General features: G+C 68.3%; 56 protein-coding genes (2 of these 56 cut by a window edge). 31 read left to right on the top strand and 25 right to left on the bottom strand.

Going from position 1 to position 55885, the window contains the following annotated elements:
* Together ASV56_RS13415 and pgeF are read left to right on the top strand one after the other, a co-directional pair.
* Positions 1–128, top strand: the 3' end of a protein-coding gene (locus ASV56_RS13415; protein ID WP_062562577.1) for a class I SAM-dependent methyltransferase. Its footprint begins 916 nt before the window's first position; the window shows 128 of its 1044 coding nt (coding positions 917–1044); the start codon falls outside the window, past its left edge; its stop codon occupies positions 126–128.
* Positions 128–892, top strand: coding sequence for a peptidoglycan editing factor PgeF (gene pgeF, locus ASV56_RS13410; RefSeq protein ID WP_062562576.1), 765 nt, complete (start codon positions 128–130; stop codon positions 890–892). Before ASV56_RS13415 ends, pgeF begins: the two co-directional genes overlap by 1 nt.
* Before the next feature lie 121 nt (positions 893–1013).
* Here the strand turns inward: pgeF and ASV56_RS23615 are convergent, their stop codons facing one another.
* Positions 1014–1826, bottom strand: coding sequence for a hypothetical protein (locus tag ASV56_RS23615; RefSeq protein WP_156429168.1), 813 nt, complete (start codon positions 1824–1826; stop codon positions 1014–1016).
* Positions 1827–1829: 3 nt separating this feature from the next.
* Positions 1830–2330, bottom strand: coding sequence for an Lrp/AsnC family transcriptional regulator (locus tag ASV56_RS13400; RefSeq protein ID WP_062562574.1), 501 nt, complete (start codon positions 2328–2330; stop codon positions 1830–1832).
* Positions 2331–2493: 163 nt separating this feature from the next.
* Here ASV56_RS13400 and trxB point away from each other — a divergent pair, with 163 nt between their 5' ends.
* Genes trxB through ASV56_RS13380 form a run of 4 tightly spaced genes read left to right on the top strand, consistent with a single transcriptional unit; the run spans position 2494 to position 5800 of the window.
* Positions 2494–3504, top strand: a complete 1011-nt coding sequence (trxB, locus tag ASV56_RS13395) for a thioredoxin-disulfide reductase (RefSeq protein ID WP_062562573.1) — start codon at positions 2494–2496, stop codon at positions 3502–3504.
* Positions 3501–4157, top strand: coding sequence for a bifunctional sulfate adenylyltransferase/adenylylsulfate kinase (locus tag ASV56_RS13390; protein ID WP_062562572.1), 657 nt, complete (start codon positions 3501–3503; stop codon positions 4155–4157). The genes trxB and ASV56_RS13390 overlap by 4 nt, the downstream gene beginning before the upstream one ends.
* A 60-nt stretch (positions 4158–4217) precedes the next feature.
* Complete coding sequence (locus tag ASV56_RS13385; protein ID WP_062562571.1) at positions 4218–4997, top strand: hypothetical protein; 780 nt, start codon at positions 4218–4220, stop codon at positions 4995–4997.
* Positions 4994–5800, top strand: a complete 807-nt coding sequence (locus ASV56_RS13380; RefSeq protein WP_062562570.1) for a hypothetical protein — start codon at positions 4994–4996, stop codon at positions 5798–5800. The genes ASV56_RS13385 and ASV56_RS13380 overlap by 4 nt, the downstream gene beginning before the upstream one ends.
* Positions 5801–5806: 6 nt before the next feature.
* Here ASV56_RS13380 and ASV56_RS13375 read toward each other — a convergent pair whose 3' ends face one another.
* The 3 genes from ASV56_RS13375 to ASV56_RS13365 all read right to left on the bottom strand — a co-directional run bounded on the left by ASV56_RS13375 (position 5807) and on the right by ASV56_RS13365 (position 7453).
* The gene (locus tag ASV56_RS13375) at positions 5807–6532 is read right to left on the bottom strand and encodes a Crp/Fnr family transcriptional regulator (RefSeq protein ID WP_062562569.1); all 726 of its coding nucleotides are present in this window, start codon (positions 6530–6532) and stop codon (positions 5807–5809) included.
* A gap of 260 nt (positions 6533–6792) precedes the next feature.
* Positions 6793–7029 carry a DUF1150 domain-containing protein gene (locus tag ASV56_RS13370; protein ID WP_018000854.1) on the bottom strand — a complete coding sequence of 79 codons (237 nt, stop codon included), beginning with the start codon at positions 7027–7029 and terminating at the stop codon, positions 6793–6795.
* Positions 7030–7042: 13 nt separating this feature from the next.
* The gene (locus tag ASV56_RS13365; protein ID WP_018000855.1) at positions 7043–7453 is read right to left on the bottom strand and encodes an Hsp20 family protein; all 411 of its coding nucleotides are present in this window, start codon (positions 7451–7453) and stop codon (positions 7043–7045) included.
* A 185-nt stretch (positions 7454–7638) separates the two neighbouring features.
* Here ASV56_RS13365 and ASV56_RS13360 point away from each other — a divergent pair, with 185 nt between their 5' ends.
* The 3 genes from ASV56_RS13360 to ASV56_RS13350 are packed head-to-tail and all read left to right on the top strand — an operon-like array spanning position 7639 to position 9427.
* Positions 7639–7857 carry a YdcH family protein gene (locus tag ASV56_RS13360; RefSeq protein ID WP_062562568.1) on the top strand — a complete coding sequence of 73 codons (219 nt, stop codon included), beginning with the start codon at positions 7639–7641 and terminating at the stop codon, positions 7855–7857.
* A 45-nt stretch (positions 7858–7902) separates the two neighbouring features.
* A complete protein-coding gene (gene purE, locus ASV56_RS13355; protein WP_062562567.1) occupies positions 7903–8391 on the top strand; it encodes a 5-(carboxyamino)imidazole ribonucleotide mutase in 489 nt (162 codons plus the stop codon).
* Entirely contained in the window at positions 8384–9427 is a 1044-nt protein-coding gene (locus tag ASV56_RS13350; protein WP_062562566.1) for a 5-(carboxyamino)imidazole ribonucleotide synthase, read from the top strand. The genes purE and ASV56_RS13350 overlap by 8 nt, the downstream gene beginning before the upstream one ends.
* Here ASV56_RS13350 and cobD read toward each other — a convergent pair.
* Positions 9424–10374, bottom strand: coding sequence for a threonine-phosphate decarboxylase CobD (gene cobD, locus ASV56_RS13345; protein WP_062562565.1), 951 nt, complete (start codon positions 10372–10374; stop codon positions 9424–9426). The two genes, ASV56_RS13350 and cobD, sit on opposite strands and share 4 nt — an antisense overlap.
* Before the next feature lie 215 nt (positions 10375–10589).
* Here cobD and ASV56_RS13340 point away from each other — a divergent pair, with 215 nt between their 5' ends.
* Genes ASV56_RS13340 through ASV56_RS13325 form a run of 4 tightly spaced genes read left to right on the top strand, consistent with a single transcriptional unit; the run spans position 10590 to position 13904 of the window.
* On the top strand, positions 10590–11090 hold the full coding sequence (locus ASV56_RS13340) for a type III secretion system chaperone family protein (protein ID WP_062562564.1): 501 nt from the start codon (positions 10590–10592) through the stop codon (positions 11088–11090).
* A gap of 39 nt (positions 11091–11129) precedes the next feature.
* Complete coding sequence (proC, locus tag ASV56_RS13335; RefSeq protein ID WP_062562563.1) at positions 11130–11933, top strand: pyrroline-5-carboxylate reductase; 804 nt, start codon at positions 11130–11132, stop codon at positions 11931–11933.
* Between the two features lie 14 nt (positions 11934–11947).
* Positions 11948–12898 (top strand): 2-hydroxyacid dehydrogenase, encoded by a 951-nt coding sequence (locus tag ASV56_RS13330; RefSeq protein ID WP_062562562.1) that lies wholly within the window; start codon positions 11948–11950, stop codon positions 12896–12898.
* A 46-nt stretch (positions 12899–12944) separates the two neighbouring features.
* Positions 12945–13904 (top strand): magnesium transporter CorA family protein, encoded by a 960-nt coding sequence (locus ASV56_RS13325; RefSeq protein ID WP_062562561.1) that lies wholly within the window; start codon positions 12945–12947, stop codon positions 13902–13904.
* Here ASV56_RS13325 and ASV56_RS13320 read toward each other — a convergent pair.
* Positions 13901–14575 carry a DUF1045 domain-containing protein gene (locus ASV56_RS13320; RefSeq protein WP_062562560.1) on the bottom strand — a complete coding sequence of 225 codons (675 nt, stop codon included), beginning with the start codon at positions 14573–14575 and terminating at the stop codon, positions 13901–13903. The two genes, ASV56_RS13325 and ASV56_RS13320, sit on opposite strands and share 4 nt — an antisense overlap.
* A gap of 85 nt (positions 14576–14660) precedes the next feature.
* Between ASV56_RS13320 and ASV56_RS13315 the strand changes: the two genes are divergently transcribed.
* The gene (locus tag ASV56_RS13315) at positions 14661–15731 is read left to right on the top strand and encodes a DUF475 domain-containing protein (RefSeq protein ID WP_062562559.1); all 1071 of its coding nucleotides are present in this window, start codon (positions 14661–14663) and stop codon (positions 15729–15731) included.
* A gap of 239 nt (positions 15732–15970) precedes the next feature.
* On the opposite strand, the gene ASV56_RS13310 is transcribed toward ASV56_RS13315, so the two are convergent.
* From ASV56_RS13310 to cobT, 3 genes are all read right to left on the bottom strand, one after another.
* Entirely contained in the window at positions 15971–17788 is a 1818-nt protein-coding gene (locus ASV56_RS13310; protein ID WP_062562558.1) for an aminopeptidase P family protein, read from the bottom strand.
* Between the two features lie 42 nt (positions 17789–17830).
* Positions 17831–19096, bottom strand: a complete 1266-nt coding sequence (gene epsE, locus ASV56_RS13305) for an exopolysaccharide biosynthesis GT4 family glycosyltransferase EpsE (protein ID WP_062562557.1) — start codon at positions 19094–19096, stop codon at positions 17831–17833.
* A gap of 80 nt (positions 19097–19176) precedes the next feature.
* Positions 19177–21039: a cobaltochelatase subunit CobT gene (gene cobT, locus ASV56_RS13300; protein WP_062562556.1), complete on the bottom strand. Its 1863-nt coding sequence runs from the start codon at positions 21037–21039 to the stop codon at positions 19177–19179.
* Positions 21040–21115: 76 nt separating this feature from the next.
* Between cobT and ASV56_RS13295 the strand changes: the two genes are divergently transcribed.
* The gene (locus ASV56_RS13295; protein ID WP_198019311.1) at positions 21116–21313 is read left to right on the top strand and encodes a type II toxin-antitoxin system HicA family toxin; all 198 of its coding nucleotides are present in this window, start codon (positions 21116–21118) and stop codon (positions 21311–21313) included.
* A complete protein-coding gene (locus ASV56_RS13290) occupies positions 21310–21702 on the top strand; it encodes a type II toxin-antitoxin system HicB family antitoxin (protein ID WP_062562555.1) in 393 nt (130 codons plus the stop codon). The genes ASV56_RS13295 and ASV56_RS13290 overlap by 4 nt, the downstream gene beginning before the upstream one ends.
* On the opposite strand, the gene cobS is transcribed toward ASV56_RS13290, so the two are convergent.
* A complete protein-coding gene (gene cobS / locus ASV56_RS13285) occupies positions 21699–22673 on the bottom strand; it encodes a cobaltochelatase subunit CobS (RefSeq protein WP_018000870.1) in 975 nt (324 codons plus the stop codon). The genes ASV56_RS13290 and cobS overlap by 4 nt on opposite strands.
* A 135-nt stretch (positions 22674–22808) precedes the next feature.
* Here cobS and ASV56_RS13280 point away from each other — a divergent pair, with 135 nt between their 5' ends.
* Positions 22809–23777, top strand: coding sequence for a DUF808 domain-containing protein (locus ASV56_RS13280; RefSeq protein WP_062562554.1), 969 nt, complete (start codon positions 22809–22811; stop codon positions 23775–23777).
* A gap of 58 nt (positions 23778–23835) precedes the next feature.
* Positions 23836–25215: an FAD-binding oxidoreductase gene (locus ASV56_RS13275; RefSeq protein ID WP_062562553.1), complete on the top strand. Its 1380-nt coding sequence runs from the start codon at positions 23836–23838 to the stop codon at positions 25213–25215.
* A gap of 4 nt (positions 25216–25219) precedes the next feature.
* On the opposite strand, the gene ASV56_RS13270 is transcribed toward ASV56_RS13275, so the two are convergent.
* Together ASV56_RS13270 and ASV56_RS13265 are read right to left on the bottom strand one after the other, a co-directional pair.
* Positions 25220–26899 (bottom strand): hypothetical protein, encoded by a 1680-nt coding sequence (locus ASV56_RS13270; protein WP_062562552.1) that lies wholly within the window; start codon positions 26897–26899, stop codon positions 25220–25222.
* Entirely contained in the window at positions 26896–27684 is a 789-nt protein-coding gene (locus tag ASV56_RS13265) for a hypothetical protein (RefSeq protein ID WP_156429167.1), read from the bottom strand. Before ASV56_RS13265 ends, ASV56_RS13270 begins: the two co-directional genes overlap by 4 nt.
* Before the next feature lie 374 nt (positions 27685–28058).
* Here ASV56_RS13265 and ASV56_RS13260 point away from each other — a divergent pair, with 374 nt between their 5' ends.
* The 6 genes from ASV56_RS13260 to ASV56_RS13235 all read left to right on the top strand — a co-directional run bounded on the left by ASV56_RS13260 (position 28059) and on the right by ASV56_RS13235 (position 34699).
* Positions 28059–28844 (top strand): glycoside hydrolase family 25 protein, encoded by a 786-nt coding sequence (locus ASV56_RS13260; protein ID WP_062562550.1) that lies wholly within the window; start codon positions 28059–28061, stop codon positions 28842–28844.
* Positions 28820–29476: a CPBP family glutamic-type intramembrane protease gene (locus ASV56_RS13255; RefSeq protein ID WP_062562549.1), complete on the top strand. Its 657-nt coding sequence runs from the start codon at positions 28820–28822 to the stop codon at positions 29474–29476. Before ASV56_RS13260 ends, ASV56_RS13255 begins: the two co-directional genes overlap by 25 nt.
* 61 nt (positions 29477–29537) lie before the next feature.
* On the top strand, positions 29538–31313 hold the full coding sequence (aspS, locus tag ASV56_RS13250) for an aspartate--tRNA ligase (protein WP_062562548.1): 1776 nt from the start codon (positions 29538–29540) through the stop codon (positions 31311–31313).
* Between the two features lie 131 nt (positions 31314–31444).
* Positions 31445–32812: a DUF1800 domain-containing protein gene (locus ASV56_RS13245; protein ID WP_062562547.1), complete on the top strand. Its 1368-nt coding sequence runs from the start codon at positions 31445–31447 to the stop codon at positions 32810–32812.
* A 3-nt stretch (positions 32813–32815) separates the two neighbouring features.
* On the top strand, positions 32816–33997 hold the full coding sequence (locus tag ASV56_RS13240) for a DUF1501 domain-containing protein (RefSeq protein ID WP_062562546.1): 1182 nt from the start codon (positions 32816–32818) through the stop codon (positions 33995–33997).
* Positions 33998–34015: 18 nt separating this feature from the next.
* Entirely contained in the window at positions 34016–34699 is a 684-nt protein-coding gene (locus ASV56_RS13235; RefSeq protein WP_062562545.1) for a GNAT family N-acetyltransferase, read from the top strand.
* Between the two features lie 7 nt (positions 34700–34706).
* On the opposite strand, the gene ASV56_RS13230 is transcribed toward ASV56_RS13235, so the two are convergent.
* Positions 34707–36299, bottom strand: a complete 1593-nt coding sequence (locus tag ASV56_RS13230) for a DHA2 family efflux MFS transporter permease subunit (RefSeq protein WP_062562544.1) — start codon at positions 36297–36299, stop codon at positions 34707–34709.
* Between the two features lie 3 nt (positions 36300–36302).
* Positions 36303–37496, bottom strand: coding sequence for an HlyD family secretion protein (locus ASV56_RS13225; RefSeq protein ID WP_062562543.1), 1194 nt, complete (start codon positions 37494–37496; stop codon positions 36303–36305).
* Positions 37497–37681: 185 nt separating this feature from the next.
* Between ASV56_RS13225 and ASV56_RS13220 the strand changes: the two genes are divergently transcribed.
* Positions 37682–38329 carry a TetR/AcrR family transcriptional regulator gene (locus tag ASV56_RS13220; protein ID WP_062562542.1) on the top strand — a complete coding sequence of 216 codons (648 nt, stop codon included), beginning with the start codon at positions 37682–37684 and terminating at the stop codon, positions 38327–38329.
* Positions 38330–38606: 277 nt separating this feature from the next.
* Here ASV56_RS13220 and ASV56_RS13215 read toward each other — a convergent pair whose 3' ends face one another.
* On the bottom strand, positions 38607–39566 hold the full coding sequence (locus ASV56_RS13215) for a GlxA family transcriptional regulator (protein ID WP_062562541.1): 960 nt from the start codon (positions 39564–39566) through the stop codon (positions 38607–38609).
* Between the two features lie 96 nt (positions 39567–39662).
* Between ASV56_RS13215 and ASV56_RS13210 the strand changes: the two genes are divergently transcribed.
* Genes ASV56_RS13210 through ASV56_RS13200 form a run of 3 tightly spaced genes read left to right on the top strand, consistent with a single transcriptional unit; the run spans position 39663 to position 42997 of the window.
* On the top strand, positions 39663–40586 hold the full coding sequence (locus ASV56_RS13210; RefSeq protein WP_062562540.1) for a 3-dehydrocarnitine:acetyl-CoA trimethylamine transferase BcoG: 924 nt from the start codon (positions 39663–39665) through the stop codon (positions 40584–40586).
* A complete protein-coding gene (locus tag ASV56_RS13205; protein WP_062562539.1) occupies positions 40583–42004 on the top strand; it encodes a carnitine 3-dehydrogenase in 1422 nt (473 codons plus the stop codon). The genes ASV56_RS13210 and ASV56_RS13205 overlap by 4 nt, the downstream gene beginning before the upstream one ends.
* A gap of 3 nt (positions 42005–42007) precedes the next feature.
* Positions 42008–42997: a GlxA family transcriptional regulator gene (locus ASV56_RS13200; protein ID WP_062562538.1), complete on the top strand. Its 990-nt coding sequence runs from the start codon at positions 42008–42010 to the stop codon at positions 42995–42997.
* Here ASV56_RS13200 and choX read toward each other — a convergent pair.
* The gene (choX, locus tag ASV56_RS13195; RefSeq protein WP_062562537.1) at positions 42986–43924 is read right to left on the bottom strand and encodes a choline ABC transporter substrate-binding protein; all 939 of its coding nucleotides are present in this window, start codon (positions 43922–43924) and stop codon (positions 42986–42988) included. The genes ASV56_RS13200 and choX overlap by 12 nt on opposite strands.
* A 296-nt stretch (positions 43925–44220) precedes the next feature.
* Positions 44221–45323, bottom strand: a protein-coding gene (locus ASV56_RS13190) for an IS3 family transposase (protein ID WP_156429166.1) whose coding sequence is annotated in 2 segments (ribosomal slippage) — positions 44221–45062 and positions 45062–45323 — 1104 coding nt in all. Because the reading frame shifts where the segments join, the coding sequence is not laid out codon by codon here.
* 285 nt (positions 45324–45608) lie between these two features.
* On the opposite strand from ASV56_RS13190, the gene ASV56_RS13180 reads away from it, so the two are divergent.
* From ASV56_RS13180 to ASV56_RS22835, 3 genes are all read left to right on the top strand, one after another.
* Positions 45609–46052 carry an SRPBCC family protein gene (locus ASV56_RS13180; protein ID WP_062562535.1) on the top strand — a complete coding sequence of 148 codons (444 nt, stop codon included), beginning with the start codon at positions 45609–45611 and terminating at the stop codon, positions 46050–46052.
* Between the two features lie 254 nt (positions 46053–46306).
* Positions 46307–47433, top strand: a protein-coding gene (locus ASV56_RS13165; protein ID WP_156429165.1) for an IS3 family transposase whose coding sequence is annotated in 2 segments (ribosomal slippage) — positions 46307–46571 and positions 46571–47433 — 1128 coding nt in all. Because the reading frame shifts where the segments join, the coding sequence is not laid out codon by codon here.
* 20 nt (positions 47434–47453) lie between these two features.
* The gene (locus ASV56_RS22835; RefSeq protein WP_216635390.1) at positions 47454–47627 is read left to right on the top strand and encodes a glutathione S-transferase family protein; all 174 of its coding nucleotides are present in this window, start codon (positions 47454–47456) and stop codon (positions 47625–47627) included.
* A 52-nt stretch (positions 47628–47679) separates the two neighbouring features.
* Here the strand turns inward: ASV56_RS22835 and ASV56_RS23610 are convergent, their stop codons facing one another.
* The 7 genes from ASV56_RS23610 to ASV56_RS13135 all read right to left on the bottom strand — a co-directional run.
* Positions 47680–47820: a hypothetical protein gene (locus ASV56_RS23610; RefSeq protein ID WP_156429164.1), complete on the bottom strand. Its 141-nt coding sequence runs from the start codon at positions 47818–47820 to the stop codon at positions 47680–47682.
* 204 nt (positions 47821–48024) lie between these two features.
* Complete coding sequence (locus tag ASV56_RS13160) at positions 48025–49401, bottom strand: efflux transporter outer membrane subunit (protein ID WP_062562531.1); 1377 nt, start codon at positions 49399–49401, stop codon at positions 48025–48027.
* The gene (locus ASV56_RS13155; protein WP_062562530.1) at positions 49398–52502 is read right to left on the bottom strand and encodes an efflux RND transporter permease subunit; all 3105 of its coding nucleotides are present in this window, start codon (positions 52500–52502) and stop codon (positions 49398–49400) included. The genes ASV56_RS13160 and ASV56_RS13155 overlap by 4 nt, the downstream gene beginning before the upstream one ends.
* A gap of 6 nt (positions 52503–52508) precedes the next feature.
* Entirely contained in the window at positions 52509–53678 is a 1170-nt protein-coding gene (locus tag ASV56_RS13150; RefSeq protein ID WP_062562529.1) for an efflux RND transporter periplasmic adaptor subunit, read from the bottom strand.
* A gap of 225 nt (positions 53679–53903) precedes the next feature.
* Positions 53904–54191 (bottom strand): hypothetical protein, encoded by a 288-nt coding sequence (locus tag ASV56_RS13145; protein WP_062562528.1) that lies wholly within the window; start codon positions 54189–54191, stop codon positions 53904–53906.
* Between the two features lie 339 nt (positions 54192–54530).
* Positions 54531–55481, bottom strand: a complete 951-nt coding sequence (locus tag ASV56_RS13140) for an ABC transporter ATP-binding protein (RefSeq protein WP_062562527.1) — start codon at positions 55479–55481, stop codon at positions 54531–54533.
* On the bottom strand, positions 55478–55885 hold the final stretch of the coding sequence (locus ASV56_RS13135; RefSeq protein ID WP_062562526.1) for an ABC transporter ATP-binding protein. Its footprint extends 582 nt past the window's final position; 408 of the gene's 990 nt are visible here — the last part of the coding sequence; its start codon lies off the right edge, out of view; it ends in the stop codon at positions 55478–55480. The genes ASV56_RS13140 and ASV56_RS13135 overlap by 4 nt, the downstream gene beginning before the upstream one ends.

Raw genomic sequence — 55885 nt, 5'->3', positions numbered from 1 at the left:
ATGCCGGCGCCACGGCCGCGCTTCATCGCTTGACCGCGCCCGGGGAAATGGGTCACCTGTTCAAGGCGCTGGCCTTCTGGCAACCCGGCGCGCCGGTGCCGCCCGGTTTCGAACCCTTGGACAAGTGATGCAGACCACGCTGGAAATCCTGACCCATCCGCTGCTCGACACGGTGCGGCACGGCTTCTTCACCCGGCGCGGCGGCGCGTCCTCGGGGCTGTTTTCCGGGCTGAACTGCGGCTTCGGCTCCAGCGACCAGGCCGAGATCGTGGCCATCAACCGCGCCCGCGTCGCCGAGGCCATGGGCGTCGCGCCCGGGCGGTTGGCGACCGTGCATCAGGTGCATTCGGCCGAGGTAGCGGTGCTGCGCGCCGGAGACGAAGCCGCTGATTTCTCGGGGATTCGTGCCGATGGCATCGTCACCGATCAGCCCGGCGTGGCGCTGGCGGTGCTGACCGCCGATTGCCAGCCGATCCTGCTGGCCGACCCGCAGGCGGGGGTGATCGGCGCCGTCCATGCCGGCTGGCGCGGCGCGCTTTCGGGGGTGATCGAGGCCGCCGTCGCCGCAATGCAGGACCTGGGCGCGACCCGCATCCGCGCCGTGATCGGCCCGACGATCAGCCAGCGCGCCTATGAGGTCGGCCCCGAGTTCATGGACGAGGTGCTGGCCGAGGATCCCGGCCACCAGCGCTTCTTCGCCGGCGGCCCGAACGGCCGGCCGATGTTCGACCTGCCGGGCTTTGGCCTGATGCGGCTGCGCGAGGCCGGGGTCGAGGCGGAATGGACCCGGCACTGCACCTATGCCGACCCCGAGCGGTTCTTTTCCTATCGCCGCAGCACGCATCAGAACGAGGCGGATTACGGGCGGCTGATCTCGGTCATCGCGCTGTGACGCAACGGGCGTGCGCAGCTTGCGCAACGCCCGTGTCAAAGGTTTGGTTTTGCTGGAAAACCGGGTGTGACAGCCGTACACCGTGCGTACACGGGGCGTGCACCGGGGGTATGTCCCCGGCCTATTCGCGGTGATGCCATACGATCCCTGACGTGGTGTCCAGGAAGGCAGGGGACCAGAAGCCCTTTTCCCTGATCGCGGGCAAAGGCAATTTCCGCCAGAAGACGGTGACCTCCTGATCTGTCAAACGTTCCAGCCGGCTCTCCGAGGGATCGTCCGGGCGCATCGCGAAGACGAGAGGCTTGACGGCTCCCTCATGCGTGAAGTGTTTTCTTGTCCATATGCTGAACAGCCTGCCGTATTTCCTGACCTTCGCATTGCAGAAACGGATGGTGGGCTGATGGATCGCATCTGCCAGTTGAACCGGTTCGTGCAAGGCCGCAGTTTGAAATGCCGTCTGATAGTCGAGGATTTGGTTTTCGATCGTCAGCGGGTGTTGCCGGCGGTCACGGGGCGGCATGTCGGTATAGGCTCTTACCACCTCGGCAAGCGTTCCGGGACACATCGGGAATCCATCCAGATTTCGCCTTGCCAGCAGGCGCAATTGCTCGGCTGACGGGCGGCCCCGATTGATCCTGTGCATCGGCCCCAGCAGGTTCGGGGTGTGGCTTGGCGGTTCCGCGCGGTCGTAATGCTGCCGAGCACCGGTCCGGGATGATCCGTCGCCCGACTTGTCATTCGGGCAACCCGGCACATGGCGTTTATTGGCAACGAACCAGACATTCTTTTCCCTGCGCGGGTGAACGGGTGCGAGACAGTCCGGCACCGGGCAGAAAAACTGGAAACCAAGGGCGCGGTTGGCTTCGGCATAGTCGGCGCCGACAGCACAATCCAGTTCCCAGCAAAGAGCAAGGAAGAGCGGCTCCTCGGGCACCCCTCACCCCACCGCCGCCGCGCGCTCCTCGACCACGGTGAAGGGCACGCCCGGCTCGTCCTTGGCGCAGCGGATCACCAGCGAGGTCTTGACCGAGGCCACGTTCGGCGCCGCGGTCAGGCTTTCGGTCAGGAAACGCTGGAAGCTCGGCAGGTCGGGCGAGACGCATTTCAGGATGAAGTCGATCTCGCCGTTCAGCATGTGGCACTCGCGCACCAGGGGCCAGTCGCGGGCCAGGGCCTCGAAGGCCGAGAGGTCGCGCTCGGACTGGCTCTGCAGGCGGACCATGGCAAAGACCTGCACCTCGAAGCCCAGTTCGCGGGCGTCGATCTCGGCGTGATAGCCGCGGATATAGCCCATCTCCTCCAGCGCGCGGACCCGGCGCAGGCAGGGCGGGGCCGAAATGCCCACGCGCCGCGCCAGCTCGACATTGGTCATTCGACCGTCGCCCTGAAGCTCTGCCAGGATTTTTCGGTCGATCTCGTCAAGTCTGGCGCCGCTCATCTTTTCCTCTTGGGCCGTCTTCCGGCCAAAATCATGCGGGAAGCTACCCCGATGGGCAGGTTTGCGCAATATTCTTTCCGCCATCGTCCTGCGCCCCGGGACGGATTGCATGAGGCGGCGGGGGTGATTACCTAGGCGGCGCAACGCGAAAGGTCCACATCCCATGTCACATGCCGCCGAAAGCCCCGATGCCGTGCTGCCCGCCCATACCCGGGTGCTGATCGTGGGTTCGGGCCCGGCGGGATATACCGCCGCCGTCTATGCCGCGCGCGCCATGCTGAGCCCGGTGCTGATCCAGGGCATGCAGCCCGGCGGCCAGCTGACCATCACCACCGAGGTCGAGAACTGGCCCGGCGAGACCGAGATCCAGGGCCCCGACCTGATGGTGAAGATGGAGGCCCACGCCCGCGCCATGGGCTCGCGCATCTTCATCGACACGGTGACCAGGCTGGACCTGCAGGTGCGGCCCTTTGTCGCGACGCTGGATTCCGGCGCGCGCCTGACCGCCGATGCCGTGATCCTGGCCACCGGCGCCCAGGCGCGCTGGCTGGGCCTGCCGAGCGAGGAGAAGTTCAAGGGCTTCGGCGTCTCGGCCTGCGCCACTTGCGACGGCTTCTTCTATCGCGGCCGCGAGGTGGTGGTGATCGGCGGCGGCAATACCGCGGTCGAAGAGGCGCTGTTCCTGACCAATTTCGCCAGCAAGGTGACGCTGGTGCATCGCCGCGACAGCCTGCGGGCCGAGAAGATCCTGCAGGAGCGGCTGTTCCGCCATCCCAAGGTCTCGGTCCTGTGGGACCACGCGCTGGCCGAGGTCGAAGGCACCGAGGCGCCGCTGGGCGTCACCGGGGTGCGGGTGCGTCATGTCACGTTGGGGACCGAGCAGGTGATCCCGGCGGACGGGGTCTTCATCGCCATCGGCCATGCGCCGGCGTCCGAGCTGGTCGCGGCGCAGCTGGAGCTGCACAACGGCGGCTATGTGAAGGTCGAGCCGGGCACGACCCGGACCTCGATCCCCGGCGTGTTCGCGGCGGGCGACCTGACCGATCACATCTATCGCCAGGCGGTGACCAGCGCCGGCATGGGCTGCATGGCGGCGCTGGATGCCGAGCGCTGGCTGGCCGAGCATGACATGGCCGGCGCGCCGAACCCGCACGCGGCCGAGATCCCGGCGTGAGCGGCTTTGCCCCGCTGCCCGAGCTTTACGTCACCGAGGCCGCCGCCGAGGGCTTGCGCAATGAGGCCACCCGGCGGTTGCAATGGCGGCTGACGCCCGGGCAGATGCGCGATCTGGGCCTGCTGATGGACGGCGCCATGCTGCCCCTGCGCGGCTATCTGGGCGAGGCGGATCACGCGGCGGTGCTGGCGGAGGGGCGGCTGGCCTCGGGGGCGTTCTGGCCGCTGGCGCTGGTGCTGGAGGTCTCGGACGGTTTCGCCCATGACCTGGAGACCGGCGAGGATATCGCGCTCTGCGGCCCGGACGGGGCGGTGCTGGCGATGATGTCGGTGACCGACCGCTGGGGTGCGGGGCCGGTGCGGCTGGGCGGGCGCGTCAAGGGGCTGGCGCCGGTGCCGGGACGCGACGGCGCGCTGACGCCCAATGCGCTGCGGGCGCGGTTCCGCGACCTTGGCGCGGGCCGGGTGGTGGCGGAGCTGGGCGAGGGCGTGGTGCTGCGTCCCGATGCGGGCGAGGCTGTGGTGCTGCCGGTCACCGGCGCGGCCGCCTGGCAGGCCATTGCGGCGCGCAACCATGGCGCCACGCATCTGGCGACCGGCGGCGACGCGGCGCTGCGGCGGCTCGCGGCCGAGGTCGGGCTTGAAGCCGCCTAGCCGCGCGTTGACCGGAACGGGGGCATCGCCTATCGCTGGGCCAGCAACATGAGAGCGCCGATGACCGAGCCCGTCCTGATCCTGACCATGAAATGGGGCACCCTCTATGGGGCCGAGGACGTGAACCGGCTGGCGCGGCAGGTGCGCCGCCACCTGGCGCGGCCGCATCGCTTCATCTGCTTCACCGATGATGCGCAGGGCATCGACCCGGGCGTCGAGGCGCTGCCCCTGCCGGAGCTGGGCCTGCCGCCCGGCCATGGCGACACGCGCTGGCGCAAGCTGGCGCTGTTCCGTCGCGACTTGGGCGGCTTTGCCGGTGCCACGGCGCTGTTTCTGGACCTGGACCTGGTGGTCGTCGACGATCTGGCGCCGTTCTTCGATCTGCCGGGCGATTTCTTCATCATTCGCGACGACGACCTGTTCCGGCCGAAGCCGCTGCGCAAGGTGAACCCGGCGCGCGACCGCTTCCTGCATTCGGTGGGCAATTCCTCGGTCTTTCGCTATGAGGTGGGGGCGCATGGCTATATCCTCGACGCCTATCTGGCCGATCCGGGGGCGGCGACCGCGAATTACGAGATCAGCCAGCAGTTCCAGAGCGCGCAGCTGGCGGCGCATGGCAACCTGCATTACTGGCCGCAGGGCTGGTGCGTCAGCTTCAAGAACGACTGCGTGCCGCGCAACCTGCTGAGCTATCTGTCGGATCCGAAGCTGCCCGCGGGGGCGAAGATCGTGCTGTTCGCCGGCGCGCCGAAGATGGAGGACGTCTTTGCCGGGCGCGGGCATAAATGGTATCGCCGCATCGGCAATATCGACTGGCTGCGAAAGGCCTGGCAGGGATGATCGCGGATGCCTTCCGGCGCCTGAAGCAGGCCCGGCGCATCAGGACGGCCGAGGCCGAGATCCTGGCCCGGCGCATCGCTCCGCGGCCGCACGGGCTGGACGCGCCGCTGGTGGTCAGCCTGACCAGCTATCCCGCGCGTTTCGCGGCGCTGGAACTGGTGCTGCGCTCGATCCTGACGCAAAGCGTGGCGGCGGATCGGGTCATCCTGTGGCTGGACGCGGGCGACGAGGACCGGCTGCCGCCCGGCGTCCGCGCCCTGGGGGTCGAGGTGCGGGTCTGCCCGAACTGGCGCAGCTACAAGAAGATCGTGCCGACCCTGGCCGAGGCGCCCGAGGCCTATGTCGTCACCGCCGACGACGATGTCCATTACCGCGCCGACTGGCTGGCGGGGCTGGTCGCCCGGGCCGCGGCGGGGGTGGTCTGCCACCGCGCGCATCGGGTGCTGCTGCGGGACGGCCGCCCGGCCCCCTATGGCGACTGGCAGCGCAATATCGGCGCGCCCGAGGCCGGGCCGCTGGTGTTTCCGACCGGGGTCGGCGGCGTGCTCTATGCGCCGGGCGTGTTCCATCCCGACGTGACCGATGCCGAACTGTTCCAGCGGCTGGCGCCCTCGGCCGACGATGTGTGGCTGTACTGGATGCACCGGCTGCGGGGCTCGCGGCCGGAAAAGATCGGCGGGCGCTATCGCATCATCGAATGGCCGGGCTCGCAGGCGCAGAACCTGCGCGCCGGCAACCTGGCGGGCGACGGCAACGACCGTGCCGTGGCGGCGATGCTGGCGCATTACGGCTTTCCGGGCTGAGGCCGCCTAGACCAGCTGCTTGTGGGTCAGCCGGCCCGGATCCAGCACCCGGATCATGCCGCGCCCCATCTCGATGATGCGCTGGTCGCGCAGCTGCGCCAGCGTGCGGTTCACCGTCTGGCGCGTGCAGCCGGCGAGCAGCGCGATCTGCGACTGGCTGATGTGGATCACGGCCCGGTCGCTGCTGAGCCGCAAGAGGTGCAGGCAGATGCGCGCCTCGGCCGGATAGAACTGGGCGATGGCGTGCAACCGGTTGTCGCGCACCAGCCGGCCATGCAGGATGGCGGCGAAATTCTTCAGCAGCCGCTGGGCCGAGACATATTTCATCAGCAGCGCCTCGTTGAAGATCAGCAGCTTGCTGTCCGGCAGCGCGCGGCAGCTCGCGGCGCAGGTCTTGCCCGAGAACAGCTCGACCTCGCCCATCACCTCGCCTGGGCCCGCGACATGGGCGAGCACGGTATTGCCGTTCACGTCGACGAAGGTCACCTCGACCCGGCCCTCGACGATCAGATAGGCGGCATAGGCTTCTTCGCCCTGGCGCAGGATCTCGGCCCCCTGCGGATAGGCGCGCGGCGTGCATTCGGCGTAAAAGGCGCGGCGGCGTTCCGGGGACAGGCCGTCCAGCAGGTCGGGCAGCAGGTTGTCCCAGCGCGCATAGGGAAACCAGGGCAGGCCGTGATGCGGGTCGCGCGCGGTTCGGCCGCGCGAGGTCTCGCCTGTCGTCTTCTGCAAAACGGCGCCTCCCGAACCAGCCTGTCGTGATGGTAGGGATAGATCGCACAAGACCGGCCTGAAAGGAACAAAAAACCCGCAACATTGCGGGCAGGCCGGTCTACGCGCCAGGGGATCCGCACTCATGACCCGACGCAAACGATAATGGATCCCCAGACGTGTCTTCTGATTTAGCGGATTTCAGCCGGAATTGTGTCACCTACCGGACATTCGCTGCGGAAAAATTCATCGGTCGTCAATTTCTCCGCACCGCAAGGGGGTCAGTGGACGCTCACCGGCGTCAGCTCGTTCTGGCGCGCCAGCATGAAGGCCAAGCTGCGGTCCTTGACCAGGGCCAGCCGCTCGCCGTCGATGCCATGCACGGCATAGAGCGCATCGACGCCGGGCACCTGGCGGCGCACCTCGTCGGGCAGCGTGTCCATGGCCACGCGGCGGATGTAGACGGTGTTGCCGGTGCTGTCGTTCAGCGCCGATCCGAAATCGAATTTCTCGTTCATGGGCGATCCCCTTTCACTTGCGGCTGATCGGTATGGTCTGGACGATGCTGTCGGGCACCGCGCGGCGCAGGTCTATGTCCAGGAGCCCGTTTTCCAGCCGAGCCGCCACCACCTCGACGCCATCGGCCAGCACGAAGCTGCGCTGGAAGGCGCGGGCGGCGATGCCGCGGTGCAGGAACACCCGCTCATCCTCGGGTTCGGCCTGGCGGCCGCGAATCACCAGCTGGCGATCCTCGAGCGTGATGGCCAGGTCGTCCTCGGAAAAACCGGCGACGGCCAGGGTGATGCGGAAGCCGTTCGGCCCCTGGTGTTCGATATTGTAGGGCGGATAGCCCTCGGCGCCCTTGGCGGCGCGTTCGGCCAAGCGCTCCAACTGGTCGAACCCCAGCAGGAACGGATGAGCGGCCAGACTGATCTTGGTCATTCGCCAAGCCCTTTACATCAAAGCGACTGTCGGCCGGACCCCGGAACGGCGATCCGGCAGGACCAATATGTGAACGCGGCCGGCGCTCCGCAAGGGGCGGCGCCCGCGTTAACCCCGATTGGCAAAGCCATTAACACCGCGGTATCGGTGCGTTATAACCAATCGAGTCCAGCCCGAGGCCCGACATGAACGCCCAACACGAGATGTCCCACGAAGAGATCGCGCGCGCCCGGCTCGAGGTGCTTCGTCGCGAACATCGCGACCTGGACGAGGCCATTGCCGCGCTGGTCAACCAGTCGCTGACCCATTCGCTGACGCTGCAGCGGCTGAAGAAGCAGAAGCTGGTGCTGAAGGACCGCATCGCCCGGCTCGAGGACGAGCTGACCCCCGACATCATCGCCTGATTGCATCCGGGGACCGCCCGCGCTAGGGCGGGAAAAAAGGGGGCGATGATGGAAAAACCCGTCGGAATCATCATGGGCAGCCAGTCCGACTGGCCCACCATGCGCGAGGCGGCCGCGATCCTGGACGAGCTGGGCATCGGCTATGAGACGCGCATCGTCAGCGCCCATCGCACGCCCGACCGGCTGTGGGATTACGGCAAGACGGCGGTGGCGCGGGGCCTGCGGGTCATCATCGCCGGCGCCGGCGGGGCGGCGCATCTGCCGGGCATGATGGCCAGCAAGACCCGGGTGCCGGTGATCGGCGTGCCGGTTCAGACCAAGGCGCTGTCCGGCGTCGATTCGCTTTATTCCATCCTGCAGATGCCCAAGGGCTATCCGGTCGCGACCATGGCGATCGGCGCCGCCGGCGCGGCCAATGCCGGGCTGATGGCGGCGGGCATCCTGGCGATTGCGGATCCCGATCTGGCGGCGCGGCTGGAGGCCTGGCGCCAGGCGCTGAGCGATTCCATTCCCGAGGAGCCGAAAGATGAGTGAACTGCCGCAAGGATCGGTGATCGGCATCCTGGGCGGCGGCCAGCTGGGGCGGATGCTGTCCGTCGCCGCCAGTCGCCTCGGCTACCGCTGCCATGTCTACGAGCCGGGCGCGGCCCCCGCCGGCGACGTGGCGCATCGGGTGACGAATGCGCCCTATGAGGACGAGGCGGCGCTGCGGGCATTCGCCGACGCGGTCGATGTCATCACCTATGAATTCGAGAACGTGCCGACCTCGGCGCTGGACCTGCTGGAATCGCTGCGCCCAATCCGGCCCAATCGCCGGGCGCTGGCGGTGTCGCAGGACCGGCTGACCGAGAAGGATTTCCTGTCGGGCATCGGGCTGCGCACCGCGCCCTATCGCAACGTGGAAACCGAGGCCGATCTGCCTGCCGCGCTGGCGGCGCTGGGGGTGCCGGCGATCCTGAAGACCCGGCGCATGGGCTATGACGGCAAGGGCCAGATCCGGTTTTCGGATGCCGGCCAGCGCGACTGGACGGGCGCGCCTTCGGTGCTGGAGGGGTTCGTGGAGTTCTCGGCCGAGATCAGCGTCATCGTCGCGCGCGGCGCCGACGGCCAGGTCGCGGCCTATGATCCGGGCCTGAACGTGCATCGCGAGGGCATCCTGCGCACCACCACCGTGCCCTGCGGCCTGCCGGCGAGCCTGTTGACCGATGCGGTGCTGATGGCGGCGAAGATCGTCAATGCGCTGGATTATGTCGGCGTCATGGGGGTCGAGCTGTTCGTGACGCCGCAAGGGTTGGTGGTGAACGAGATCGCGCCGCGGGTGCACAACTCGGGGCATTGGACCCAGGCGGGCTGCGCCGTGGACCAGTTCGAGCAGCATATCCGCGCCGTTGCCGGCCTGCCGCTGGGCGACGGCCAACGCTATGCCGATGTCGAGATGGAGAACCTGATCGGCGACGACATCCTGCGCCTGCCCGAGCTTTTGCGTCGCCCGCGCACGCAGCTGCATCTTTACGGCAAGGGCGAGGCGCGCCCCGGCCGCAAGATGGGCCACGTCAACCGGCTGCGCTAAAGCGCCGCCGCCACGCGGTCGAACTCCTCGCGGCTGCCGGGGATGCCGAGGCGGATCCAGTGCGGATGCCAGGGAAAGATCCGGCTCCAGATCCCGGCGCGGGCCAGCCGGCCCTGCGCCGCGGTGGCGTCGGGCGTCTGGTAGAGCCGGAACAGATGCGTGCCGCCGACCAGCGGCCAATGCGGCGTCACGATCTGGTCGAGATGCAGCGCCGCCTCGGAGAGCCAGGTCACGGTGTCGGCGTGCCAGGCGTCGTCCGCCAGCGCCTGGGTGCCGATCTGGATCGCCGGGCCCGAGACGCTCCAGGGTCCGGCACGCTGCGCCAGCCGGGCCAGCAGCTCGGGCTCGCCCAGGGCAAAGCCCAGCCGCAGCCCCGCCAGGCCCCAGAACTTGCCGAAGGAGCGCAGCACGGTCACATTCGCCGGCCGTCGGCCTGCGACCGAGAGGTCGGGCCGGGCATCGGCAAAGCTTTCGTCCACCACCAGATGCGTGACCATGCCGGCGATCTCGGCGATCTCGGCGGGGGTGAAGCTGCGCCCGTCCGGGTTGTTCGGGTTCACGATCACCGCGAGATCGGCGGCGGCCAGCCGCAGCGGATCGGTGACCTGCTGCACCTGCCAGCCGGCGGCGGAAAGGCTGGCCGCGTGCTCGTTATAGGTCGGCGACAGCACCGCCGCGCGATGGCCCATCAGCACATGCGGCAGAAGCTGGATCGCCGCCGAGGCGCCGGCGAGCGCTAGCACCTGATCCGCCGGGCAGCCGAATCGGGCGGCGGCCGCTGCGTGCAACGCGGTCCTGTCGGCCTCGGTCGGCAGCGCCGTCAGGGCATGGGCGGAGAGCGGCCCGGCCGGCCAGGGCCGGCGGTTGATCCCGGTCGAGAGGTCGATCCAATCCCCGGTGCCAAAGCGGCCCGCCGCCCGGTCGATGTCGCCGCCATGGTCCCGCATCCGTCGCCCTCCCGCCGTTTCCGGCGCCGGTTGAAGCCCGGCCGCGTGCTGCGGTCAAGCGCCGGACCGGCGCCGGTAACGGAATTTTCGCTTTACACCCTCATGGAACCGCACCACGATATATGGTAGGCGCACCGGGCAAGGCACGCCGGGTGTAGTCCGGGCCACAAAGGGTTGGGGATAACTCCAACCCGCAGTCAGGCAGGGGACAGGACATGGCACAGTTGGATTTCATCCACAGCGAGGACATCCATCCCATCGATATCGTCGAGACGGTCGCCGCCCATCACGAATGGGATTTCGACCGGCTGGCCGAGGATCAGATCGCCATGGCGGTCGAGGGGCAATGGCGCAGCTATTCCATCACCCTGGCCTGGTCGGGCCGCGACGAGGTGCTGCGGCTGATCTGCACCTTCGACATGGATCCGCCGGCCGAGAAGCTGCCGGCGCTCTATGAGGTGCTGAACCTGGCCAACGACCAGGTCTGGGACGGCGGCTTCACCTTCTGGGCGCCGCAGAAGCTGATGGTCTGGCGCTACGGTCTGGTGCTGGCCGGCGAGGCCATCGCGCTGCCGTCGCAGATCGACCAGATGATCCGCAACGCGGTCGAGAATGCCGAGCGCTTCTATCCCTGTTTCCAGCTGGCCTGCTGGGGCGATGCCTCGCCCGAGGCGGCCATGGACATCGCCCTGTCCGAGGCCTACGGTCGCGCCTGATTTTCGCCGCGGGGCGCGGGGCAGGCAGGGGGCCAGGGCATGGATTTTTCGGATGTGAAAGCGCGCGGGCTGGTGCTGGTCGGCTGCGGCCGCATGGGCGGCGCGCTGCTGGACGGCTGGCTGAAGAACGGGCTTGCGGCGGGTTCGGTGCATGTGCTGGACCCGAATCCCCGGGCGGAACTGTCGGATCTGGGTATTTCCGTAAACGGAAAGTTGCCGGAGCACCCCGCCGTGCTGGTGATCGCCGTGAAGCCGCAGATGATGGCGGATGTGCTACCGCGCTTGGCGGTCGGGGCCGATACGCTGGTCGTCTCGGTCGCGGCGGGGGTGACGATCGCCGCCTATGAGGCGGCGTTTCCGGCATCAACCGTGGTGCGGGCGATGCCGAACACCCCGGCGGCCATCGGCCAGGGCATCACCGCGATCATCGGCAACGCCAAGGCCGGTCCGGCGCAGATGGACCTGGCCGAGGCGCTGATGGGCGCGGTTGGCCGCGTCGTGCGGCTTCGGGACGAATCGCAGATGGATGCGGTGACGGCGCTGTCGGGCTCGGGCCCGGCCTATGTCTTTCACATGATCGAGGCCATGGCGGCGGCCGGCGCGGCCGAGGGCCTGTCGCCCGAGCTGTCGCTGGCCCTGGCGCGCGCCACCGTCGCCGGTGCCGGCGCCCTGGCCGTGGCCGAGGACCAGGATCCCGCCAAGCTGCGCGAGAACGTCACCTCGCCCGGCGGCACCACGGCGGCGGGCTTGCGCGAACTGATGGACGCCGAGACCGGCCTGCCGCCGCTGATGCGCCGCACCGTGGCCGCCGCCGCGGCGCGCGGCCGCGAACTGGGGAAATAAAGGGGGACGGGCCGATGAAACTTCTGGTGACGCGCCGCATGACCGACGCGGCGGAACAGGCGCTGAAGGCGCGGTTCGAAACCACGATCCTGGACCGCGACACCGGCTTCTCGCCCGAGGAGGCGGCGCAGGCGCTGGTTGATTACGACGCGATCGTGCCGACGCTGGGCGACCGCTTCATCGCCGAGGCCTTCGTCCAGGCGCCGCGCTGCCGCCTGCTGGCGAATTTCGGCGCCGGCTACAACCACATCGACGTGGCCGCCGCCGCCGCGGCCGGGGTCGCCGTGACCAACACGCCCGACGCGGTGACCGAGGCCACAGCCGACATCGCCCTGACGCTGATCCTGATGACCGCCCGCCGCGCCGGCGAGGGCGAGCGGCTGTTGCGGCGCGGCGCCTGGACCGGCTGGCAGCCGACGCAGCTTCTGGGCCGGCATGTCTCGGGCAAGACCGTGGGCATCATCGGCATGGGCCGGATCGGCAAGGCCATCGCCCGGCGCTGCCATTTCGGCTTTGGCATGGAGGTGGTGTTCCACAACCGCTCGGCCGTCTCCGCGCTGGATTTCCCGGCGCGGCAGGTCGGCGACCTGGACGAGTTGCTGGCGCTGTCGGATTTCGCCGTGGTGGCGGTGCCGGGCGGCGCCGGCACGCGGCATCTGATCGGCGCGGCCCAGCTCGAGCGGCTGGGGCCGCGCGGCATCCTGGTCAATATCGCCCGCGGCGACGTGGTCCATGAAGCGGCGCTGGTCGAGGCGCTGGCGGCGGGGCGCATCGGTGGCGCCGGGCTCGACGTCTATGAATTCGAGCCGAAGGTGGCGCCCGAACTTTGCACCATGGAGAACGTCACCCTGCTGCCGCATCTGGGCACCGCCGCCGAAGAGGTGCGCACCGCCATGGCCATGCGGGCGATGAACAACCTGCTGGCCTTCGACGAGGGCAGGGCGCTACCCGACCGGGTGAACTGACCCGGCCGGCCGGCGCTTTCACCCTGGGCGCGAGGGGGTTCGACGGATGCTTTACAGCCATATCAGCCGGGGCGCCGGGCTTTTGCCGCTGCCCGAGGGCGCGCCCCTGGACGAGGCGCTGTGGATCGACCTCTACCGGCCGCTCGATTCCCAGGTCCGCGCCGTCGCGGCGCTGGGATACGAGATCCCGACCCTGGCCGACATGGAAGAGATCGAGATCTCGAACCGGCTCTATACCGACAACGGCACCATCTACATGACCGCCGTGCTGCCGGGGCAATTGCCGGACGGCACCCAGGTCGCCATGCCGATCAGCTTCATCGTCGACGCGCACCGGCTGGTCACCGTGCGCCACCACGCCCCGCGCCCCTTCGAGACCTTCCCGACCCGCGCCGACCGCTCCAGCAGCGGCTGCGGCTCGCCGGCGCGGGTCTTCCTGGGGCTGATCGAGGAAATCATCGGCCGGCTCGCCGACCTGTCCGAAGGCGTGGCGCGCGCGCTCGACGCGACGGCGGCCAAGGTGCTGACCATGACCGCGGCCGGCGATGCGGCGTCGCTGCAGGGCTCGCTGGTGACGGTGGGCCAGCAGGCCGAGCTGATGAGCCGGGTGCGCATGGGTCTGCTGTCGATGGACCGGATCCTGGCCTATCACGCGGCGAATTCGGCGCATCAGCCGGAAAGCGCCCGGCTGCGGCCGCAGCATGCCGCGCTGCAACGCGATATCCAGGCGCTGGAGGTGCATGCCGATTTCCTGGGCTCGCGCATCGCCATGACGGTGGACGCCACCATGGGCATGATCGGCTTGCAGCAGAACGACCGGGTGCGAATCCTGTCGGTGGTGGCGGCGCTGTTCCTGCCGCCGACGCTGATCGCCAGCATCTACGGCATGAATTTTACCCATATGCCCGAGCTGGAGCTCGACTGGGGTTTTCCCATGGCGCTGGGGCTGATGGTCGGCTCGGCCGTCGTCACCTTCCTGGTGCTGAAGTGGAAGAACTGGCTCTAGCCGCGCAGGGGCAGGTCCTCGACCAGGTGGAAGAAGCCGTCCTCGGCCTCGCCCATCAGCGCCACCGCCTCGACCGGCATGGGCCGGGCGATCAGTGGCGCCAGATGCGGCGCCAAGGCCAGGCGCAGCGCCTCGGCCAAGGGCGGGGCCAGTTGGTTCGAGAGCGTCAGGTGGTACTGGAACATGTCCAGCACGAAGGGATAGCCCCAATGGTCCAGATGCGCGCGGGCTTGCGGCGGCAGGGCGTCCGGGTTGCGGCGGTCGCGCTCGGCCCCGGTCAGGGGCGCGCGAAACGCATCGAGCCGCGTCACCAGCGCCGATTCTAGCGCCAGCAGTTCGGGCGGCTGGAGGCGCGGGCGCAGCGCCAGGAAGCCCCAGTCGATGCGCGGCTCCAGCTCCAGCGCAAAGGGCGCCAGGTGGTCGCAGGCCAGCCGCAGGGCCAGGGCCAGCTCCTCGGGCCTGCGGCCTTCGGCCAGCCGGAACGGCGCCTTCAGCGTGGCGTGAAAGCCATAGCGGCGCGGTACCTCGGTCAGGGTCTCGGCCTCGGGCGGCAGGCCGTCCGGGCGCAGATGCACCAGGCCGTGGCGCGCATCCCAGCCCAGCCAGGCGCTGCCGAAATCGCCAAGCGCACCGCCGGGCAGGTGATAGACCGCATAGCGCCGGAACCGCATCGAGCACCTCCAAAGCGGGCCTTGCCTTGCCCGCCGTTGTGGCAGAGTCTATGACCTGGCCAACCGCCGCACAAGGACAGCCCGGATGAGATCGACCCTCAGCTACATGACCTGGCCCTTCATCGTGACCGGCATCGGCCTGGCGCTGGCCGCGGCCTTGGGCTGGCAATACAGCGGTACCGGCACGGGCGCGCTGGGCTTCTTCCTGATCGCGGCCATCCTCGCGGTGCTGGAAATCTCGCTGTCCTTCGACAATGCCATCGTGAACGCGCAGAAGCTGAAGCAGATGACGCCGAAATGGCAGCACCGCTTCCTGACCTGGGGCATCGTCATCGCGGTCTTCGGCATGCGGGTGATCTTTCCGCTGCTGGTGGTGGTCATCGCCGCCCGCCTCGCGCCATGGCAGGCGCTTCGCCTGGCCGCGACCCGGCCGCAGGAATATTCGCGGATCATCCACGAGGCGCACCTGCCCATCGCGGCCTTCGGCGGCGCCTTCCTGATGCTGGTGGCGCTGAACTATTTCTTCGACGAGGCAAAGGATGTCGACTGGATCAAGGGCGTCGAATCCTTCCTGCGCCGCCTGGGCGAGATCCGCGGCATGGAGATCGGCTTCGTGCTGATCTGCATGCTGGCGATCCTGCACTGGCTGCCCGATGCCAGCGAACATACCTTCATCATCGCGGCGATCTGGGGCGTGATCACCTATCTCGGCGTCGACATGCTGGGCCATGTGCTGGACCGCTGGGGCGGCGGACCGTCCTCGGGCGACATGGCGCGCGGCGGCCTCGGCGCCTTCCTCTATCTCGAGGTGCTGGATGCCTCCTTCAGCTTCGACGGCGTGATCGGCGCCTTCGCCCTGACGCAGAACCTGTTCCTGATCGCCATCGGCCTGGGTATCGGCGCGATGTATGTGCGCTCGATGACGGTGATGCTGGTCGAGCGCGGCACGCTGGCCGCCTTTCGCTATCTCGAGCACGGCGCCTTCTGGTCGATCCTGGTGCTCTCGGTGCTGATGTTCGTCCAGACCCTGCGCCCGATCCCCGAGGCCGTGACCGGCCTTCTGGGCGCCTGCTTCATCGGCATGGCCTTCATCAGCTCGGTGGCCTGGCGCCGCCGCCACCCGCAGGCCGCCCGGGAAAGCCTCGACGAAGACTGAGCCGAGGGGTCCAGCACCCCACCTCGGCCTTCTTTGCTCCCCCAAATACCCCGGCAACCGCGCCACCCGCCGGGCGGCGCCGGGTTAGCCCCTGCCGCTTCACCGTTTTCCAAATACTCCTGTGGCCGCGCCCGGATGCGCTGTCGCAGGGGTATTTCAGGAGCAAAGAAATCGTGCCATCCGACCTCGGCGCCGGCGGAGTATTTGGAAAACGGTGAAAGCGCCAGGCCGGGCGGCCGTCAGGCGCTGGCGCCCAGCGGCCGGGTTGCCAGATAGAGCCAGTCGCGGGTGGCGTCCGGGACCAGCGGCGCGATCTTGTCGAAGACCTCGGCGTGATAGGCGTCGAGCCAAGCGCGCTCGTCCTGCGACAGCAGCGCGGGGTCGATCAACCGGCGGTCGATCGGGGCAAAGGTCAGGGTCTCGAAGCCCAGCATGGCGCGGCCGTCGGCGCTTTCGCGCGGCTCGACCACGATCAGGTTCTCGATGCGGATGCCGAATGCGCCCTCGCGGTAATAGCCGGGCTCGTTCGACAGGATCATGCCGGCGGCCAGCGGGATCTCGGAGATGCGCGAGATCCGCACCGGCCCTTCGTGCACCGACAGGCCCGCACCGACGCCGTGGCCGGTGCCGTGGTCGTAGTCCATGCCCTCGGACCAGAGCGGCGCCCGCGCCAGCGCGTCGATATGCGCGCCCGCGACCCCTTGCGGGAATTGCACCCGCGACACCGCGATCATGCCTTGCAGCACCCGTGTATAGGGCCGGCGCACATCGGCATCGACCGGGCCCATCGCCAGGGTGCGGGTGATGTCGGTGGTGCCCATGGCATATTGGCCGCCGGAATCGACCAGCAGCACCTGGCCGGGCAGGATGCGCAGGTCGCTGGCGCGGCTGACATGGTAATGCGGGATCGCGGCATGCGGCCCGGTGGCCGCGATGGTGTCGAAGCTGATGTCGAGGATGCCGCCCGCCCGGCGCAGCGCCTCGAGCTTTTCCGCGACGCCGATCTCGGTCAGCGGCTGCTCGTCCAGCTGCGGGGCGCGGCTGTCGAGCCAGTGCAGCAGTTCGGTCACCGCCGCGCCGTCCAGCAGATGCGCCTCGCGCATGCCGGCGATCTCGGCCGGGTTCTTCTGCGCCTTCGGCAGGATCACCGGGTCGGGGCCTTCGGCGATGGGGGTGTTCATGCTTTCGATCAGCGTGAAGACCTGGTCCGGCGCGCTGGCCGGATCGACCCGGACGGGGCCGGAGAGATTGGTCAGCGCCGGGATCAGCGCCTCGGGCGGCAGGACCGAGACCGCGTTGCCAAGCGCCGCCCGCACCTCGGCGCCGAATTTCGCCGGATTGGCGAAGACCGCGACATGGCCGTTGTCCTCGATGATGGCAAAGCCCTGCACCACCGGGTTCCTGGGCACGTCGGCGCCGCGGATGTTCAGAAGCCAGCTCAGCGAATCGGGCAGGGTCAGCACCGCCGCGCGCTGGCCCGCCGCGCGCAGGCCGGCGGCGATGCGGGCGCGCTTGTCAGCCGCCGTCTCGCCCGCCACGGCATCGGGCCACAGCCGCACCGCGCCCACCGGCGGCTCGGGCTGGCCCTGCCAGATCGCATCGACCGGATTGTGCTCGACTGCGATCAGCGCGATGCCCGAGCCGGTCAGGCCCTGTTCCAGCGTGCGGATCTCGGCCCGCGTATGCAGCCAGGGGTCGTAGCCGATGCGGCCACCCTCGGGCAGGGCATCGCGCAGCCAGGCGGCGGGCTTCGTCTCGGGCCAGGGCACCGGGGTGAAGGCGGCGGCGTCGACCTCGGCCTTGACCTGCACGCGGTAGCGGCCGTCGATGAAGACGCCGGCGCGGTCCGGGGTGACGATGCAGAAGCCGGCGCTGCCGGTGAAGCCGGTCAGCCAGGCCAGCCGCGCGTCCCGGGCCGCGACATATTCGCCCTGATGCGCATCGGCGCGCGGCACCAGGAAGCCGTCGAGCGCGCGCGCCGCCAGTTCGCGCCGCAGCGCCTCCAGCCGGGGGGGATGCAGGGCCGGGTTGGAATCGCTGTCATAGGTCTGAAACATGGGGTTGTCCTGGGGCTGTCCTGTCGTCTTGGCCCGCCCGTCTTACCCCCGCGCGGGGCTGCGTTCCAGCGCCTCGCGCGCGCCCGGCATGGTGCGGGCCAGCCCATCGGCCACCGCTTCGGCGCTGCGGCGGTGGTGGAACGCGGCCGCGACCTTGGCGCGCGAGGCTTGCGCCAGCCGGCGCGCGTCCTCGGGGTCGGCGTAAAGCCCGGCGATCGCCTCGGCCATCACCTCGGGCGCCTCGGCCGGCACCAGGATCGCGTCCTGCCCCGAGGCGATCAGCTCGTGATTGCCGCCGACATCGGTGACGACCACCGGCATTTCCATCGCCATCGCTTCCATGATCGCGACCGAGATGCCCTCGTTCAGGCTGGCGAGCGCAAAGACATGCGCGCGCTCCAGCCCCGCGCGCACCCGGTCCTCGCTGACCGCGCCCAGAAGCGTGACGGCATCGCCAAGGCCCTTTTCGGCGATCAGCGCGTCGAGATGGCGGTGATAGCCCGAGCCGCCCTGTTCATCCTCGCCGGCGATCTCGAGCCGCGCGTCGATGCCTTGCGCGCGCAAGATCTCGACCGTGCGGATCAGGTGATCGTGGCCCTTGACCGCGTTCAGCCGGCCGCAAGAGAAAAGGCGCAGGGCCTCGCCCGGTGCCGGCGGCTGCCAGGGCGCGGCGCGGCGGATCTGCGACAGGTCCACCCCCATCGGCGCGATATTCACCACCGCCGGCAGGTCCGGGCCGATGTCGCGCTGCGCCACGCCCATCAGCAGGCGCGAGATGATGGTCGCAAACCGCGCATGGCGCCATTTCTGGCGCTGGTTCGGGCCGTAGCCCTCCAAGGTCGGGCCGTGCAGCGTCAGGCTGTAGCTGGGGCCGCCCAGGCGCTCGGCGAACATGGCGATGTTCAGGCTGTCGGCGCAGCTGTGGACATGGACATGGCGCCAGCCCTGCTCGCGCGCGATGCGCTTCAGCCGCGCGCCCATGGCGAGCAGCGCCAGCATCCGCGCCCGGCCCTTCAGCCCCGGCGCCTCGGCCGTCAGCGCCGCGCCGAAGCCACGCGCCCAGCCGCCGGGCCCCGAGCGCAGGAACTCCGTCACGATTCCCAGCGCGCCGCCCTGCAGCGGCATCAGATAGCGCGTCCGCCCCTGCGCCTCGGCAGCCCAGGCATGCGAGGCGACCTTGCGCGGCGGCGGCCGGGTCGAGACCAGGTCGGCCTCGATCCCCAGTTCGGCCAGCGCCTGCCGCTCGCGCCACAGGAAGATATGCGTCTGGCCCGGAAACTCGGGGATGAAGAAACCAATCTTGAGCACCTGAAACCCGCAACAATACCCGTCCCGGAGGAGTGGTCGCACGGGACGGGGCCGCAATCAAGCAGGCGGAAAGGACAGGCTCAGCCGGCGCGGCGCAGGTTCATGGCCCGGGCGCGCTTGCGCGGGTCGCTTTCGAACAGCGCGGCCAACTGCTCGGTCATGGCGCCGGCCAGCTGCTCGGCATCGGTGATGGTGACGGCGCGCTGGTAATAGCGCGTCACGTCATGGCCGATGCCGATGGCCAAGAGTTCCACATGCTTCTTCTTCTCGATCATGGCGATCACGTCGCGCAGGTGCTTTTCCAGGAAGTTCGCCGGGTTGACCGACAGCGTCGAATCGTCCACCGGCGCCCCGTCCGAGATCACCATCAGGATCCGGCGCTGCTCGGGCCGCCGCACCAGCCGGCGATGCGCCCATTCCAGCGCCTCGCCGTCGATGTTTTCCTTCAGGAGCCCCTCTTTCATCATCAGGCCCAGGTTCGGCCGCACCCGCCGCCAGGGCGCATCGGCGCCCTTGTAGATGATATGGCGCAGGTCGTTCAGCCGCCCCGGCTGCGCCGGCCGCCCGGCCGCCAGCCATTTCTCGCGGCTCTGCCCGCCCTTCCAGGCCCGTGTGGTGAAACCCAGGATCTCGACCTTGACCTGGCTGCGCTCCAGCGTCCGCGCCAGCACGTCGGCGCAGATCGCGGCGATGCTGATCGGCCGGCCGCGCATCGAGCCCGAGTTGTCCAGAAGCAGCGTCACCACCGTGTCGCGGAATTCGGTATCCTTCTCGACCTTGAAGCTCAGCGGCGTGGTCGGGTTCGCCACCACGCGCGCCAAGCGCCCGGCATCCAGCACGCCCTCTTCCTTGTCGAACTCCCAGCTGCGGCTCTGCTGCGCCTGCAGGCGGCGCTGCAGCTTGTTCGCCAGCCGCGAGACCGCGCCGCGCAGCGGCTCCAGCTGCTTGTCGAGATAGGCGCGCAGCCGCTCCAGCTCGGCCGGGTCGGCCAGGTCCTCGGCCCGGATCTCCTCGTCGAATTCCTGGGTATAGACCTTGTAGTCGGGGCTCGCGTCGCTGACCGGAGGCGGCAGGTCGGGCGGCGTGTCGGCCTCGGACATCTCGGCCTCGTCGGCCATTTCCTCGTCCGATTGGTCGTCCATGCTGACCTGGGCCTGACGCTCTTCCTGCGTCTGGTCCTGGCTGCGCTCGGGGCTGGCCTCGGCCTCGTCGTCGGGGTTCTGGTCGCGGGACTGGTTGTCGCCGGCCTCCTCGTCCTGTTCGGCACTCTCGTCGGATTCGTCCTCTTGCGGCTCGTCCGGGTCCTCGCCCAGCTGGTCGCCATAGCCGAGATCCGAGATCACCTTGCGCGCCAGCCGCGCGAAGGCGGCCTGGTCGGCCAGCACCTCGCGCACCTGGTCCAGATCGGCGCCGGCCTGTTCCTCGACGAAGGGGCGCCACAGGTCGGCGACATGCTGTGCTGGGCCGGGCAGGGTGCGGCCCGTCGCCGCCTGCCGCACCAGATAGCCCGCGGCGACGGCCAGCGGCGCATCGGCCGGGGCCTTGATCTGGCCATAGCCCTTGCGCTCGGCCTCCTGGCCCAGCTTGGCGTCGATGTTCGACAGCGCGCCGGGCATGTCGCGCGCACCCAGGGCCTCGCAGCGCGCCGTCTCCATCGCCTCGTAGAGGTCGCGCGCCATCGGCCCGGCGGGGACGTATTTCGCATGGGTCGAGGCGTCGTGGTGGCGCATCCGCATCGCCAGCGCATCCGCCGTGCCGCGCGCCATCAGCACCTCGTCGCGGGTCATGCGGCGGCTGACCTGCGGCAGGCGCATGGTGTCGCCCGAGACGCCCGAGGGATCGGCGCTGAAGGTCACGTTCAGCTCGTGCTCCTCGGCCATGGCGCGGGTGGCCTCGGTCAGGGCCTTCTTGAACGGATCGGCGGGGTTGTCGGATTTTTTCATGACTCGTTTCTGGGACAGATTGTCGCCTCTGTCGAGAGGTCTTGACGGAAAGTGGCGTGCGCATATAAATACACATATGGAGATCCTGCGAAGCAGCCGGGACATTGTGAGACGGCTGGAGGCCGAGGGGTGGGCCCTGATCTCGATCAGGGGCTCGCATCACAAATTCCGCAAGGATGCGCGGACGGTCATCGTGCCGCATCCGAAAAAGGATCTGCCGATTGGAACCGCGCGCAGCATCGCGCGCATGGCAGGCTGGCTGGAGGGCGAATGAAAACCTATCTTGCGCTGGTGGAAAAGGATGAGGACAGCGCCTTCGGCATCCGTTTTCCGGACCTGCCGGGCTGCTTTTCGGCTGCGGATGCCGAAAACGACATCCTGCCCAATGCGGTCGAGGCCATTGAATTGTGGTTCGAGGACCAGCCCATCACGGCACCGGGGTCCTTGCGCGATATCGCCGCGGAATGCGCCGAGGAGCTGGCGGCAGGGGCATTTCTGATCGCCGTGCCGCATGTCAGGCGCAGCACGCGGCAGCGCCGGGTGAATGTCAGCCTGGATGCCGGGACGCTGGAGGCGATTGATACGGCGGCGGGTCAGTTGGGGCTGACCCGATCAGGTTTTCTGGCGATGGCGGCCCTGAACGAGATCAAGGGCGGGCATTAGCCCGCCTTGACCGCCGCGCTTTCCGGCAGTTCCTCGTCGAACAGGCGCTGATAGAACTCGGCCACCGTCTGGCGCTCCAGCTCGTCGCATTTGTTCAGGAAGGTCAGCCGGAACGCATAGCCCACGTTGTCGCCGAAGATCCGCGCGTTCTGCGCCCAGGCGATCACCGTGCGCGGGCTCATCACCGTGGACAGGTCGCCCTGCATGAAAGCGGTGCGGGTCAGGTCGGCCAGTGTCACCATCTGGTTGATGATCTTGCGGCCCTTCTCGGTGTTGTAGGTCGGGTTCTTGGCCAGGACGATGGCGGCCTCGGCGTCATGCGACAGGTAATTCAGCGTCGAGACCAGCGACCAGCGGTCCATCTGGCCCTGGTTGATCTGCTGCGTGCCGTGGTAAAGGCCGGTGGTGTCGCCCAGGCCCACGGTGTTCGCGGTCGCGAACAGGCGGAAATAGGGATTCGGCGTGATGACCTCATTCTGGTCCAAGAGCGTCAGCTTGCCGTCGGCCTCCAGCACGCGCTGGATCACGAACATCACGTCGGCGCGGCCGGCGTCGTATTCGTCGAAGACGATGGCGGTCGGGTTGCGCAGCGCCCAGGGCAGGATGCCTTCGTGGAACACCGTGACCTGCTTGCCGTCCACCAGCTTGATCGCGTCCTTGCCGATCAGGTCGATGCGGCTGACGTGGCTGTCCAGGTTCACCCGCACGCAGGGCCAGTTCAGCCGCGCGGCGACCTGCTCGATATGGGTCGACTTGCCGGTGCCGTGATAGCCCTGGATCATCACCCGGCGGTTGTAGGCAAAGCCGGCCAGGATCGCCAGCGTGGTGTCCGGGTCGAACTTGTAGGTGGTGTCGATCTCGGGCACGCGGTCGGTGCGCTCGGCAAAGCCCTTGACCTTCATGTCGCTGTCAAGGCCGAAGACCTCGCGCAGGTCGATTTCCTCGGTCGGTTTCGCGTTCACGTCCAGCATGGTCTCGGCCCTTTCATCGCAACGGCGCCTAGATTGCGCATTCGCCGGGCATAAGCAAGCGAACATGCGGAACCGGCCTTGTCCTTGCCGGATTATCCCCGCAGTTTCGGCAGGCAGGATCAAAGGGGAAAACGGATGAGCGGACTTCTGGCGCTGCTGGACGACGTGGCGGGGATCGCCAAGATCGCGGCCGCCTCGGTCGACGACGTGGCCGGACAGGCGGCCAAGGCCGGGGCCAAGGCGGCGGGCGCGGTGATCGACGACGCGGCGGTGACGCCGAAATACGTGCATGGCTTTTCCGCCGCGCGCGAGGTGCCGATCGTCCTGAAGATCGCCCGCGGCTCGATCTTCAACAAGCTGGTGATCCTGCTGCCGATCGCGCTGCTGCTCTCGGCCTTCGCGCCCTGGCTCATCACGCCCTTGCTGATGATCGGCGGCGCCTATCTGTGCTTCGAGGGCGCCGAGAAGATCTTTCACGCGCTCGCCCACGACCACGGCAACGACCCGCACCTGACCGTGACGCCCGGGGGCGCCGCGGGCCTCGAGGAAGAGCGCGTCAGGGGCGCGATCAAGACCGATTTCATCCTCTCGGCCGAGATCATGACCATCGCGCTCGCCGCGATCCCGAACGGCGACGCGATCTGGATGAAGGCGCTGATCCTCGCTGTGGTGGCGGTGGGCATCACCGTCGCGGTCTACGGTTTCGTGGCGCTGATCGTGAAGGCCGACGACTTCGGCCTGCACCTGCACGAGCGCGGCGGCCCCACCGCGGCGCTGGGGCGCGGCATCGTGCATGTCATGCCGGGCTTCATGAAGGTGCTGACCGTGGTCGGCACCGCGGCGATGATCTGGGTCGGCGGCCAGATCGTCGTGCACGGGCTGCACGTGCTGGGCCAGCACCAGCCCTATGAATGGATCCACCACATGGCCGAGGCGGCCGCCCAGGCCATGCCCGCCGCGCCCGGCGCCGCCGCCTGGGTGACCACCGCCTTCTTCGACGGCATCTTCGGGGTGATCCTGGGCATGATCCTGATCCCGGTCGCGCATTATGTCGTCTCGCCCGCCATCGGCGCGGTGAAGGGGCTGTTCGGCGCGCGGGCCTGACCTTGCGGGCGGCGCGCGGTCGGCTTTAAGAACGGCCATGCCCAGCCAGGAGGAGCCCATGCCGATTCCCGCCGCCGCCGCCGAGGCGCTTGCCGCGCTGCTTGGCCCCCGCTTCTCGACCAGCGGCGCCGACCGCGAGCTGCATGGCCAGTCCGAATCCTGGCACCGCGCGCCGCCGCCCGATGCCGTGGCCTGGCCCGAGACCACCGGCGAGGTCGCGCAGGTCGCCGCCATCTGCCATGCCCACCGCGTGCCGCTGATCGGCTGGGGCACCGGCACCTCGCTCGAGGCGCAGGCGCTGGCCACGCAGGGCGGGCTGGTCCTCGACATGCTGCGCATGGACCGGGTGCTCGAGATCCGCGCCGATGACCTGCAGGCGACCGTCCAGCCCGGCTGCACGCGCGAGGCGCTGAACCAGGAGCTGCGCGCCACCGGCCTGTTCTTCCCGGTCGATCCCGGCGCCAACGCCAGCCTCGGCGGCATGGCCTCGACCCGCGCCTCGGGCACCACGGCGGTGCGCTACGGCACCATGCGTGACAATGTGCTGGCGCTCGAGGTCGTGCTGGCCGACGGCCGCGTGATCCGCACCGGCACCCGCGCCGCGAAATCCTCGGCCGGCTACGACCTGACCGGGCTCTTCGTCGGCGCCGAGGGCACGCTCGGCATCATCACCGAGCTGACCCTGCGCCTGCACGGCCAGCCCGAGGAGACCGCCGCCGCGGTCTGCGGCTTTCCGACGCTGGAGCAGGCGGTGGAATGCGTGACCGCGACCATCCAGTCCGGCATCCCCATGGCGCGGATCGAGTTCATCGACGCCGACGTGGTGCGCGCCTTCAACCGCTTCTCGGGCACCCAGATGCACGAGGGCCCGCATCTGATGGTCGAGTTCCACGGCGCCCCCGCCTCGGTCCGGGGCGATGCCGAGGCCTTCGGCGCGCTGGCCGCGGACTTCGGCGGCACCGGCTTCGACTGGGCCACCACGCCCGAGGCCCGCGCCGCGCTGTGGAAGATGCGCCACAACGCCTATCGCTCCTGCCTGGCGCTGCGGCCGGGCTGCACGGCGGTCGTCACCGATGTCTGCGTGCCCATGTCGCACCTGCCGGCGGCGGTGGCCGAAGCCGCGGCCGACATCCGCGCCGAGGGCCTGCTGGGCCCGATGGTCGGCCATGTCGGCGACGGCAATTTCCACGCCCAGATCCTGGTGATGCCCGGCGACGCGGCGGAACTGGCCGCCGCCAAGCGCGTCGCCACCCGCATGGCCGAGCGCGCGCTGGCCGTCGGCGGCACCATCACCGGCGAGCATGGCGTGGGCATCGGCAAGCTGCCCTTGATGCGCGCCCAGCACGGCGAGGCGGTCGCGGTCATGGCCGCGATCAAGCAGGCGCTGGACCCGCAGGGCATCATGAACCCGGGCAAGCTGGTGCCGGGGGCGGGCTGAGCCATCAGGGCGCGGGACAGCCCTTGGAGGTGATCGGGGGCAGGCTCTGCGCACGCAACGCCAGCCACACTTCGATCTCGTTCCAGGGCGCGCCCGGCTCGGCCTTTCCATCACCGTCTTCGTCCAGCGCAAGCGCCATATTGCGCGAGACCTGATGCGGGGTGTCGCTTTCTGGCCCCATATCCGCGATCAGATCATCGACCGGAAGCTCGGTTTCGCCGGCAAAATGGCGGTTGGAGAAAAATCGGCGATGCTGCTCCAGCGTCAGCTTCACGCGCAGCATCTCGCCCGGACGCAGCCCCTGCCCCGAGACGCGCACCGGCGCGCGAAATGCCACGTCCTCGCTGGCCTCGAAGCGCTCGATCTCCCTCGCGACATCGTTCACCGTCGCGGTCCCGGACAGGTCGCGGTTTTCGCGCAGATCCGGGGGCAGATAGCCACTGATTCCCATGCCGTAAAGCTCCACGGTGGCGGCTTCGTTCGTCAGCACCGGCAGCATTTCGTTGGCGATCTCCTTCAGCGCGGGAAGGGTCTGCAGACCTTCGACCTCATCGCGCAGATCGTTGACCGCCGTGCCCTGCCGCAGCGCGGCATTGCTGCGGAGCGCGTCATATCGGTCCAGCAGTTCCTTTGCCTTTTCGCACATCGCGGCCGAGCCGCCTTGCGTAAGCTCATATGCGGTGAATTTGCCGTGCGCGACACGCTTGCCCTGCCCCTCCATTTCCTTGCTTTTATCCGTCAGTGCTTTCTCAAGAGCCGCACGGACGGCCTGCTTCTGTTCCACGATATCCGCGCGCAACTCGTCCTCGAACTCTTCCCGGTTGAAATATTCGTCCAGTTCGATGATCGCCTTGTCGATGGCCACCCAGGCGATCACCGCACCGCCGGCGCCGCAGGCCGCCGCGATCGGCCCGCTCCAGGAACATGCGGCCGCACCCGAGCCAGCGCCGGTCAGGACACCACCGACCTTGGTCGTGCCCTTTGCAGCCACCTTCTTGGCGATGGTCGCACCCAGTTTCTTGGCCACGGTCTTGGACGCCACCTTGGTGGCGGCCAACGCCGCAACGGTCGATGCCGCCGAGGCCACCGGTGCGGTCACGCTGACGCGTTGCATCAGGTCGGTTTTGATAGTCTGCACGATATGGTCGAAACCGGGATCCTGCTTGCCGTTCTCAATCTTGGCGACGACATCCTGAAGCTGCCGTATGTAGAGATCTCCGAACTTCTGATTGAGCTTCGCCGTCTCGTCTTTCAGGCGCTGGTCCATTCCGTTGAACACATACTGTTGCAAGGCGGTTTCGGATTTCGGCAGGGCCGCGCCAAGAAGCTCGCTATACTCACCGCGCAGCGAATAGTGAAATTTGGCATAGCGAGGAATACCGTCAAAGGCTGGCTGAAAGATGCGGTCCAGCGCCTCATCAAGGTGTTTCTGGATCTCTTCCCGGACTTTCTGCGGCAATACGGCGAGCATCTCCTCGAACCGGGTGCGTTTGCTCGCCTGACTGTTTTCCGGCACCGCGACTGGCGCGGCGGCGGGATCAGGTTGCCGCATCGCGCCAAGCACCGCCAGGGCGCCGGTGCCGATGACCAGCACCCCGATGGTCAGCCAGAAGAAGAAGCTGACGCCTCGGCCATGCCGGCGGCGCTGCGGCGCCGGTTTCTGTCCCTCGGGGGTGCCGGTCACGCGGTTTCTCCGGTCGAAGCAGGGGGATGCGCCAGCAGCAGGTGCTCGGTGAGGTCGGTCAGCAGGATGCTGGCGCGGGTCGCGACGAAGCCGAACAGAGCGGCGTCGAGGCTTGGCCACAGGGTCAGCCAGCCGTGTTCCCGATGCTGGACGATGAACCAGATCTTGGCGCCTTGCAGGGCATAAGGCAGTGCCATGATTTCGGCCAGAACGCCCCGACGCTCGGGCAGCGCATCCATGCCAAGCTGCATAGCTTCGCCAAAACCTGCCCGCAGGAACTCATCGGGGTATGTGGTGAATTTCCAGGAAAGCCACACGATCACCGGACAGGCGAGCGCCGCGCAAAGCCAGCTCGACAGCCGCATCGAGTAGGCGCGCCCGAACGGATGGTTGAAGGATCGCGCCAGCCGGTTCTCGATCAGCAGAAACACCCAGCCCGAGATCACGCAGACCGCAATCACCAGCCCGGTCTCGGGCAGGGTCAGGTTCAGCGCCTGCCACGCCATAACCGGCAGCGACAGCGCGATAAAGCCCACGGCGCCCGCCAGCGAACTCAGCCGCCCGGTCAGGATCCGGGTCAGCCGCGAGCCGGGCCGCAGCGTCAGCAGCATCCGCGCCCGGTAGTCTTCCCGCAGGATGGCGATTTGCGCCACCAGCAACAACACGCCCAGCGGCAACAGGCAGGCCAGCGCCCAGTCGCTGTCGCGGTAGATCTCGCGCCACAGATAGAGACTGCAGGCCATGATGAAGACCGCAAGCGGCGCGGCCAAGATTCTGGTTAGCAAGGCGAAAACCCGGTGATCGTTATGCGAGCATCTTGCCGAACCGGCCGATTTCCGCAAGGGCTGTCGCCGGACCAGTCATTCTCGTCCCACACCCGGACAGAGGTGCCGCCGGCGCTTTCGACAGGGACAGGCTGTCAGCGGTAACCCTCACCCCCGCGGCGCGCAGCCGGTGTACGGCCTGTGCACGCGCGGTGTACGCCCGCTGCACCCGTGTCACAGCCGAAATCCGCACCTTTCCAGCGGCTTGCCGGCCGCGCCCTGCCGACCCCGCACGCCGCACAAACTCGTGAGCGTCACGCCATCGTGACATGGCGCCCCACCTTTGCGATAAGGGGCGAAAGCGCCGAGGACAGGCGCATGGGGCAGAGGGCAAGATGAGAATTCTCGGCAGGATATTGACGGTCTTGTTGCTGGTCGCCGTGGCGGCCTGCGGGCGCGGCCCGTCGCAAAGCCGCGCGGTGATGGCGGGACAGGGGCTGGGACCGAAGTTCGGCGACAGCGCCCCCCATGCCTGGGTCGGCGGCCATCCCTATGACCATCCGGTGCATGGCATTGATATCTCTCGCTATCAGGGGAATATCGACTGGGGCACGGTGCGCGGATCCGGCATCAGCTTCGCCTTCATCAAGGCGACCGAGGGCGGCGACTGGGTCGACCCGAACTTCCGCCGCTACTGGGCCGAGGCGGCGCAGGCCCGTATCCCGCGCGGCGCCTATCACTATTTCTACTTCTGCCGCTCGGGCACGCAGCAGGCGGCCTGGTTCATCCAGAACGTGCCGCGCGAACGCGGCGCCATGCCGCCGGTGGTGGACCTGGAATGGACGCCCTCGAAAACCTGCCCGCGCCGGCCGCCGGCCGACGAGGTGCTGCGGGAAGCCAAGATCTTCAAGGACATCCTGCACCAATACTACGGCCAGCGCCCGATCATCTATACCACGGTGGACTTCTACCGCGACAACAACCTGTCGCGCTGGCCCGAGGAATTCTGGCTGCGCTCGGTCGCGGGTCACCCGCGCATCGTCTACCCCGGCCAGCCCTACAGCTTCTGGCAATATACCGGGACCGGCGTGGTGCCGGGCGTCGGCGGTAACGTGGACCTGAACGTGTTTGCGGGTTCTCCCGCCCAGTGGCGGGCATGGCTGAACCGGCGGCTTCAGTAAACCGCGCCCTGCTCCGGGCCGAGTTCGCGGCGCTCTATATCGGGGCGCCGCTGGCCATTGCGCTGTTCATGCCCGGGCATATGCTGTTCGAGGCGCTGGCCCTGTTCAGCCTGGCGGGGCTGGCGCTTCTGTGGTTCACCGGCGGCTTCGACTGGCGCGGGCTGGTCTATGGCTGGGGCCGGCTGCCCTGGCTGGAAATCCTGGGCATGATCCTGATCACCACCGCGCTGGGCGCCGCGATCCTGTGGTTCTCGCGCCCCGGCGCCATCTTCAGCATGGCGCGGCAGCGGCCCGAGTTCCTGCTGGTGATCTGGAGCTTCTACCCGATCCTGTCCGCCCTGCCGCAAGAGCTGATCTTCCGGCCGCTGTTCTTTCACCGCTACGGCGCCATCCTGCCGCGCGGGCAGGCGGCCATCGCGCTGAACGCGGCGGTGTTTTCCTTTGCGCATCTGATGTACTGGTCCTGGATCGTCGCGGCGCTGACGCTGGTCGGCGGCTGGTTCTTCGCCCGCGCCTATCTGAAGTTCGGCTTTCCGGCGGCCTGGGCCCTGCATGCCGTGGCCGGGAACGCGCTGTTCACCGTCGGCATGGGGGTCTATTTCTATTCCGGCAACGTGGTACGGCCGTTCTGATCGCTTGACTTCCCCCGGCGCAGGCGGTTCATGCGTGACCGAATACGCAAGGGGAAAATCGATGAGCGCCTATCGCAGCCACACCTGCGGCCAGCTGACGGCCGCCAATGCCGGTGAAACCATCCGCCTGTCGGGCTGGGTCCACCGGGTCCGAGATCATGGCGGCGTGCTGTTCATCGACCTGCGCGACCATTACGGCATCACCCAGGTCATCGCCGACAGCGACAGCCCGGCCTTTGTCGCCCTGGAAAAGCTGCGCGCCGAGACGGTGATCCGCATCGACGGCAAGGTCAAGCTGCGCGACGCGAGCCTGGTGAACCCCAAGCTGCCCACCGGCGCGATCGAGGTCTATGCCACCGATGTCGAGATCCTCGGCCCCTCGGACGACCTGCCGCTGCCGGTCTTCGGCGACCAGGACTATCCCGAGGAAACCCGCCTCGCCTATCGCTTCCTCGACCTGCGCCGCGAGTCGCTGCATAACAACATCATGCTGCGCAGCCAGGTGGTCCGCTCGATCCGCAACCGGATGTGGGACCAGGGTTTTACCGAATTCCAGACCCCGATCATCACCGCGTCCAGCCCCGAGGGTGCGCGCGACTTCCTGGTGCCCTCGCGGCTGCATCCGGGCAAGTTCTATGCCCTGCCGCAGGCGCCGCAGCAGTTCAAGCAGCTGATCATGGTCGCGGGCTTCGACAAGTATTTCCAGATCGCGCCCTGCTTCCGCGACGAGGACCCTCGCGCCGACCGCTCGCCCACCGACTTCTACCAGCTCGACCTTGAAATGTCCTTCGTCGAGCAGGAGGATGTGTTCGCCGCCATCCAGCCGGTGATCCAGGGCCTGTTCGAGGAATTCGGCGGCGGCCGCCCGGTCGATGCCGACTGGCCGCGCATCCCCTATGCCGAGGCGATGCTGAAATACGGCAGCGACAAGCCCGACCTGCGCAACCCGATCGAGATGCAGGTGGTCAGCGACCATTTCCGCGGCTCGGGCTTCGCGATCTTCGCGAAACTCCTGGAACAGGACGGCACCGAGGTCCGCGCCATTCCCGCGCCCACCGGCGGCTCGCGCAAGTTCGCCGACCGCATGAACGCCTTTGCGCAACAGCAGGGCCTGCCGGGCATGGGCTATATCTTCTGGCGCAAGGCTGAGGACGGCTCGACCGAGGCTGCCGGTCCCATCGCCAAGGCGCTCGGCCCGGAAAAGACCGAGGCGATCCGCCTGCAATTGGGTCTGGGCGAGGGCGACGCCGCCTTCTTCCTGGGCGGCAAGCCCGAGGCCTTCGAGGCCGTCGCCGGCCGGGCCCGCAACGAGATCGGCCGCGAGCTGGGCCTGACCGACGAGCACCAGTTCAAATTCGCCTGGATCGTCGATTTCCCGATGTATGAAAAGGGCGACGACGGCAAGATCGACTTCTCGCACAACCCGTTCTCGATGCCGCAGGGCGGGCTCGAGGCGCTGTCGGGCGACCCGCTGGCGGTCAAGGGCTATCAGTATGACCTGGCCTGCAATGGCTACGAGCTGATCTCGGGCGCGATCAGGAACCACAAGCCCGAGATCATGTTCAAGGCCTTCGAACTGGCCGGCTATGGCCATGACGAGGTGGAAAAGCGCTTTGGCGGCATGGTCAAGGCCTTCCGCTATGGCGCGCCGCCGCACGGCGGCTGCGCGGCCGGCATCGACCGCATCGTCATGCTGCTGGCGGATGAGCAGAACATCCGCGAGGTCATCATGTTCCCGATGAACCAGCGCGCCGAGGACCTGATGATGGGCGCGCCCAGCGAGCCCACGAACGAGCAGCTGCGCGAATTGCGGCTGCGCGTGCTGCCGAAGGAATGACGGCTGCGGCCCGCGCCATGCGCGGGCCTTTGCCGCATTGCGGCACTTGAAGAAAGCGTGAACTGACCTTTGCCGCCGACCGTGCCATAACCCCTTCGGGGACGCGCGATCCCCGGCGATGGAAGGCACGCATGAGCATTGGTTTTCCCGAGATGGCGGCGATCCGGCTGGGCTTCGGCCTGTCGCCGCTGATGCCGCCGCCGGCCGACGCGGCGGCGGTGCTTACTGGCCCCGCCAATGCCGGCCCGGGCCCCGAGGCCATGACCACCGCCGAGGCCAGCCGCATCGCCCGCACCTTCCGCGAGGGGATCAAGGCCCGCCGCGAGGGCCGGCCCGAGCCGCCCGAGTCGATCGCGGCCAATCGCCAGCTGGGCACCCTGCAGGTCGATGACCTGCGCCGCCGGGTGATCCGCGCCGTGGACGACCCCATCGGCTTCGGCGAAAGGCTGGTGCAGTTCTGGTGCGACCATTTCACCGCGCGCGCCATCAACAAGGTCAATACCGGCCTTGGGCTGGCCTATCAGGACGAGGCGATCCGCCCGCATGTGAACGGCCGCTTCGAGGACATGCTCTTCGCCGCCGAGACGCATCCGATGATGCTGATCTATCTCGACCAGGTGTCGAGCCGGGGGCCGAACTCGCCCTTCGTCAAGCGCCGGCCTGACCGCCATTTCGGCCTGAACGAGAACCTGGCGCGCGAGGCGATGGAGCTGCATACGCTGGGCGCCGGCGCCAAATACAGCCAGAAGGACGTGCGCCAGCTGGCCGAACTGCTGACGGGTCTGGGCTTTTCGCATGACGAGGGCTTCACCTTCAAGCCGGCGCTCGCCGAGCCGGGGGCCGAGACGGTGCTGGGCAAGAGCTATGGCGGCAACCGGCGCGGCGGGCTCGACGACATCCGCGCCGCGTTTCGCGACCTCGCCCGCCGGCCCGAGACCGCGCTTTACGTCTCGAGGAAGCTGGCGGTGCATTTCGTCTCGGACAATCCGCCGCAGGATCTGGTGCAGGCCATGGCCGATGTCTGGCGCGAAAGCCACGGCGACCTGCCGCAGGTCTATCGCGTGCTGGTGACGCATCCGGCGCTGGCCCGGAACCTGCGCGCCAAGGTGCGCCAGCCCTTCGACCTGACGGTGACGGGGTTGCGCGCGCTGGGGGTGACGGGACAGCAGATCGCGGCGCTGGACGAGCAGATGTTCCGCCGCGCGGTCTGGAACCACCTGCCGGTGATGGGCCAGCCCTGGAACCAGCCGAAAGGCCCGGACGGCTGGCCCGAAGAGGCCGGGGCCTGGATCGCGCCGCAGACCATGGCCGCGCGCATCAACTGGGCGCTGCGCATGCCGCGCCTGCTGCTGCCGGAACTGCCCGACCCGCGCGAGATGCTGGTCTCGGCCTTCGGCGGCACGCAATCCGAGCAGCTTTCCTGGGCGGTGCCCAAGGCCGAAAGCGCGGCCGAGGGCGTGGTGCTGATCCTCGCCTCGAGCGACTTCAACCGGAGGTAGGCGATGCTGCAACTGGACCGCAGGCTGTTTCTGAAAAGCGCGGCGCTGCTCGGCTGCTCGGCCGCGGCGCATCCCCTGATGAACAGCATGACCTTTGCCGCGCTGCCCTCGGACAACCGGCTGGTGGTGATCATCCTGCGCGGCGCCATGGACGGGCTGGACGCGATCCAGCCCTATGGCGACCCGATGCTGCGCAAGCTGCGCCGCGACCTGTCGCTGGGGCCCGATGCCGGGGCGCTGGACCTCGACGGCTTCTATGCCCTGCACCCGCGACTGGGGCCGCTGCTGCCCCTGTGGCAAAAGGGCGAGCTGGCCTTTGCCCATGCCGTCTCGACCCCCTATCGCGACAAGCGCAGCCATTTCGACGGCCAGGACGTGCTGGAGGCCGGGACCGGCAACGACCTGCCGGTGGACCGACGGCTGGGCGGCTGGCTGAACCGGCTGCTGCAGGCGGTGCCGGGTGCGAGTTCGGAAACCGCCTATGCGGTCGGGATCGAGCAGATGAAGATCCTGGAAGGCGAGGCCGCGCATATGGCCTGGGCGCCGCGCGCCGCGCTGAGCCTGTCGCCGCAGGCGCAGCTGCTGCTGGAGCATGTCTATCACGACGACCCGCTGTTCCGCGACGCCGCCCGCGATGCGGTGCAGATCGGCGCCGAGAGCCCGGCCATGGAAAAGACCACCGGCCCGACCGGCGATGCGCAGTCTCTGGCCGCCTTTGCCGCCAACCGGCTGAACGGGGAAAGCCGCATCGCCGCTTTCTCGATCCCGGGCTGGGACAGCCACGCCAATCAGGCGCCGGTGATCGGGCGCGGCTTCGACCGGCTCGCCGCCGCGATCCTGGCGCTGCGCGACGGCCTGGGTGCGAACTGGCAGCGCACCACCGTGCTGGCCATGACCGAATTCGGCCGCACCGTGCGCGAGAACGGCTCGGGCGGCACTGACCACGGCACCGGCGGCGCACTGATCATGGCCGGCGGCGCGATCAAGGGCGGCCGCGCCTATGGCGACTGGCCGGGCCTGGGCGAGGGCCAGCTTTACGCCGGCCGCGACCTGATGCCCCTGCGCGACATTCGCGCCTATGCCGCCTGGGCCATGCGCGGGCTCTTCGGGCTGGAACCGGGGGTGCTGGAGCGCGCGGTGTTTCCGGGGCTTGACCTTGGCGGCGATCCGAAGATGCTCGCCTGAGCCTTCAGGGAGAGCAGCATGGCAGAGCGTCCGACCGGCCCCGTCGTCACCGGCTTCGTCCCGCCGCCCGCCCCCGGTCCGGAGCGGATCGAGGGCCGGTTCGTCACCCTGGAACGGCTGGACCCGGCGCGCCATGCCGAGGACCTGTTCGCGGCCAACCAGGGCCAGGATTGGGTCTGGGACTATCTCGGCTATGGCCCCTTCGCCGACCTGGAGGTCTATCGCACCTGGCAGGCGGGCATGGCCGAAAGCCGCGACCCGTTCTTCTATGCCCTGCGCGACCGGGCGAGCGGCACGGTGGGCGGGCTCGCCTCGTTCCTGCGCATCGATCCGCGCAATGGCGTGATCGAGATCGGCCATATCGAGATCGCGCCGGCGATGCAGCAGACCCCCGCCGCGACCGAGGCGATTTCGCTGATGATCGGCTGGGCCTTCGGCGTCGGCTATCGCCGGGTCGAGTGGAAATGCGACGCGCTGAACGCGCCGTCGCGCCGCGCTGCCCTGCGCTATGGCTTCAGCTTCGAGGGCATCTTCCGCCAGCACATGATCTATAAAGGCCGCAACCGCGACACCGCCTGGTTTGCCATCATCGACCGCGACTGGCCGCGCTTGGCGCGGGCGCATGCGGATTGGCTCGCGCCGGGGAACTTCGACGACACGGGCGGCCAGCGCCAAAGCCTGTCGGCGCTGACGGCCCCGTGACGCGGGCTCAGTGACCGCCGCCGCCGCCCGCGCCGGCTTGCGGCTTTTCCACGAACAGCAGCAGCAGCGCCAGCGCGGCGAAAAGCCCGGTCAGCAGCACGAAGATGTCGGCCAGCGACATCACCACCGCCTGCAACTGCGCCATGCCCGAGATGCTGGCCAGCGCCGCGGTCTCGGCCGCCTCGCCCAGCGAGGAATAGGCCTGCTCCAGCATGCCGATGGCGCCGGTCGCGGCCTGGTTGCCGGGATGCACGCTTTCGGCGATGCGGGCATAGTGGAAATCCTCGCGATTGCGCAGGATCGTGTTGATCAGCGCCAGCCCGACCGCGCCGCCCAGGTTGCGGGTCAGGTTGAACAGGCCCGAAGCGTTCTTGACCTTCTCGGGCGGCAGCATGCCAAGCGCGATGTTCGACACCGGCACCATGCAGATCATCAGCGAGATCCCGCGCAGGATCTGCGGCAGGAAGATTTCCCAATAATCCCAGTCCTCGGTCAGCCCGGCCATCATCCAGCAGCTGAGCGAGAACAGCGCGAAACCCGCCCCCATCATCAGCCGCGGGTCCAGCTTCTGCGACAGTCGGCCGGCGACGGGCGCGGTCAAAAACATCGAGATGCCCGAGACCATCATCGCTTCGCCGATCTGCAGCGAGTTGTAGCCGCGGATCCCCGACAGATAGACCGGGAAGATGTAGATCAGCCCGTAAAGCCCAATGCCGAGGCCGAAGGAAAACACCGAGCCCATGGCGAAGTTGCGGTCGGCAAAGGCGTCCAGCCGCACGATGGGCTCGTCGGCGGTGAAGGCGCGCCAGAAGAACAGGAAGCCCCCGGCCAGCATCACCCCGGTCATGGCGACGATGCCCTCATCCGCGAACCAGTCGTCGCCGGCGCCCTCCTCGAGCACGTATTCCATCGCGCCCAGCAGCAGCGCCAGCCCCAGGAAGCCCCACCAGTCGAAGCGCTGGAACAGGCTCAGATCCGGCTTGTCGAAGTCGATCAGCAGGAAGGCTGCCGTGGTGACGATGATGCCCGGCACTACGTTGATGAAGAACAGCCAGTGCCAACTGAGATATTCGGTCAGATAGCCGCCCAGCGTCGGCCCGATGGTCGGCGCCAGCGTCGCCACCAGCCCGATCATGGGCGAGACGATATGCATCTTGGAACGCGGAAAGATCGTATAGGCGCAGGCAAAGACCGTCGGGATCATCGCCCCGCCGACGAAGCCCTGCAAGGCACGCCAGACGATCATCTCGGACATCGAATTCGACAGCCCGCACAGCAGGCTCATCAGCGTGAAGCCGCCGGCCGAGATGGTGAAGACCCAGCGCGTGGACAGCATCCGCGACAGATAGCCCGACAGCGGGATCATGATGACCTCGGCGATCAGGTAGGAGGTCTGGATCCACGGGATCTCGTCGCTGGATGCGGCCAGCCCGGCCTGGATTTCCGACAGCGAGGCCGAGACGATCTGGATGTCCAGGATCGCCATGAACATGCCCAGCACCATCAGCATGAAGGTGACCAGGCGGCGCGGATCGATGCGGTCGGGATCCGGCGCGGGCAGGGCGCCCGGTTGGGTCGCGGCCGGGCTGGCGGCAGCCATGGCCTAGCCCCGCATGCCGGGGGCGCCCGAGTCCAGCGCGCTGGTCGCGGCCGCGCCGGGTTCGGCCCGGGCCGGGTTGGCGGCGGGGGCGGGCATCAGCGGCCGATCCTCGCCGGTGCGGGTGTCGACCTCGACCACGACGGACATGCCGGGGCGCAGCGGCAGGCGGCTGCGGTCCTGGTCGTCGATGCGGATGCGCACCGGCACGCGCTGCACGACCTTGGTGAAATTGCCGGTGGCATTCGACGAGGGCAGCAGGCTGAACACCTGGCCGGTGCCGGCGGTCAGGCTTTCGACCGTGCCGTGCAGCAACTCGTCGGGCCAGGCGTCGACGCGGATCTGCACGCTGCCGCCCGGGCGGATGCCGGCGATCTGCGTCTCCTTGAAGTTCGCGCCGACATAAAGGTTCTCGACCGGGACCAGCGTGCCGATGCGCGAGCCCGGCGCGACATAGGAGCCGACCTCGATCTGGCGCTCGGTCAGGATGCCGGCGAAGGGCGCGCGGATCTGGGTAAAGTCCAGATCGCGCTGCGCCTGGCGCAACCCGGTGCGGGCGGCGCGGACCTGGAGTTTCGCGCTGTCGGCTTCTGCGTTCAGCACCGCCAGCTGCGCCTCGGCCTGCGCCAGCGCCGCCTTGGCGCTCTCGACCTGGGCGGCGGCGGATTTGGCGCTGGCCTCGGCCGAATCCAGCGAGGCCTGGGTGCCGACCGAGGTGGTCTTCAGCTCGCGCGCCCGGCGATAGGCCTTTTGCGCGCCGTCGTTGGTGGCCTGGGTGGCGGTCAGCGCCGCCTCGGCCTGCTGGATGCCGGCCCGGCCCGCGGTGATCTGCGCCTCGAGCTGGCGGGTCGCGCTTTCGGCACTCGCCAGCGTATTGGCGGCGTTTTCCAGCGCCAGCTGGTAGTCCTGCGGGTCGATGCGGGCGATCACCTGGCCCTTGGCCACCGGGGCGTTGGGCGCGACCAGGATCTCGGCGATATAGCCGGTGTCGCGGGCCTGCAGCATCACCAGGTCGGCCTGCAGATAGGCATCGTCGGTTTCCTGGTGAAAGCGGCCGTGGGTGAACCAGCGAAAGCCCTCATAGCCGATCACGGCCAGCAGCAGCAGGGCGACGATGCCCAGGATGCGCTTGGCCTTGCCGGATTTCGGCTTGCTCGCGGGGGTGCCGGGGGCCTGGGGGGCGTCGGGGGTCGAAGTCATCACTGGGCCTTTCAGAACGCAAGCCGCCGTTGCGCGCGAACCCGGCCTTTGGCGAGTCGGGTCGGTGGTTGCGGCTCCATACCATTGACCGAACGGTTCGGTCAATGGTATCCGGGGCCGTCGGCGGGCTGGACCGCGCTGCCGGCGGCGGCGTAATCTGCCGCGCAACCCGCAAGGAGGCAGGCTTGAACGATCCCGTCAGCACCGGCTGCGACTGCGACCCGCGCGCGGACGTCGAGGACAACCCCAAGCGTCGCCAGATCCTGGACGGCGCGCGGCGGATGTTCCTGTCGCAGGGGTTCGAAGGCGCCTCGATGCAGGATGTCGCCCGGGCGGCGGGGGTCTCCAAAGGCACGCTCTACGTCTATTTCGACAGCAAGGAGGCGATGTTCGAGGCGCTGGTCCTGCATGAATGCGGCCGGTTGCAGCGCACGATCCGCGAGCTTGGCAGCGGCAAGGGCGCGGTCGAGGACGAGCTGCGCCAGATCGCCCGCACCATGATCGACACGCTGCTGCAGGGCGAGGTTCTGGCCGCGATGCGCATGATGATCGGCGCGGGCGAGAAGTTCCCCGACCTCGCGCGCCGCATCTATCGCGCCGGACCGATGCACTCGATCGAGACCCTGGCCGAATATTTCCAGGGCCGCGTGGCGCGCGGCGACCTGGCGATTCCCGATTGCACCGAAGCCGGGGCGGAATTCGTCGACCTGGTGCTGGCCGGGTTGCAGCGCCGGGCGCTGCTGATGATGGACCCGCTGGAGCCGGCGCAGATCGACGGCTTCGTCCAGCGCCGCGTCGCGCGCTTCCTCGCGGTCTATGCCCCGCCGGGCTGAGTCTGCGCGTCGCCTTGGAGAGTCGCCATCCTGGCCCTTGGTACCGGCGCCGACGTGGCCTTCGTGATGAGCCTGCAGACCGTCCGCATGTTTCGGCGTGGTGATCCTCGGGCCGTTGCCTCCGGCTGGCCGCATGCTGCTGCGCCGCCGGGGCGGCCGGCCCTGAAAACCCCGGAGAAGGTCCCCGTGACCCGGCCGGTTGGCCATGCCCTGTTGTTTCGGCGCCTTCACGGCGCGTCAAGCTCGCCTGCGCAATGGCGTTGATCGACAGACGCCCCTAGGCACGCTCCGAGACAAGAGGGTCGTGGACGCATTCACCGGCTCGGCCGGTCGACTGCCTGATCGGGTGGCCGTGGGCGCGGCGATAGGCCTTGCTCAGCGAAGCCGCGTCGCAATAGCCGCAGCGCAGGGCGATTTCGCGCAGGCCAAGCCCGGTGCTGGCGGCCAGCTCGCGCGCCTGCGACAGCCGCAGCATCTGGAAATAGCGGCCCGGCGCCATGCCGGTCTCGGCCCGGAACAGCCGGTCCAGCTTGCTGAGCGAAACGCCGCAGCGCGCGGCGATCTCGGGCAGCGGCATCGGCGTCTCGATCGACCCGATCATCAGGTTCATCGCCTGCCGCAGCCGCGCCGTGCCCTTGCGGGGCAGGCCGGGCAGGGCCGGGCCGGCCTCGCCCCGGCCGGCGTCATGCAGAAACATCGACGAGGCGACGAAGGCATTGGCCTGGCCGAACCGCCGGGCGATGAAGGCCAGGATCAGGTCCAGCGCACCGGCCGCGCCGCCACAGGACCAGAAGCGGTCCGCCATCACATAGGGCGCGGGGTCGGCCTGCACCTCGGGAAAGGCCTCGGCGAATTCGCCGAGCAGCGACCAGTGCAGGGTGGCGCGTCGCCCGCGCAGCAGGCCCGCCGCCGCCAGAAGCCACGGCCCGCTGTCGGCGCCGATCACGATGCGGCTTTGCCGCGCCAGCGCCAGGATGCGGCGCGGCCCGGCCCCGCCGGCGTGGTCGCGATAGCCATAGCCCGCGACCACCACCAGCAGCTCGAACTCTGCCACCGCAGCCTCGTCGGGCGCGACGGACAGCCCGCTGGAGGACCGCACCGGGCCGCCGTCGGGGGTCATGACCTGCCAGCGGATGTCGATCCCGGCCTGGTCGCGGACCGCCCGCAGGGGTTCCAGCAGGCAGGACAGGACCATGTTCGAGAAGCCGTCGAAAAGCAGGAAGCCGACGCGGACCATGAAATGCTGACCTGTTTGGATAATCCGGTGACAGGATAGGACAATCCAGAAGCCGTGCAACCCCCTAGCATCGGGCATGCCAACCATGAGTTCGCCATGCCCCTTGCCATGAATCGGGACGTCTTCATCACCTGCGCCGTGACCGGATCGGGCGGCACGCAGGACCGCTCGCCGCACGTGCCGCGCAGTCCGAAACAGATCGCCGAAAGCGCCATCGCGGCGGCCAAGGCCGGCGCGGCGGTGGTCCATTGCCACGTCCGCGACCCCGAGACCGGCGCGCCCTCGCGCAAGCTGGACTATTACCGCGAGGTGACCGACCGCATCCGCGCGGCCGAGGTGGACGTGGTGCTGAACCTGACCGCCGGCATGGGCGGCGACATGGTCTTCGGCAATACCGAGGCGCCGTTTCCGCTGAACGCAGCCGCGACCGACATGGTCGGCGCGACCGAGCGCATGGCCCATGTCGCCGAATGCCTGCCCGAGATCTGCACCCTCGATTGCGGCACGATGAATTTCGCCGAGGCCGATTACGTGATGACCAACACGCCCGGCATGTTGCGGGCGATGGGCGGCATGATGACCGCCCTGGGCGTCAAGCCCGAGATCGAGGCCTTCGACACCGGCCATCTGTGGTTCGCCAAGCAACTGGTCGAGGAAGGCACGCTGGCCGGCCCGGCGCTGGTGCAGCTGTGCATGGGCGTGCCCTGGGGCGCGCCGAACGACCTGAACACCTTCCTGGCGATGGTGAACGCGGTGCCCTCGGACTGGACCTGGTCGGCCTTCAGCCTGGGCCGCGACCAGATGCCTTTCGTCGGCGCCTCGGTGCTGGCGGGCGGCAACGTGCGCGTGGGGCTGGAAGACAACCTGTGGCTGGGCAAGGGCCAGCTTGCCACCAATGCGCAGCTGGTCGAGCGCGCCGCGACCATCATCGAGAACCTGGGCGCCCGGGTGATCGGTCCTGCCGAGGTGCGCGAACGCCTTGGGCTGGTGAAGCGCGCGCCGAAAGGAGCCGCGGCATGAGCAAGGCGGCGATCATCGGCGGCGGCGTCATCGGCGGCGGCTGGGCCGCGCGTTTCCTGCTGAACGGCTGGGATGTGGCGGTCTTCGACCCCGACCCGCAGGCCGAGCGCAAGATCGGCGAGGTGCTGGCGAATGCCCGCCGGGCGCTGCCCGCGCTTTACGACTGCGCGCTGCCGCCCGAGGGCCGGCTGAGCTTCCACGCCGACATGGCCGAGGCCGTGGCGGGCGCCGCCTGGATCCAGGAAAGCGTCCCCGAGGTGCTGGCGCTGAAGCACAAGATCCTGCCCGCCATTGCGGCGGCGGCCGGGCCGGATGCGGTGATCGGCTCATCCACCTCGGGCTTCAAGCCGTCCGAGCTGAACGCGGCGGGCACCAATGCGGTGGTGGCGCATCCCTTCAACCCCGTCTACCTGCTGCCGCTGGTCGAGCTGGTGGGCGACGGCGCCACCTGCGCGCGGGCCGCCGACATCCTGCGCGGCATCGGCATGTTCCCCCTGATCGTGCGGAAAGAGATCGACGCCCATATCGCCGACCGCTTGCTCGAGGCGGTGTGGCGCGAGGCGCTGTGGCTGGTCAAGGACGGCATCGCCACCACCGAGGAGATCGACGAATCGATCCGCATGGCTTTCGGCATCCGCTGGGCGCAGATGGGCCTGTTCGAGACCTATCGCATCGCCGGCGGCGAGGCCGGGATGAAGCATTTCATGGCCCAATTCGGTCCGGCGCTGTCCTGGCCCTGGACCAAGCTGATGGACGTGCCCGAGTTCAACGACGAACTGGTCGACCTGATCGCCAGCCAGTCCGACGCGCAATCCGGCCACCGCTCGATCCGCGAGCTGGAGCGGCTGCGCGACGACAACCTGGTCGGCATGATGCGGGCGCTGCGCCGCTCGGGCAGCGGTGCCGGCGGCGTCCTGCGCGCGCATGAAACGGGGCTGGCCCTGGAGGGCGAGCGCGACGGGCTGCCGATCACCGCCGCGCGCCAGGTGCCGGTGACCTGGACCGACTACAACGGCCACATGAACGAGACGCATTACCTGGAAGCCGCCTCGCTGGCCACCGACCGCTTCATGGAGATGATCGGCGCCGATGCCGATTACGTCGCCGCGGGCCAGAGCTATTTCACGGTCGAGAACCACATCCGCTATCTGGACGAGATCCACGCCGGCGACCGGCTGGTGGTGACGACGCAGGTGCTGGCGGGGCAGGGCAAGAGGCTGCACCTGTTCCACCGGCTCTGGCGCGGCGAGGTGCTGGCCGCCACGGTCGAGACGCTGCTGCTGCATACCGACCTTGCCACCCGCCGCACCAGCGCGCCCGCGCCCGCCGTGGCGGCGGCACTGGCCGATTGGGCCGGCCGCCATGCCGCCATGCCGGCCGAAGGCGCCGGCCGCTTCATCGGCCAGCCCCGGCCCTGAGGCATGGGTGGCACGGGTGACGTGACGCTGTTCCAGCGCTCCGACCAACCCCTGTGCGCCACGACCCTGGTGCTGCCGGAGGCATCGCTGATGAGTCTGGCGGCCACGCTGGACCCGCTGCGCGCGGCGAACCGCGTCATGGGGGCGGAATGCTATCGCTGGCAGGTGGTCTCGGTCGACGGCAAGCCGGTGACGACCAGCTCGGGCCTGCCGGTGCAGGTCGACGGCCCCTTCCGGCCGCAGCAGGCTTGCGATCTTCTGGTCGTAGTCGCGGCCTTCAATGTCGCCCGCCATGTCGCCCCGGCGGTGCTGGCCGCCGTGCGGCAGGGCGCGCGGCGGGCGCGGCTGGTCGGCGGCGTCGAGGCCGGTAGCTGGGTGCTGGCCCGCGCCGGCCTGCTGGACCAGCGCAAGGCCACCACGCATTGGGAGGATCTCGAGGATTTCGCCGCCCGCTTCCCGCAGGTGCGCGCCATCCCCGACCGCTGGGTGATCGACGGCCCGGTCTTTACCACCGGCGGCGCCGCGCCCACGCTGGACTTCATGCTGGCGCTGGTCCGCGCCCGCCAGGGCTTCGACGCGGCGCTGAACGTGGCCAGCCTTTACGTCTATGAAGAGATGCGCCTGCCCTCGGACGCGCAGCCGCTGGTCTCGCTGGGCCGGGCCGGGCGGATGGAGAGCCGCGTCGCCCAGGCCATCGGCATCATGGAGGCGCATCTGGACAGCCCGCTGCGCATCGCCCGCATCGCCGCGCAGGTGAAATGTTCCAGCCGAACGCTGGAGGGGCTGTTTCGCGACATCGTCCAGACCTCGCCCGCCGCCTATTACCAGTCGCTGCGGCTGCAGGCGGCGCGGCGGCTGATCACAGACACCGACCTCGGCATGGCCGAGATCGCGGTCAGGACCGGATTCGCTTCGATCGCTTCGCTGTCGCGCGCCTTCCGGCGGCGGTTCGGCCATCCGCCGACCGCCGCCAGACGCGGTTCAAAGACCTAGCGCCGCCTTGGCCGCGGGCAGGCCAGGCTCACCCGCGACGGTGGTGACATCGGCAAGCCAGGCGTCCAGCGCGGCCGGGTTCTCCTTGAGCCAGCGTTCGGCCGCGGCCTTTGGCTCCAGCCCCTCGTCAAGGACATAGGACATCATCACGTCCTCGGCCTCGACCGTGAAGGCGAGGTTCGACAGGAACTTGCCCAGGTTGGGGCATTCCCCGGACAGGCCGGCGCGGGTATTGGTTAGCACGCTCGCGGCGCCGTCATCGGGCCCGAACGTGTCGTTGCCGTCGGTCAGATAGGCCAGTTCATAGCGCACGTTCATCGGATGCGGCCGCCAGCCGAAGAACAGGATCGGCTGTTCGGCCTGGATGGCGCGCTGCACCTGGGCCAGCATGCCCTGCTCGCTGGATTCGACCAGCTCGAACCCGCCTAGGTCGAAGGCATTGTCCGAAATCGCCTGCAGGATCGTGCTGTTGGCGCTGCTGCCGGCCTCGATGCTGTAGATCTTGCCGCCGAGCTGGTCCTTGAACTTGGCAATGTCGGCATAGGTCTTGAGCCCGGCCTCGTGCGTGTAGGCGGGCACGGCGAAGCCGATCAGCGCGCCTTCCAGATTCGGGCGCACCACCTCGATCTGGCCGGCATCGACCAGCGGCTTCTGGATCGGCTCCTGAAGCGGCATCCAGTTGCCCAGGAAGATGTCGGTATCGCCCTGTTTCAGCGATTCGAAGGTGACGGCGACGGACAGGATCTGCACCTCGGGCGTATAGCCCAGGGCCTGCAACACCATGGCCGACATGGCGGTGGTGACCGAGATGTCGGTCCAGCCCACGTCCGAGAAGCTGGGGGAATGGCAGGCGGCGGGCTCTGCGGCCTCGGCCCTGGGCAGCGCAGCCAGCGAGGCCAGGACTGCGACGGCGATCTTGCGCTTCATTTTCTCTCCTCCGTTGTTGGTCCAGCCGATCCGCCAGGGTCAGCCCTGCGGAAAGGATAGCCGAGAGTTCCGCGTCAGGTTGACCCGTTGCGCAGCAATTTTTGCGATTTGCGCAGAGAGCGGCGGGTTTCGGACAATTGGTCGCCGGTTCGTGCGCCCGGTGGGGCGGCGCGGGGCGTGGACCGGCCCGGCTGCCATCCTGCCACGGGTCTTTCGTCCAGCTGCGGCCGGAGTTTCCGGCCTTTTGCCCTGCCTACCAATTTTGGACCATCTAAAGCCGGAGTTTCCGGCCTTTGTCACGGCGGCGGGCTGGTGACGCCGTCGGGAAAGTGCAGCGCGCTCGGGACGTTGTATCCGATGGCGCTGTGGGGTCGATCATCGTTGTAGTGTCTGCGCCAATCCTCCAGCTTTTCGGCCGCGTCCGCAAGGCTCATGAACCAGTGCGCGTTCAGGCATTCGGACCTGAGCTTACTATTGAAAGCCTCGATGAAGCCGTTGTCTGTCGGCTTGCCGGGGCGTGAAAAGTCGAGCGTCACGCCCTTGGCGTAGGCCCAGAGATCCAGGTCGCGCGAGATGAATTCGCTGCCGTTGTCGACCCGGATTGTCTGCGGGTAGCCGACTTTTGTGCAGATCCGTTCCAGCGTCGTGACCACGTCCTCGCCGCGATATTGGAACCGCACGTCCGTGGCGGGGCAATAGCGGGAATGGGTGTCGCCAATGGTTAGGATCCGCAGCTTTTTACCCAAGGCCAGTTGGTCATGGACAAAATCCATGGCCCATACATCATTCGGCCCGACGGCTTCCGCACGGTCGTCACGCAACTTGGCCTTCACCCGCCGTTTTGGGGTCTTGTTCCGCAGCTGCAGTCCCAAGGCTTTGTAAACGTTATAGACCATCTTAATGCTGACCTCCCAGCCCTCCCGGTCTAGGACAACGTAAACGCGGCGATAGCCATAGCGCACACGCGTCTCACAGATCTCCCGGATCCGCCGTTTCAGCTCTGCCGGATCGGTGCGGCGGGATTTGTAGTGGTAGCTCGAGCAGTCAAATCGCAAGGCCCCACATGCCCTACGGATCGAAACCGCCCAGTCTGCACACATCCCGCGAACCAGTTCACGCGACCGCGCCGGCTTCAGAGCTTTCGCCGCACAACATCCTGCAACATCTGCCGGTCGAGCGTCAGGTCCGCCACGATCCGCTTTAGCCGCGCGTTCTCGTCCTCAAGCTGCTTCAACCGCCGCATCTCGTCGGGCAGCAGCCCGCCATACTTCTTCTTCCAGGCAAAATAGGTCGACTGGCCGATCCCAGCCTTCCGACAGATCTCGGCAACCGACGTGCCTTCCTCGCCTTGCTTCAGAATGAACGCCTTCTGCGCTTCCGTGAACTTCGATGCCTTCATCGTTTTCAGCTCCTGTCCCAGCCGGGGAAGGTTAGCCGAAAACTCCAGCTCTAAACGATCCAGTTTCGAGGGGGCAGAGCACGTTCACGCCGGTCGGCGTGGGTTGGGCAATCGCCCGGGGCCTCGGCGATGCGCGGCTGCGTCGCCATGCGGTGCTGGAACTCTCCGGCCTGCCGTTCGGGCCGAGCCCGTCGAGGCTCTGGTCCGGACCTTTGCCCGACCGCCGCGCGTTACGGTGCAAGCACCACCGATGTGGGAGCCATCAAACCAGACACGGAGGACACCATGCCACAGACGATCCGACTGCATCGCGTCATCGCCGCGAAACCCGAAAAGCTCTATCGCGCCTTCATCGAGCCCGACGCGGTGGCAAGCTGGCTGCCGCCCTGGGGCTTTCTCTGCACCGTCCACGAGTTGGAGGCGAAGGTGGGCGGCCGGCACCGGATGTCGTTTCGCAACTTCACCACCGGCGACAGCCATGCCTTCGGCGGCAGCTACCTGGAATTGATCCCGGGCCAGCGCCTCGTCTATACTGACCGGTTCGACGACCCCAACCTGCCGGGCGAGATGACGGTCACGGTGGACCTGAAACCGGTGTCGGTGGGCACCGAGATCAGCATCGAGCAGCGGGGCGTGCCGGATATGATCCCGGCCGAGGCCTGCTATCTCGGCTGGCAGGATTCGCTGCACAAGCTGGCGAAACTGGTCGAGCCCGAGATCAACCAATAGGCGCAGGAGCCTTCCGATGACCCCCATCATCACCGCCTTCGCAGCAGGCCCGCTATCATGAGCGCGACGAGCCCTGGCATGAAGCGCGCCTCCCCATCCTCGAGAAACGCATCCGTGGCCGACTGGAACAATTGTCCGGCCGGCTCAGCAATGCCGACTGGCTCGAGGGCACCTTCAGCGCCAGCGACTGGAGTGCCCCCACTGAAGTGGTCCACCCACTGGGATAGAAATATCCTGTTCAGGAGGACCATCAGATGGCAGGCAAGCGAGACAAACCGGAAGACATCGTTCTGAAGCTTCGACAGATTGAAGTGCTTCATGGACAGGGAATGGCAATTTCCGACGCGGTGCGGCAGATCGGCGTGACCGAGCCGACGTATTATCGCTGGCGCAAGCAGTATGGCGGCATGAACCGGGCTCAGCTGAAGCGTCTCAAGGAGCTTGAGGCGGAGAACCAGCGGTTGCGGCGCGCGGTGTCAGATCTGACCTTGGACAAGATGATCCTGAGCGAGGCTGCACGGGGAAACTTCTAAGCCCTTCGCGCCGTCGCCAGTGCATTGACCATGTGCGGCAGGCGCTCGGCATATCCGAGCGCCGCGCCTGCCGCATCCTCGGGCAGCACCGCTCGACGCAACGCAAGGTTCCTTGCGGCGCCCCGGACGAAGAACGGCTGACGGAAGACATCATCACGCTCGCTCGCACCTACGGGCGATATGGCTATCGGATGATCACCGGATTGCTGAACAACGCCGGTTGGCATGTAAATCATAAACGCGTGGAACGGATATGGCGGCGTGAAGGGCTGAAGGTCCCGCAAAAGCAGGCAAAGAAGGGTCGGCTCTGGTTGAACGACGGGTCCTGCGTCCGTCTCCGGCCGGAGCACCCGAACCACGTCTGGTCCTATGATTTCGTTCAGGACCGGACACATGACGGACGGCTGTTTCGGACGCTCAATATCATCGACGAATTCACGAAGGAGGCGCTGGTGATCCGTGTAAACCGCAGGCTCAATTCCACCGACGTAATCGACGCCCTGACGGATCTGTTCATCTTGCGTGGCCCGCCTGCGTTCATAAGGTCCGACAATGGCGCGGAATTCATTGCCAAGACGGTGCAGGGCTGGATCGGCGCAGTTGGTGCCAAGACCGCGTTCATCGAGCCGGGTTCACCCTGGGAGAACGGGTATTGCGAGAGCTTCAACGCTCGATTCCGCGACGAACTCCTGGATGCAGCAGTCTTCTATTCGCTCAGGGAGGCCCAGATCCTCGTCGAGCGATGGCGCAGCCACTACAACACTGTCAGGCCGCACAGCTCCCTGGGATACCGCCCACCCGCACCGGAAGCCGTCATCCCAATAGACCAGCGGCCGACGATGCACTAACAATCAACCCGGACCACTCGGTGGGGGCAGTCCACGACCTGCTGATGGTGACGGTGCTGCGCAGGCTGGAGGGCAGCGGTATATTGGAGACGTTTCCGAACCTCTGCGCCTATGTCGCCCGCGGCAAGGCGCGTCCCGCCTATCAGCGCGCCTTCGAGGCGCAATGGGCGGTGTTCACGACGTCGCAAGGCTGAACGGGACGCCGCATTTGCCCGCGGCAGCGCGCCGTGCCGAACCCGGCATGGATCAAGCCCGCGCAGCCGCGGGGCCGGAAAACGGCCGCGACAGGCAGGGGGCCAATTCGTCCGGCCCGGCCGAGACCGCTGCCGCAACGGCCAGCGGAATCGACAGCACCAGCCCCTCGCGGCCTTGACGGAGTTTAGCCATGCAGGAATCGCTGGATCTGCGCATCAGCACGACCTGCACCATCAGGCGGTCCCCGCGCGGGCGATGGCCCTGCCATGCAGCGGCGCCGTGCCCAGATCCGCGCGCAAGAAGCATCCGGCTGGGACTGGAACCGCACCATCCGCACGGTGCTGGCCATCGTGAATCAGGCCGGGCCCCGCCTGCAAGCGTCCCCTGGCGCCGGCGCTAGCGGCTGACCAGCACCACCTCGCCGGCGCCGGCGCCCGTGGCGATCTGCAGCGCTGCCCATTCCTTGGCCGCCTGGTTGCGGGCCGAGGCGGCCGAGAGCCGGGCGCTGGCCGTCGAACGGTCGGAATCCAGCAGGTCCAGAAGCGCCAGCCCGCCCTCGGCAAAGCTGGTCCGGGCCAGCCGATAGGCGCGGTCATAGGCCGCTGCCGCGCCTTCCAGCGCCGTGACCTGCTGGCGATAGCGGCGCAGGTTCGATTGCGCGACCTGCACGTCCTCGACCGCCTGCGACACGCTGGCGCGCCAGGCGATCTCGGCCTCGCGCCCCTCGGCGATGCGCCGCGCGCGGGTGGCCTGCAGCGCGCCCTGGTTCAGTACCGGGAACGAGATCGCCGGGCCGAAGCCCCAGGACTTCGCCCCGCCGCTTTCGCTGACCGAGCCCGTCAGCGTCAGCGAAGGCAGCAGGTCGGCCGTCGCCACCCCCACCGCCGCCAGCGCCGCGGCCAGGTCGTATTCGGCCGACCGCACATCGGGCCGGTTGCGCAGCAGGTCCGCCGGCACACCGGCGCGGGCGCTGCCAGGAATGCGGGGCTGACCCGCGCCGCGCCGCATCTGCGCCTGCACCGAGCTGGCGGGTTCATTGAGCAGCGTCGCGATGCTGAACAGCTGCGCGTCGAACTGTGCCTGATAGCCCGGGATCTCGGCCCGGGCGGCCGCCAGCAGCGCCTCGGCCTGGGCCATGTCGAATTCGCTGACCACGCCGAATTCGCGCTGCTCGCGGGTGATGCGGACGGTCTCCTCGCGGCTCGAGACGGTCTGCCGCGTCAATGCCAGCGCCTGCTGGTAATAGCGCGCGTCGCTATAGGCGTCGATCAGCTCGGCGATCCAGGCCAGCCGCGCCGTGCCCAGATCCGCCTTGGCGGCCTCGAGGCTGGCCGCCGCGCCCTGCCTTTCGCGCCGGGCGCCGCCGAACAGGTCGAAGACGAAATTCGCGCCAAGGCTGGAGGTGCCGACGTTCCGCACCGCCGCGCCCGCGGTCGAGCCGCGTTCGCGCGCCGCCTCGGCCGAACCGGAGGTCTGGGCGGCAAGCACCCCGGTGCCGCGCAGGTCGGCGGCGGCGGCGCGGATGCGTTCGCGCGCGGCCGCCTCGTCCAGGTTCTGCTTCAGGCCGCGGGCGATCAGCTCGTTCAGCACCGGGTCGCGATATTCGGCCCAGAAGGCGCGGTTGGCAACCTTGCCGGCCGGGGTCGTCCCGTCCGCGGCAAAGGTGGCGGGCAGGGGGATCGCGGGGCGGTCGTCGGGATCGGGTCCGACGGCCGCGCAGCCCGCCGCCAGAAGCAGCAGCGCCGGGCCGAGGAAACGGCAGGGAGAAATCACGTCTTGGTTCTCTTTCTGGTGAAATGCTGCACGGTCCTCAGGACCGCGACGTAGAAGACGGCGACCAGGAAGATGCCGACCACGGCCGAGGCCGCGATGCCGCCCAGCACGCCGATGCCGATGGACTGCTGCGCCGCCGCGCCCGCGCCGCTGGCCAGCGCCAGGGGCATGACGCCCAGCATGAAGGCCAGCGTCGTCATCAGGATCGGCCGCAGCCGCATGCGCGAGGCCTCGACCGCCGCCTCGAGCAGCGGCTTGCCCTGCTTGTGCAGCATCTCGGCGAATTCCACGATCAGGATGGCATTGCGCGCGGCAAGCCCGATGGTGGTCAGCAGGCCGACCTTGAAATAGACGTCGTTCGACTGGCCGAAGACCAGCGCCGCCGCCATGGCGCCGACGACGCCGATGGGCACGGTCATCATCACCGAAAGCGGCACCGACCAGCTTTCGTAAAGCGCCGCCAGCGCCAGGAACACCACCAGGGCCGACAGCGCGAACAGCATCGGCGCCTGGTTGCCCGACAGCCGCTCCTGATAGGACAGCCCCGTCCAGGCGGTGCCATAGCCGCCATCCATGCCGGCGACCAGTTCCTCCATCACCTCCATCGCCGTGCCCGAGGATATGACCTGCGCCGCCGCGCCCGAGATCTCCATCGAGCGCGTGCCGCCATAACGCGACAGGCTCTGCGCCTGCTCGGCCCATTCCTGGCTGGTGAAGGCGGCGAAGGACACCATGTCGCCGTCGCTGTTCTTGACATACCATTTCTCGATGTCGTCGGACTGCATGCGCGCCTCGGCCGCGCCCTGGACGATCACCGGGCGCAGCTCGGTCCCCAGCGAGAAATCGTTCACGTTCGCGCTGGCGAAGATGATGGACAGCGTGGTGTTCAGGTCCGAGATCGACAGGCCATAGGCCGCCGCCTTCTGCTGGTCGATGTCGATGCGGCGCGAGGTCTCGAAGGGCGCGTCATTGCCCTGCAGGCTGGTGACGCGGCCGTCCGCCGTGGCCTTCCGGACCAGTTCGTCGGCGGCATTCGCCAGGGCCGCCTGGCCGCCTCCGGCCTGGTCGATCAGCTGCATGGTGAAGCCGGCGGTATTGCCCATGCCCTGGATCGCGGGCGGCTGCATGAAGAACACCTGCCCGTTGCGGTTCGACATGAAGCGCATGTTGCCGCGCGTCGCCATCGAGGCGGCGTCGAAACCCTCGCGCTGCTCGAAATCCTTCAGCTTGATGAAGATCATCGCATTGCGCTGTCCGGTGCCGCCGAAGCCGAAGCCAAGCGCGGCGAAGACGCTTTCGGCGGTGTCGGTTTCCTCGGCCAGGACGAATTGCTCGACCTCTTCGACCAGGGCCTGGGTGCGCGCGGCGGTCGAGCCTTCGGGCGTTTCCACCATGACCATCAGCACGCCCTGGTCCTCGGACGGCAGGAACGAGCCGGGCAGCTTCTGGTAAAGCATGTAGGCCCCGGCGCCGAAGGCCAGCAACACGACCAGGAAGCGGAAGGGCCGGCGCACGAAGGCGCCGACCGCCCCGGCATAGCCGTTGGTGGCGCGGTCCAGGTTGCGGTTGAACCAGCGCGCGGGCGCGATGCCGTCGCCATGGCCGCGCGGCTTCAGCAAGGTGGCGCACATGGCCGGGGTCAGGATCAGCGCCACCGCCAGCGACAGCACCATGGCCGAGATGATGGTGACCGAGAACTGGCGATAGATCACCCCGGTCGAGCCGGACATGAAGGCCATGGGCAGGAACACCGCCGACAGCACCAGCACGATGCCGACCAGCGCCGAGGAAATCTCGTCCATGCTCTTCTCGGTCGCCTCGACCGGGCCGATGCCTTCCTCCTCCATCACCCGCTCGACGTTTTCGACCACGACGATGGCGTCATCGACCAGCAGGCCGATGGCCAGCACCATGGCGAACATGGTCAGCGTGTTGATCGACATACCGGCGAATGACAGTACGCCGAAGGTGCCCAGCAGCACCACCGGGATCGCCAGCGTCGGGATCAGCGTCGCGCGCCAGCTTTGCAGGAAGACCAGGATCACCAGGAAGACCAGCACCACCGCCTCGATCAGCGTGTGATAGACCTGGTTGATGGATTCCTCGACAAAGGGCGAGGTGTCGTAGGGATAGACGATCTTGACGCCCGCCGGCAGCGAGGATTGCAGCCCGTCCAGCACGTTGCGCACCGCCTCGGCCGTGTCCACCGCATTCGCGCCCGTGGCCAGGTTCACGCCGAAGCCCGCCGCCGGCTGGCCGTTGTAGCGCGAGGCGCTGCCGTAATCCTCTTGCCCGATCTCGATATCGGCCACATCGCCCAGGAAGACCGTGGCGCCGTCGCTGTCGGTGCGCAGCAGGATACGCTCGAACTCGCGCACCGAGGTCAGCTGCGATTGCGCCGAAAGCCCGACGTTCAGCTGCTGGCCCTTGACCGTGGGCTGGCTGCCCAGGCTGCCCACGGTGACATTGGTGTTCTGTTCGCTGACCGCCGAGACCACGTCCGAGGGCGTGACCTGGTATTGCAGCATCCGGTCCGGGTCCAGCCAGATGCGCATCGCATAGCCCGAACCGAAGCTTTGCACCGATCCGACCCCGACGGTGCGCTTGACCGGATCCTCGATCACCTGCGCCACCAGATCGCCCAGTTCCAGCGAGCTGTAGCTGCCATCGGTCGAGGTCAGCGCCCCCACCAGCAGGATCGACGAGGTCGAGCGCGTGACCGAAACGCCCTGGCTTTGCACCGCGTCGGGCAATTGCGAGGTCACCAGCTGCAGCTTGTTCTGCACCTGCACCTGGGCGATATCGGGGTCCACACTGTCGTCGAAGGTCAGCTGGATCGAGCTCGACCCCTGCGACGAGGTCGAGGTCATGTAGGTCAGCCCGTCAAGGCCGGTCATGCCATCCTCGATGATCGAGGTCACCGAGTTTTCCACGATGTCGGGCGAGGCGCCGGTATAGGTGGCGCTGATGCGCACGGTGGTCGGCGCGATGTCGGGATATTGCGCGATGGGCAGGCCGGTCAGGCCGGCCACCCCGGCCAGCATGGTGATGATAGCCAGCACCCAGGCAAAGACCGGCCGGCGAATGAAGAAGCGTGCCATGCCGGGTCACTCCGCCTGCGTCGCCGGCAGGTCGCGGACCACGCCGTTCTCGTCGATCTCGACCGTGACCGGCGCGACCTCGGCGCCCTCGGCCAGGCCGGTCGCGCCGTTCACGATCAGCGCATCGCCGTCCTTCAGCCCCGCGGTGACGATCCAGCTGTTCTGATGCACGCCCTCCTCGGTCAGCACGCGCTTCGCGGCCTTGCCGTCCGCAGCCACCCAGGCCGAAAGCGTGCCGTCGCGGTTGCGCGTCGTGGCCATCTGCGGCACCAGGAAGGCCTGGATCCGGCCGATCTCGATGGTGCCGCGCACGAACATGCCGGGCAGGATGCGGCGCTCGGGGTTGTCGAAGCGGAAGCGGAAGTCGATGGCCCCGGTCGAGGTCGAGACGGTATAGCCGGGCGCCACCATCTCGCCGGTGGCGGCATAGGTCACGCCGTTCTCCAGCGTCAGCTGCGCCTTCAGCGCCTGGCTCATCTCGATCCGGCCCGACTCGATGCGGTCGCGGATGCGCTGCAGCCGGGCCGAGGGCTCGTACATGTCCACGTCGATCGGATCGAGCTGGGTGACGGTCGCCAGCGCATCGCTCTGCCCCGAGGTGACCAGGTCGCCCGGCGAGACGACGGCGACCGAGGGCAGCCCGTCCAGCGGGCTGGCGATCGTGGTCCAGGAAAGCCGCGTCTCGGCCAGCTTCAGCGCCGCCTCGGCGGCGGTGACGGCGGCGCGCGCCTGCTCCATCGTGGCCTGGGCCTGTTCCAGCGCCGCCTGGGTCGAGCCCGATCCCTGCAGCTTGCGCGAGCGTTCATAGGCCGCCTCGGCCTGCGGCACGGCGGCATTGGCCGAGGCGAGATTGGCGCGCGCCTCTTCGACCGCAGCCTCATAGGTGGTCGGGTCGATCTGGAACATCGGCGCGCCCGCCTTGATCGGCTGGCCGGGCTTGTAGAGCACCTCGGTCACGAAACCGTCCACGCGCGGGCGGATATCCACCGCGTCCCGCGCCACGGCCCGGCCGGGCAGGGTGCTGACCAGCGGCACGGATTCGGCCTTGACCGCGACGACCCCGACCTGCTTCGGCCCGGTCGCCGGAGGCTGCTGCGCGACGGCCGGTCCCGCAACGGACAGGACAGCCAGGGCGATGCCCAGCCGGGCAAACCGAAGAAAAGATCGATAGGTCATGGGATAATCCTTGGTCGAAAACGGACGGCGCGGTTCAGTCTGCCACAGGTTGCTGCTTGACGAGAGGCTTTATCCTGCGCCGCCCCCGAATGTCCGAAGCCGGACCGGCCCGTTCAACAGCGCGCCGATCCCGGCAGCGCGTTCGGCACGGCCGATCAATGCGCAGGCTTTGCACCAGATCAGCGCGCTGAGCCGTGCCAGCCGGTCGTGGTCGTGCTCCCGGGATCACCCGATCTGTCCCTCGCCTGGTGCTGCCGCCGGACCCGGCGGCTTGGCAAGGATTTCGACCAGGGCGATACTGTCGCGCAGGGCGCCGGCGACGACCGGGTTCAGCACCAGGTCGAGCAGGCCGCCCCGTGCATCGATCAGCCGAAAGACCAGCCCTTCGCCGCCGAACTCGACCAGGCTGAACGACACCGGCTCCATCCGTCGCGCGCCGGCGCCGGCCAGGTCGCCGCGCGGCACGCAAAGCGCCATGCGCCGGCGGGCTTCGGCAAGGGTGAGGCTGGTCATGATCGCGCGTCCTGTCTGTCCCGGGGGCGGTTCTGCCGCCGCCCGCGATCATGATGCCCGACAATCGCCCCGGCGCACGCGATGATTTGTAAGGAATTGTTTCCAGGCGGAGAGGGGAAACGTTTCGTTACAAATTCGGCCTCGGCGGAAACTTCTCGACACGGACGAGACCAAGGATGGAAACGGCCGGTCGCTGTTTTCAGGCGCAGGCGGGCGGGTGGCGCCGCTGTGGTGCCGGATGGATTCGCGGAGAGCAGGGAGCCCTTGGCGGATGCTGCAGGCCGCGGCCATCGCGAAAGAGGCCCGACCGGCAGTCGGGCCGCTTTCACCGATCGGTCGTCAGGCCAGATGGCAGGCGACCGCCTGTCCGGGGGCAAGCTGGCGCAGGGCCGGCATCCGCTGCCGGCAATCCTCGACCGCGATCGGGCAACGCGAGGCGAAGCGGCAGCCCTTGGGCAGGTTCACCGGGCTGGGCGGGTCGCCCTGCAGCCGCGCGCCGCCGCCCCGCCGCCGATGCTCGGGCGCAAGCGAAGGCGCCGCCGCGATCAGCGCCTGGGTATAGGGATGGCGCGGCGCGGCGAAGATCTGCGCCGCCGGCGCCTTTTCCACGATCTGGCCCAGATACATCACCGCGATCTCGTCGCAGATATGGCGCACGACGCCCAGGTCGTGGCTGATGAACAGATAGGTCAGCCCGGTCTCGCGCTGCAGGCGGCGGATCAGGTTCAGCACCTGCGCCTGCACCGCCACGTCCAGCGCCGAGACCGGCTCGTCGAAGACGATCAGGTCGGGCTTGGTCGCCAGCGCCCGCGCCAATCCGATGCGCTGCCGCTGCCCGCCGGAAAACTGGTGCGGGTAAAGCGACTTCAGCTCGGGGCGCAAGCCCACCTGGGTCAGCAGCTCCTCGACCCGCGCGTCGCGGCCGGAGGGTTCGCCCAAGCCCAGCAGGTCCATGGGCTGGCGGATGATCCGCCCGACCCGGTCGCGCGGGTTCAGCGACGAGAACGGGTCTTGGAACACCATCTGGAAGCGCGGCCGGGCGCGGCGCAGCTCCTCGCCCTCGATGCGGCTGATGGGCGTGCCGTCCAGGGCGATCTCGCCACCGGTGATCGGCGCAAGGCGCATCACCGCCAGCGCCGTGGTGGTCTTGCCCGAGCCGGATTCGCCGACGATGCCCAGCGTCTGGCCGCGTTGGATGTCGAAGCTGACCCCGTCCACCGCATGGACGGTGCCGCCCTTCGCGGTGGGGAAATGCACCTTGAGGTCGCGGACGGAAAGAAGCTGGGTCATGCCGGGACCTCGCGGGGTTCAAGCTGGATGCAGGCGGCCGAATGGTCGCCGGTCATGGCGACGTGGCGGGGCTGGGCGGCGTGGCAGGCATCGACGGCCAGCGGGCAGCGCGGCGCGAAGGCGCAGCCGCGGCCGAGGTCGGTCAGCGCCGGCACGATGCCGGGGATTTCCGGCAGGTCGGTATCCGGGTCGGCATCGACGCGCGGGATGCTGGCCAAGAGGCCCCGGGTATAGGGATGGCCGGGATCATCCAGCACCGCGTCGGCCGGGCCGCGCTCAATGACGCGGCCGGCATACATGACCGCCACCTTGTCGGCCATTTCCGCCACCGCGCCCATGTCGTGGGTGATCAGGACGATGGCGGTGCCGGTCTTTTGCCGCAGCTCGTCCAGCAGGCCGAAGAT

This window comes from Paracoccus aminovorans (assembly GCF_001546115.1).
In the GTDB taxonomy this organism is placed as follows: domain Bacteria; phylum Pseudomonadota; class Alphaproteobacteria; order Rhodobacterales; family Rhodobacteraceae; genus Paracoccus; species Paracoccus aminovorans_B.
The sequence above is the reverse complement of the archived record's forward strand: the minus strand, read 5'-3'. Positions and strand labels throughout refer to the sequence as shown.

Coding starts and splice junctions, on each gene's coding strand:
- purE (WP_062562567.1), top strand. CDS start 7,903: ATGATGGAAAAACCCGTCGGAATCATCATGGGCAGCCAGTCCGACTGG.
- proC (WP_062562563.1), top strand. CDS start 11,130: ATGGATTTTTCGGATGTGAAAGCGCGCGGGCTGGTGCTGGTCGGCTGC.
- ASV56_RS13320 (WP_062562560.1), bottom strand. CDS start 14,575: ATGCGGTTCCGGCGCTATGCGGTCTATCACCTGCCCGGCGGTGCGCTT.
- cobS (WP_018000870.1), bottom strand. CDS start 22,673: ATGCTGGACGTGAACGCGAAACCGACCGAGGAAATCGACCTGCGCGAG.
- pgeF (WP_062562576.1), top strand. CDS start 128: ATGCAGACCACGCTGGAAATCCTGACCCATCCGCTGCTCGACACGGTG.
- ASV56_RS13240 (WP_062562546.1), top strand. CDS start 32,816: ATGCTGCAACTGGACCGCAGGCTGTTTCTGAAAAGCGCGGCGCTGCTC.
- ASV56_RS13225 (WP_062562543.1), bottom strand. CDS start 37,496: ATGACTTCGACCCCCGACGCCCCCCAGGCCCCCGGCACCCCCGCGAGC.
- ASV56_RS13155 (WP_062562530.1), bottom strand. CDS start 52,502: ATGGCACGCTTCTTCATTCGCCGGCCGGTCTTTGCCTGGGTGCTGGCT.
- ASV56_RS13180 (WP_062562535.1), top strand. CDS start 45,609: ATGCCACAGACGATCCGACTGCATCGCGTCATCGCCGCGAAACCCGAA.
- ASV56_RS13340 (WP_062562564.1), top strand. CDS start 10,590: ATGGCACAGTTGGATTTCATCCACAGCGAGGACATCCATCCCATCGAT.
- cobT (WP_062562556.1), bottom strand. CDS start 21,039: ATGAAAAAATCCGACAACCCCGCCGATCCGTTCAAGAAGGCCCTGACC.
- ASV56_RS13275 (WP_062562553.1), top strand. CDS start 23,836: ATGCCGATTCCCGCCGCCGCCGCCGAGGCGCTTGCCGCGCTGCTTGGC.
- choX (WP_062562537.1), bottom strand. CDS start 43,924: ATGAAGCGCAAGATCGCCGTCGCAGTCCTGGCCTCGCTGGCTGCGCTG.
- ASV56_RS23610 (WP_156429164.1), bottom strand. CDS start 47,820: ATGGCTAAACTCCGTCAAGGCCGCGAGGGGCTGGTGCTGTCGATTCCG.
- aspS (WP_062562548.1), top strand. CDS start 29,538: ATGAGCGCCTATCGCAGCCACACCTGCGGCCAGCTGACGGCCGCCAAT.
- cobD (WP_062562565.1), bottom strand. CDS start 10,374: ATGCGGGACCATGGCGGCGACATCGACCGGGCGGCGGGCCGCTTTGGC.
- ASV56_RS13295 (WP_198019311.1), top strand. CDS start 21,116: ATGGAGATCCTGCGAAGCAGCCGGGACATTGTGAGACGGCTGGAGGCC.
- ASV56_RS13325 (WP_062562561.1), top strand. CDS start 12,945: ATGCTTTACAGCCATATCAGCCGGGGCGCCGGGCTTTTGCCGCTGCCC.
- ASV56_RS13140 (WP_062562527.1), bottom strand. CDS start 55,481: ATGACCCAGCTTCTTTCCGTCCGCGACCTCAAGGTGCATTTCCCCACC.
- ASV56_RS13400 (WP_062562574.1), bottom strand. CDS start 2,330: ATGAGCGGCGCCAGACTTGACGAGATCGACCGAAAAATCCTGGCAGAG.
- ASV56_RS13385 (WP_062562571.1), top strand. CDS start 4,218: ATGACCGAGCCCGTCCTGATCCTGACCATGAAATGGGGCACCCTCTAT.
- ASV56_RS13370 (WP_018000854.1), bottom strand. CDS start 7,029: ATGAACGAGAAATTCGATTTCGGATCGGCGCTGAACGACAGCACCGGC.
- trxB (WP_062562573.1), top strand. CDS start 2,494: ATGTCACATGCCGCCGAAAGCCCCGATGCCGTGCTGCCCGCCCATACC.
- ASV56_RS13210 (WP_062562540.1), top strand. CDS start 39,663: ATGCCCCTTGCCATGAATCGGGACGTCTTCATCACCTGCGCCGTGACC.
- ASV56_RS13230 (WP_062562544.1), bottom strand. CDS start 36,299: ATGGCTGCCGCCAGCCCGGCCGCGACCCAACCGGGCGCCCTGCCCGCG.
- ASV56_RS13255 (WP_062562549.1), top strand. CDS start 28,820: ATGGCTGAACCGGCGGCTTCAGTAAACCGCGCCCTGCTCCGGGCCGAG.
- ASV56_RS13350 (WP_062562566.1), top strand. CDS start 8,384: ATGAGTGAACTGCCGCAAGGATCGGTGATCGGCATCCTGGGCGGCGGC.
- ASV56_RS13330 (WP_062562562.1), top strand. CDS start 11,948: ATGAAACTTCTGGTGACGCGCCGCATGACCGACGCGGCGGAACAGGCG.
- ASV56_RS13260 (WP_062562550.1), top strand. CDS start 28,059: ATGAGAATTCTCGGCAGGATATTGACGGTCTTGTTGCTGGTCGCCGTG.
- ASV56_RS13205 (WP_062562539.1), top strand. CDS start 40,583: ATGAGCAAGGCGGCGATCATCGGCGGCGGCGTCATCGGCGGCGGCTGG.
- ASV56_RS13245 (WP_062562547.1), top strand. CDS start 31,445: ATGAGCATTGGTTTTCCCGAGATGGCGGCGATCCGGCTGGGCTTCGGC.
- ASV56_RS13235 (WP_062562545.1), top strand. CDS start 34,016: ATGGCAGAGCGTCCGACCGGCCCCGTCGTCACCGGCTTCGTCCCGCCG.
- ASV56_RS13360 (WP_062562568.1), top strand. CDS start 7,639: ATGAACGCCCAACACGAGATGTCCCACGAAGAGATCGCGCGCGCCCGG.
- ASV56_RS13280 (WP_062562554.1), top strand. CDS start 22,809: ATGAGCGGACTTCTGGCGCTGCTGGACGACGTGGCGGGGATCGCCAAG.
- ASV56_RS13365 (WP_018000855.1), bottom strand. CDS start 7,453: ATGACCAAGATCAGTCTGGCCGCTCATCCGTTCCTGCTGGGGTTCGAC.
- ASV56_RS13310 (WP_062562558.1), bottom strand. CDS start 17,788: ATGTTTCAGACCTATGACAGCGATTCCAACCCGGCCCTGCATCCCCCC.
- ASV56_RS13200 (WP_062562538.1), top strand. CDS start 42,008: ATGGGTGGCACGGGTGACGTGACGCTGTTCCAGCGCTCCGACCAACCC.
- ASV56_RS13290 (WP_062562555.1), top strand. CDS start 21,310: ATGAAAACCTATCTTGCGCTGGTGGAAAAGGATGAGGACAGCGCCTTC.
- ASV56_RS13315 (WP_062562559.1), top strand. CDS start 14,661: ATGAGATCGACCCTCAGCTACATGACCTGGCCCTTCATCGTGACCGGC.
- ASV56_RS13380 (WP_062562570.1), top strand. CDS start 4,994: ATGATCGCGGATGCCTTCCGGCGCCTGAAGCAGGCCCGGCGCATCAGG.
- ASV56_RS13215 (WP_062562541.1), bottom strand. CDS start 39,566: ATGGTCCGCGTCGGCTTCCTGCTTTTCGACGGCTTCTCGAACATGGTC.
- ASV56_RS13145 (WP_062562528.1), bottom strand. CDS start 54,191: ATGACCAGCCTCACCCTTGCCGAAGCCCGCCGGCGCATGGCGCTTTGC.
- ASV56_RS13150 (WP_062562529.1), bottom strand. CDS start 53,678: ATGACCTATCGATCTTTTCTTCGGTTTGCCCGGCTGGGCATCGCCCTG.